General features: G+C 62.8%; 51 protein-coding genes and 1 riboswitch. Of the genes, 11 read left to right on the top strand and 40 right to left on the bottom strand.

Annotation, left to right across the window (positions count from 1 at the left end):
• Positions 1–229: 229 nt before the first annotated feature.
• The 4 genes from dnaA (at position 230) to NDI72_RS08915 (ending at position 5,043) form a co-directional block, all read left to right on the top strand.
• Entirely contained in the window at positions 230–1,630 is a 1,401-nt protein-coding gene (gene dnaA, locus NDI72_RS08930) for a chromosomal replication initiator protein DnaA (RefSeq protein ID WP_236042257.1), read from the top strand.
• A 302-nt stretch (positions 1,631–1,932) separates the two neighbouring features.
• On the top strand, positions 1,933–3,051 hold the full coding sequence (dnaN, locus tag NDI72_RS08925) for a DNA polymerase III subunit beta (protein ID WP_206544368.1): 1,119 nt from the start codon (positions 1,933–1,935) through the stop codon (positions 3,049–3,051).
• Positions 3,052–3,068: 17 nt separating this feature from the next.
• Positions 3,069–4,235, top strand: a complete 1,167-nt coding sequence (gene recF, locus NDI72_RS08920) for a DNA replication/repair protein RecF (protein ID WP_283800261.1) — start codon at positions 3,069–3,071, stop codon at positions 4,233–4,235.
• Positions 4,236–4,266: 31 nt separating this feature from the next.
• Positions 4,267–5,043 carry a molybdopterin-synthase adenylyltransferase MoeB gene (locus NDI72_RS08915; protein WP_113153835.1) on the top strand — a complete coding sequence of 259 codons (777 nt, stop codon included), beginning with the start codon at positions 4,267–4,269 and terminating at the stop codon, positions 5,041–5,043.
• A gap of 250 nt (positions 5,044–5,293) precedes the next feature.
• On the opposite strand, the gene NDI72_RS08910 is transcribed toward NDI72_RS08915, so the two are convergent.
• The gene (locus tag NDI72_RS08910) at positions 5,294–6,295 is read right to left on the bottom strand and encodes a 2-hydroxyacid dehydrogenase (protein WP_283800260.1); all 1,002 of its coding nucleotides are present in this window, start codon (positions 6,293–6,295) and stop codon (positions 5,294–5,296) included.
• A gap of 163 nt (positions 6,296–6,458) precedes the next feature.
• On the opposite strand from NDI72_RS08910, the gene NDI72_RS08905 reads away from it, so the two are divergent.
• Complete coding sequence (locus NDI72_RS08905) at positions 6,459–7,013, top strand: SH3 domain-containing protein (protein WP_113153833.1); 555 nt, start codon at positions 6,459–6,461, stop codon at positions 7,011–7,013.
• A gap of 200 nt (positions 7,014–7,213) precedes the next feature.
• Here NDI72_RS08905 and irrA read toward each other — a convergent pair whose 3' ends face one another.
• Entirely contained in the window at positions 7,214–7,642 is a 429-nt protein-coding gene (gene irrA, locus NDI72_RS08900) for an iron response transcriptional regulator IrrA (RefSeq protein WP_236042250.1), read from the bottom strand.
• A 253-nt stretch (positions 7,643–7,895) separates the two neighbouring features.
• On the opposite strand from irrA, the gene fabA reads away from it, so the two are divergent.
• From fabA to fabI, 3 genes are read left to right on the top strand one after another with little or no spacing between them, the layout of a single operon-like run.
• Positions 7,896–8,408: a 3-hydroxyacyl-[acyl-carrier-protein] dehydratase FabA gene (gene fabA / locus NDI72_RS08895; RefSeq protein WP_113153832.1), complete on the top strand. Its 513-nt coding sequence runs from the start codon at positions 7,896–7,898 to the stop codon at positions 8,406–8,408.
• A 47-nt stretch (positions 8,409–8,455) separates the two neighbouring features.
• Positions 8,456–9,676 carry a beta-ketoacyl-ACP synthase I gene (gene fabB, locus NDI72_RS08890; RefSeq protein WP_113153831.1) on the top strand — a complete coding sequence of 407 codons (1,221 nt, stop codon included), beginning with the start codon at positions 8,456–8,458 and terminating at the stop codon, positions 9,674–9,676.
• Positions 9,677–9,686: 10 nt separating this feature from the next.
• A complete protein-coding gene (fabI, locus tag NDI72_RS08885) occupies positions 9,687–10,505 on the top strand; it encodes an enoyl-ACP reductase FabI (protein WP_113153830.1) in 819 nt (272 codons plus the stop codon).
• Positions 10,506–10,524: 19 nt separating this feature from the next.
• On the opposite strand, the gene NDI72_RS08880 is transcribed toward fabI, so the two are convergent.
• The 10 genes from NDI72_RS08880 to rimP all read right to left on the bottom strand — a co-directional run bounded on the left by NDI72_RS08880 (position 10,525) and on the right by rimP (position 23,671).
• On the bottom strand, positions 10,525–11,541 hold the full coding sequence (locus tag NDI72_RS08880) for a class I SAM-dependent methyltransferase (RefSeq protein WP_283800259.1): 1,017 nt from the start codon (positions 11,539–11,541) through the stop codon (positions 10,525–10,527).
• 76 nt (positions 11,542–11,617) lie between these two features.
• Entirely contained in the window at positions 11,618–13,768 is a 2,151-nt protein-coding gene (gene pnp, locus NDI72_RS08875; protein WP_113153828.1) for a polyribonucleotide nucleotidyltransferase, read from the bottom strand.
• A gap of 310 nt (positions 13,769–14,078) precedes the next feature.
• Positions 14,079–14,348 (bottom strand): 30S ribosomal protein S15, encoded by a 270-nt coding sequence (gene rpsO / locus NDI72_RS08870; RefSeq protein ID WP_113153827.1) that lies wholly within the window; start codon positions 14,346–14,348, stop codon positions 14,079–14,081.
• 159 nt (positions 14,349–14,507) lie between these two features.
• Positions 14,508–16,229: a sensor histidine kinase gene (locus tag NDI72_RS08865; protein WP_206544364.1), complete on the bottom strand. Its 1,722-nt coding sequence runs from the start codon at positions 16,227–16,229 to the stop codon at positions 14,508–14,510.
• Between the two features lie 124 nt (positions 16,230–16,353).
• A complete protein-coding gene (truB, locus tag NDI72_RS08860) occupies positions 16,354–17,289 on the bottom strand; it encodes a tRNA pseudouridine(55) synthase TruB (RefSeq protein WP_113153825.1) in 936 nt (311 codons plus the stop codon).
• Positions 17,289–17,693 (bottom strand): 30S ribosome-binding factor RbfA, encoded by a 405-nt coding sequence (rbfA, locus tag NDI72_RS08855; RefSeq protein ID WP_113153824.1) that lies wholly within the window; start codon positions 17,691–17,693, stop codon positions 17,289–17,291. Before rbfA ends, truB begins: the two co-directional genes overlap by 1 nt.
• Before the next feature lie 239 nt (positions 17,694–17,932).
• Positions 17,933–20,536, bottom strand: a complete 2,604-nt coding sequence (gene infB, locus NDI72_RS08850; protein WP_113153823.1) for a translation initiation factor IF-2 — start codon at positions 20,534–20,536, stop codon at positions 17,933–17,935.
• Positions 20,533–21,168 (bottom strand): RNA-binding protein, encoded by a 636-nt coding sequence (locus tag NDI72_RS08845; RefSeq protein WP_113153822.1) that lies wholly within the window; start codon positions 21,166–21,168, stop codon positions 20,533–20,535. The genes infB and NDI72_RS08845 overlap by 4 nt, the downstream gene beginning before the upstream one ends.
• A gap of 132 nt (positions 21,169–21,300) precedes the next feature.
• Positions 21,301–22,980 carry a transcription termination factor NusA gene (nusA, locus tag NDI72_RS08840; RefSeq protein WP_113153821.1) on the bottom strand — a complete coding sequence of 560 codons (1,680 nt, stop codon included), beginning with the start codon at positions 22,978–22,980 and terminating at the stop codon, positions 21,301–21,303.
• Position 22,981: 1 nt separating this feature from the next.
• Complete coding sequence (gene rimP / locus NDI72_RS08835) at positions 22,982–23,671, bottom strand: ribosome maturation factor RimP (protein ID WP_206548780.1); 690 nt, start codon at positions 23,669–23,671, stop codon at positions 22,982–22,984.
• Positions 23,672–23,936: 265 nt separating this feature from the next.
• Between rimP and NDI72_RS08830 the strand changes: the two genes are divergently transcribed.
• A complete protein-coding gene (locus NDI72_RS08830) occupies positions 23,937–24,101 on the top strand; it encodes a hypothetical protein (RefSeq protein ID WP_204360859.1) in 165 nt (54 codons plus the stop codon).
• 192 nt (positions 24,102–24,293) lie between these two features.
• On the opposite strand, the gene trmB is transcribed toward NDI72_RS08830, so the two are convergent.
• From trmB to NDI72_RS08770, 12 genes are all read right to left on the bottom strand, one after another.
• Positions 24,294–24,998 carry a tRNA (guanine(46)-N(7))-methyltransferase TrmB gene (gene trmB, locus NDI72_RS08825; protein ID WP_283800258.1) on the bottom strand — a complete coding sequence of 235 codons (705 nt, stop codon included), beginning with the start codon at positions 24,996–24,998 and terminating at the stop codon, positions 24,294–24,296.
• 32 nt (positions 24,999–25,030) lie between these two features.
• On the bottom strand, positions 25,031–26,311 hold the full coding sequence (metK, locus tag NDI72_RS08820; RefSeq protein ID WP_206544362.1) for a methionine adenosyltransferase: 1,281 nt from the start codon (positions 26,309–26,311) through the stop codon (positions 25,031–25,033).
• Positions 26,312–26,503: 192 nt separating this feature from the next.
• Positions 26,504–26,917, bottom strand: coding sequence for a helix-turn-helix domain-containing protein (locus tag NDI72_RS08815; RefSeq protein ID WP_113156121.1), 414 nt, complete (start codon positions 26,915–26,917; stop codon positions 26,504–26,506).
• Between the two features lie 132 nt (positions 26,918–27,049).
• Positions 27,050–28,633 carry an apolipoprotein N-acyltransferase gene (gene lnt / locus NDI72_RS08810; RefSeq protein WP_283800257.1) on the bottom strand — a complete coding sequence of 528 codons (1,584 nt, stop codon included), beginning with the start codon at positions 28,631–28,633 and terminating at the stop codon, positions 27,050–27,052.
• A 123-nt stretch (positions 28,634–28,756) separates the two neighbouring features.
• The gene (locus tag NDI72_RS08805) at positions 28,757–29,692 is read right to left on the bottom strand and encodes a hemolysin family protein (protein WP_206544776.1); all 936 of its coding nucleotides are present in this window, start codon (positions 29,690–29,692) and stop codon (positions 28,757–28,759) included.
• Between the two features lie 162 nt (positions 29,693–29,854).
• Positions 29,855–30,358 (bottom strand): rRNA maturation RNase YbeY, encoded by a 504-nt coding sequence (gene ybeY / locus NDI72_RS08800; RefSeq protein ID WP_283800256.1) that lies wholly within the window; start codon positions 30,356–30,358, stop codon positions 29,855–29,857.
• Positions 30,359–30,371: 13 nt separating this feature from the next.
• Complete coding sequence (locus tag NDI72_RS08795) at positions 30,372–31,340, bottom strand: PhoH family protein (protein WP_113153816.1); 969 nt, start codon at positions 31,338–31,340, stop codon at positions 30,372–30,374.
• A gap of 59 nt (positions 31,341–31,399) precedes the next feature.
• The gene (gene miaB, locus NDI72_RS08790; RefSeq protein ID WP_283800388.1) at positions 31,400–32,752 is read right to left on the bottom strand and encodes a tRNA (N6-isopentenyl adenosine(37)-C2)-methylthiotransferase MiaB; all 1,353 of its coding nucleotides are present in this window, start codon (positions 32,750–32,752) and stop codon (positions 31,400–31,402) included.
• Between the two features lie 123 nt (positions 32,753–32,875).
• Complete coding sequence (gene olsA, locus NDI72_RS08785) at positions 32,876–33,670, bottom strand: lyso-ornithine lipid O-acyltransferase (protein WP_206548785.1); 795 nt, start codon at positions 33,668–33,670, stop codon at positions 32,876–32,878.
• A 107-nt stretch (positions 33,671–33,777) separates the two neighbouring features.
• Positions 33,778–34,260: a GNAT family N-acetyltransferase gene (locus tag NDI72_RS08780; protein ID WP_206548786.1), complete on the bottom strand. Its 483-nt coding sequence runs from the start codon at positions 34,258–34,260 to the stop codon at positions 33,778–33,780.
• Entirely contained in the window at positions 34,260–34,940 is a 681-nt protein-coding gene (tsaB, locus tag NDI72_RS08775; protein ID WP_283800255.1) for a tRNA (adenosine(37)-N6)-threonylcarbamoyltransferase complex dimerization subunit type 1 TsaB, read from the bottom strand. Before tsaB ends, NDI72_RS08780 begins: the two co-directional genes overlap by 1 nt.
• Before the next feature lie 65 nt (positions 34,941–35,005).
• A complete protein-coding gene (locus NDI72_RS08770; protein WP_283800254.1) occupies positions 35,006–37,189 on the bottom strand; it encodes a malate synthase G in 2,184 nt (727 codons plus the stop codon).
• A gap of 195 nt (positions 37,190–37,384) precedes the next feature.
• Between NDI72_RS08770 and NDI72_RS08765 the strand changes: the two genes are divergently transcribed.
• Complete coding sequence (locus NDI72_RS08765) at positions 37,385–38,695, top strand: mechanosensitive ion channel family protein (protein ID WP_283800386.1); 1,311 nt, start codon at positions 37,385–37,387, stop codon at positions 38,693–38,695.
• Between the two features lie 70 nt (positions 38,696–38,765).
• On the opposite strand, the gene cydX is transcribed toward NDI72_RS08765, so the two are convergent.
• The 13 genes from cydX to NDI72_RS08700 all read right to left on the bottom strand — a co-directional run bounded on the left by cydX (position 38,766) and on the right by NDI72_RS08700 (position 53,275).
• Entirely contained in the window at positions 38,766–38,882 is a 117-nt protein-coding gene (gene cydX / locus NDI72_RS08760; RefSeq protein WP_113153809.1) for a cytochrome bd-I oxidase subunit CydX, read from the bottom strand.
• Between the two features lie 34 nt (positions 38,883–38,916).
• The gene (gene cydB, locus NDI72_RS08755) at positions 38,917–40,074 is read right to left on the bottom strand and encodes a cytochrome d ubiquinol oxidase subunit II (protein ID WP_283800253.1); all 1,158 of its coding nucleotides are present in this window, start codon (positions 40,072–40,074) and stop codon (positions 38,917–38,919) included.
• A 5-nt stretch (positions 40,075–40,079) separates the two neighbouring features.
• Entirely contained in the window at positions 40,080–41,657 is a 1,578-nt protein-coding gene (locus NDI72_RS08750; protein WP_283800252.1) for a cytochrome ubiquinol oxidase subunit I, read from the bottom strand.
• Between the two features lie 45 nt (positions 41,658–41,702).
• Positions 41,703–43,394 carry an amino acid ABC transporter ATP-binding/permease protein gene (locus NDI72_RS08745; RefSeq protein ID WP_283800251.1) on the bottom strand — a complete coding sequence of 564 codons (1,692 nt, stop codon included), beginning with the start codon at positions 43,392–43,394 and terminating at the stop codon, positions 41,703–41,705.
• Positions 43,391–45,148: a thiol reductant ABC exporter subunit CydD gene (gene cydD / locus NDI72_RS08740; RefSeq protein WP_283800250.1), complete on the bottom strand. Its 1,758-nt coding sequence runs from the start codon at positions 45,146–45,148 to the stop codon at positions 43,391–43,393. The genes NDI72_RS08745 and cydD overlap by 4 nt, the downstream gene beginning before the upstream one ends.
• Complete coding sequence (locus tag NDI72_RS08735; RefSeq protein ID WP_206553408.1) at positions 45,145–45,717, bottom strand: GbsR/MarR family transcriptional regulator; 573 nt, start codon at positions 45,715–45,717, stop codon at positions 45,145–45,147. Before NDI72_RS08735 ends, cydD begins: the two co-directional genes overlap by 4 nt.
• A 183-nt stretch (positions 45,718–45,900) precedes the next feature.
• Positions 45,901–47,268, bottom strand: coding sequence for an O-antigen ligase family protein (locus NDI72_RS08730; RefSeq protein ID WP_245447717.1), 1,368 nt, complete (start codon positions 47,266–47,268; stop codon positions 45,901–45,903).
• A gap of 136 nt (positions 47,269–47,404) precedes the next feature.
• Positions 47,405–48,217, bottom strand: coding sequence for an ABC transporter ATP-binding protein (locus NDI72_RS08725; RefSeq protein WP_283800248.1), 813 nt, complete (start codon positions 48,215–48,217; stop codon positions 47,405–47,407).
• Complete coding sequence (locus NDI72_RS08720) at positions 48,214–49,383, bottom strand: FecCD family ABC transporter permease (RefSeq protein ID WP_283800247.1); 1,170 nt, start codon at positions 49,381–49,383, stop codon at positions 48,214–48,216. The genes NDI72_RS08725 and NDI72_RS08720 overlap by 4 nt, the downstream gene beginning before the upstream one ends.
• A 24-nt stretch (positions 49,384–49,407) precedes the next feature.
• Positions 49,408–50,397, bottom strand: a complete 990-nt coding sequence (locus NDI72_RS08715; RefSeq protein WP_283800246.1) for an ABC transporter substrate-binding protein — start codon at positions 50,395–50,397, stop codon at positions 49,408–49,410.
• Positions 50,397–51,452 carry an LLM class flavin-dependent oxidoreductase gene (locus tag NDI72_RS08710; protein WP_283800245.1) on the bottom strand — a complete coding sequence of 352 codons (1,056 nt, stop codon included), beginning with the start codon at positions 51,450–51,452 and terminating at the stop codon, positions 50,397–50,399. The genes NDI72_RS08715 and NDI72_RS08710 overlap by 1 nt, the downstream gene beginning before the upstream one ends.
• 173 nt (positions 51,453–51,625) lie before the next feature.
• Positions 51,626–51,822, bottom strand: a riboswitch (cobalamin riboswitch).
• A gap of 233 nt (positions 51,823–52,055) precedes the next feature.
• Positions 52,056–52,478, bottom strand: coding sequence for a DUF1330 domain-containing protein (locus NDI72_RS08705; RefSeq protein ID WP_283800244.1), 423 nt, complete (start codon positions 52,476–52,478; stop codon positions 52,056–52,058).
• A gap of 5 nt (positions 52,479–52,483) precedes the next feature.
• Positions 52,484–53,275: a crotonase/enoyl-CoA hydratase family protein gene (locus NDI72_RS08700; protein WP_283800243.1), complete on the bottom strand. Its 792-nt coding sequence runs from the start codon at positions 53,273–53,275 to the stop codon at positions 52,484–52,486.
• Between the two features lie 92 nt (positions 53,276–53,367).
• On the opposite strand from NDI72_RS08700, the gene NDI72_RS08695 reads away from it, so the two are divergent.
• The gene (locus tag NDI72_RS08695; protein ID WP_283800242.1) at positions 53,368–53,970 is read left to right on the top strand and encodes a TetR/AcrR family transcriptional regulator; all 603 of its coding nucleotides are present in this window, start codon (positions 53,368–53,370) and stop codon (positions 53,968–53,970) included.
• A gap of 54 nt (positions 53,971–54,024) precedes the next feature.
• Here the strand turns inward: NDI72_RS08695 and NDI72_RS08690 are convergent, their stop codons facing one another.
• From NDI72_RS08690 to NDI72_RS08680, 3 genes are read right to left on the bottom strand one after another with little or no spacing between them, the layout of a single operon-like run.
• Complete coding sequence (locus NDI72_RS08690) at positions 54,025–54,480, bottom strand: iron-sulfur cluster assembly scaffold protein (RefSeq protein ID WP_283800241.1); 456 nt, start codon at positions 54,478–54,480, stop codon at positions 54,025–54,027.
• A complete protein-coding gene (locus tag NDI72_RS08685; protein ID WP_224873598.1) occupies positions 54,477–54,899 on the bottom strand; it encodes a DUF1641 domain-containing protein in 423 nt (140 codons plus the stop codon). The genes NDI72_RS08690 and NDI72_RS08685 overlap by 4 nt, the downstream gene beginning before the upstream one ends.
• 22 nt (positions 54,900–54,921) lie before the next feature.
• On the bottom strand, positions 54,922–56,112 hold the full coding sequence (locus NDI72_RS08680; RefSeq protein WP_113153795.1) for an NAD(P)/FAD-dependent oxidoreductase: 1,191 nt from the start codon (positions 56,110–56,112) through the stop codon (positions 54,922–54,924).
• Positions 56,113–56,374: the final 262 nt, after the last annotated feature.

Here is a 56,374-nt window from a genome sequence, read left to right as displayed (position 1 = left end):
TGAGCAGGGGCAATTAACTCAGGTGGGCTCTTCCGTAAAAACACCACTCAAAGCGACAGGGACACAAGGAATGCAAAGCGGCGCTGAAAGGGAAGTTTCGGGGGGATTTTCTTTTCAAGAGCAGATGTCTCAGAAGGACACTGAGACCAAAGAAGCAGGCAACAGCGACAGCAAGGCAGGACCTTCCGACGCAGTATTCGAGCGCGTTAAAACGCAGCTCCGTGCACGTCTGGGCAGTGAGGTCTACTCCAGCTGGTTCGGTCGTATGAAGCTCATGGAAGCCTCCAAGGGCTCCGTGCGCATCTCGGTGCCGACCGCCTTCCTGCGCTCTTGGATCAACGGGCATTATCTGGACCTCATTACCGAGCTCTGGAAGAAAGAATCGCCAGACACGCTGAAGGTGGAGATCGTCGTACGCACGGCAACGCGCAATGTACGCACCTCCCAGGACAGCAAGCCGGCGGCAGCGCGCAAGGTTTCGACCCGGCCGCAGACCGCACTGGCCACGGGAACGCTTTCGGCGAACCCGGCCGCACGGTCCGCTCCCGCGCAGATGCCGGACCTTGAGGGACGCTCCAACATTCTGGGGTCCCCTCTCGATAGCCGGTACACGTTTGAATCCCTCATCGAGGGCACATCCAACCGCGTGGCATGCGCGGCGGCGCGCACTGTTGCGGAATCCGATTCCAATGCAGTTCGCTTCAACCCGCTGTTTCTCCACGCATCCGTCGGCCTCGGCAAGACGCACATGCTGCAGGCAATCGCCGCAGAATCGCTGCGCCGCAAGCCGCAGGCCCGTGTCGTCTACCTGACGGCGGAATACTTCATGTGGCGCTTCGCAACCGCGATCCGCGACAACAATGCGCTGACCCTGAAGGAGCAGCTGCGCGACATCGATCTTCTCATCATCGATGACATGCAGTTCCTGCAGGGCAAGTCGATCCAGAACGAGTTCTGCCATCTCCTGAACATGCTGCTCGACAGCGCCCGTCAGGTGGTGGTGGCCGCAGACCGGCCGCCCTCAGAGCTGGAATCGCTTGAGCCGCGCGTGAAGTCGCGCCTCAATGGCGGCGTTTCGCTGGAGATCGGCGCACCGGATTTCGCCATGCGCCTTTCGATCCTGAAGCAGCGCCTTGAGAGCGCGCAGGCCGAGGACGCATCGCTGGATATCCCGGAGGAGATCCTGGTCCATGTCGCACGTTCCGTGACCGGCAGCGGCCGCGAACTGGAAGGCGCGTTCAACCAGCTTCTGTTCCGCCACTCCTTCGAGCCGCAGATCACCATTGACCGGATCGACGAGATACTCGGCCATGTGTGCCGTGCAGGCGAGCCCAAGCGTGTGCGCATCGAGGACATCCAGCGCATCGTCGCACGGCACTACAACGTGTCGAAGACGGAGCTTCTGTCCAACCGCCGCACGCGGACCATCGTGAAGCCGCGCCAGGTGGCCATGTACCTCTCCAAGGTCATGACGCCGCGCTCGCTGCCCGAGATCGGCCGCCGCTTCGGCGGGCGTGACCACACGACGGTGCTGCATGCGGTGCGCAAGATCGAGGGTCTGACCGATGGCGACAGGCAGCTTGCACAGGAGATCGAACTCCTGAAGCGCCTGATCAGCGACCAGGCTTAACCGGACAGGCCGGCAGGTTTTCGAGCCTGCCGGCATTTTCCTATTGGAGCGCCGCCGCCAGCCGGAAAGGCGCTCTTTTGTTCCCGGCAGGGGGCGCATCGCAGCCAGGGCGGCGCGGCGCAACGCCGCCAGGAGCCTTCTTTTCCCCAGAATGCGCGGCGAACGAGCGCGTAAGCCCATGACAGGCTTGCGTTTCCCGTTGATTTCCTGTCATTTTGGGTCAAATCAAGCCTGTTCACGGCTGTCCTGGACATGCGTCATGTTTGCCGGGCTATTCTTCATTCAAGTGAGATTGATTGGTCATGCGTGTTATTCTGGAACGCTCCACCCTTTTGAAGTCCCTGAACCATGTTCATCGCGTGGTGGAGCGCCGCAACACCATCCCGATTCTGTCCAACGTGCTTCTGAGCGCTGACGGCGCGAGCCTGCAATTGAAGGCGACCGACCTCGACCTCGAAGTGACCGAGGCTGCGGGCGCGACAATCGAGCAGGCCGGCGCGACGACCGTGCCCGCGCACCTGCTCTACGACATCGTGCGCAAGCTGCCGGACGGCGCAGAGGTGATGCTGAAGACGGACGAAGACGGCAATGCCATGTCGGTGATGGCCGGACGTTCCAGCTTCCGCCTCCAGTGCTTGCCGCAGTCTGACTTCCCCGAGCTTTCCGCCGGCAATTTCTCGCACATCTTCCGCCTCGACTCGGCGGATCTGAAGGCGCTGATCGAGAAGACGCAGTTCGCCATCTCCACCGAGGAGACGCGCTATTATCTGAACGGTATCTTCCTGCACACGATCGAGTCCGAGGGCAGCCTCAAGCTGCGCTCCGTGGCAACCGACGGACACCGCCTTGCACGCGCCGAGATGGAAGCGCCGGCCGGCTCCGAAGGCATGCCGGGCATCATCATTCCGCGCAAGACCGTGGGTGAGCTGCAGAAGCTGGTGGACGCGCCCGACGTGGCCGTGACGGTTGAGCTTTCGGACACGAAGATCCGCTTCACAATCGGCAGCGTGATCCTGACTTCGAAGCTGATCGACGGCACCTTCCCCGACTATCAGCGCGTGATCCCGACCGGCAATGACAAGCAGCTGGTGATCGACCGCCAGACCTTCGCTTCTGCCGTGGACCGCGTTTCGACCATCTCTTCCGAGCGCGGCCGCGCCGTGAAGCTGACCATCGCCGAGGGCCAGGTGACGCTCACCGTCAACAACCCGGATTCGGGCTCGGCAACGGAAGAGCTGGCGGCGGATTACGAATCCGACCCCATCGAGATCGGCTTCAACGCCCGCTATCTTCTGGATGTGGCGGCGCAGCTTTCGGGCGGCAATGCACGCTTCCTCCTGGCCGATGCCGGTTCGCCGACCCTCGTGCAGGATGAAGGCGACGAAAGCACGCTCTACGTTCTGATGCCGATGCGCGTCTAGGCGTCGATGGCTCTCCCTTGGTCGAGCAGACATCCGGCAGGCAGCCCGTAGCCCAGGTTCACGTAACCAGGCTTAGCCTGACCGACTTCCGCAATTATCACGCCCTGGCGCTGGATCTCGCGCCGGGCGCCGTGGTTTTGACCGGCGAGAACGGCGCCGGCAAGACGAACCTGCTCGAAGCCGTTTCCTTCCTCTCCCCCGGCCGTGGCCTGCGCCGCGCCAAGTTCGACGATGTTGCGCGCGTGGGCGCTGAAACGGGCTTTGCCATCCATGCAAGGCTTGAAGGGCCTTTCGACGAATGCGAGATCGGCACCGGCACTGCCGGAATGCAGCCGGGCGCTGAAACCGGCCGCCGCCTGCGCATCAATGGCGAAACCGCGCGAACCGCCGACGCCATGCTCGAATGGGTGCGCGTTCTGTGGCTGACACCGGCCATGGATGCGCTGTTCACCGGGCCTGCCGGCGACCGCCGCCGCTTTCTCGACCGTCTCGTTCTGGCCATCGACCCGGCCCATGGCCGTCGCGCGCTCGACTATGAGAAGGCAATGCGGGCGCGCAACCGCCTTCTGTCGGAGGATTCGCGCGACGCCGGCTGGTTCGACGCCATCGAGACCCAGATGGCCGAAACCGGCGTGGCGATTGCAGCGGCCCGCGCCGAGATGGTGCGCCTTCTGGCGGCGATGAATGAGCGCCTGCCCGCCGATGGCCCCTTCCCCACCGCCGAGATTGCGCTGGAAGGCACGATCGATGCGGAGATCGGCCAGAACGCCGCCGTGGATGTCGAGGAAATGTTCCGCCGGCTCCTGCGCGACCACCGCCCGCGCGACCGCGCTGCTGGCCGCACGCTGGAAGGCCCGCACCGCAGTGAGCTTCTGGTGCGCCACGTGCCCAAGGACATGCCCGCCGCACGCTGTTCCACCGGCGAGCAGAAGGCGCTTCTCGTGGGGCTGATTCTCGCTCATGCGCGCCTGACCGGCGAGCTTTCGGGCAGCGCGCCCATCCTTCTTCTGGACGAGATCTCCGCGCATTTCGACCCGGACCGGCGGGCAGCGCTCTTCTCGATTCTGGAAGAGCTGAACTGTCAGGCCTTCATGACCGGCACGGAGGCAAGCCTGTTCTCGGCCATCGAAGGCCGCGCGCAGTTTTTCTCCGTATCGGCCGGCGCGATCCACGAACCACGCTGACACCCTCTCTCCTGCCGGATAAGATCGCCGCATGACCGAGACAACCACATCCCCCGCCGCCCTTTCCGACACCGAGCTGGAGCGCTATGCCCGCCATATCGTTCTGCCGGAGATCGGCGGCGCCGGGCAGCAGAAGCTCAAGAAGGCGCGGGTTCTGGTGATCGGCGCAGGCGGGCTCGGCGCACCGGTTCTGAGCTATCTGGCGGCTGCCGGCATCGGCACGCTGGGGGTGATCGACGACGACACGGTGTCGCTCTCCAACCTGCAGCGTCAGGTGATCCACGACACGGGCAGTGTCGGCATGGAGAAGGTGGAGAGCGCCCGGGCAAGCATTCTCCGGATCAACCCGCATGTGACGGTCGAAACGCATGTGAAGCGGCTTGATGCGGAGAATGCCGCCGGCATCATCGCCGCCTATGACATCGTGGTGGACGGTTCGGACAATTTCGCCACGCGCTACCTTCTGGCCGACACATGCGCGGCGGTGGAGCGCCCGCTCGTGACGGCGGCGGTGGGCCGCTTCGACGGGTCGCTGACCGTGCTCAAGCCCTTCGAGCGGGACGGCGACGGCAACCCGCTGCCGGGCTATCGCGATCTCTTTCCCGAACCGCCGCCGGCGGGACTGGTGCCAAGCTGCGCGGAAGCCGGCATTGTCGGCGCGCTGACCGGCGTGATGGGAACGCTGGAGGCGATGGAGGTGATCAAGCTCATCACCGGAGCGGGTGAACCGCTGATCGGCCGCCTGCTGCTTTACGATGCGCTGGCAGCCCGTTTTGAAACCGTGAAATACCGGCGGCGTGCGGGCTGAGATTACCGCTTACCCGTTGCAGTGAGCCCCTGCGTGGTTCGACAAGCTCACCATGAGGGTCGTTGTGTCTGGCAGGGAGGCCGGTTCGAATATTCGGGGCAGTTCACCACCCCGTCTACACAGCCCCCGTCCCTCATGGTGAGCTTGTCGAACCACGCACCACGCGACGGTCAGGAAACTTTGGGCAAACGAAATCGCTGCGCGGCGAGCACCACGCAGTGATCAAGCCAATAGGCGCTGAGAAGCCGGCTCAGACGTTTTTCGGCAGAACCCGGTCCGGCGGGCGGTGACCATCGAAAAAGGTGCGGATGTTGATGATGACCTTCTCGCCCATGTCGATGCGACCCTCGATGGTCGCCGAGCCCATATGCGGCAGAATCACGATCTTGTTCTTCTTCGCGAGCTTGAGAAGCTTGGGATTGACCGACGGCTCATGCTCGAAGACGTCGAGCCCTGCGCCTGCCAGCTTGCCCTCTTCGACCAGGCGGATCAGCGCATCCTCATCCACCACATCGCCGCGGGCCGTGTTCACCAGATAGGCGCGCGGCTGCATCAGCTCCAGCCGGCGCGCCGACAGGAGATGGAAGGTTGCAGGCGTTGAAGGGCAGTTGACGGAGATGATGTCCATGCGGGCCAGCATCTGGTCGAGGCTGTCCCAATAGGTCGCCTCCAGCTCGTCTTCGATGGCCGGGGAAACCCGCTGACGGTTGTGATAATGGATCGACAGGCCAAACGCCTTTGCGCGCCGCGCCACGGCGGTGCCGACGCGACCCATGCCGACAATGCCAAGACGCTTGCCCCAGATGCGGTGCCCCAGCATCCATGTGGGCGACCAGCCATCCCACTTGCCGCCGCTGCGCAGAACCTCTGCGCCCTCGGTCAGGCGGCGTGGCACGGCGAGCATGAGCGCCATGGTCATGTCGGCGGTGTCTTCATTGAGAACATTGGGCGTGTTGGTGACGGTGATGCCCTTCTTGGCGCCGGCCACCACATCGACATTGTCGACGCCATTGCCGAAATTGGCGATCAGCTTGAGCTGGTCGCCGGCCTGCGCGATGAGGGCGGCGTCGATCCGGTCCGTGATCGTGGGAACAAGAACGTCGGCTTCCTTGACCGCAGCCACCAGTTCGGGCTGTGTCATCCGCCTGTCGTCGAGATTGAGGCGCGCGTCGAACAGTTCGCGCATGCGCGTTTCGACCTGATCCGGCAGCTTGCGGGTGATGACGACGAGAGGCTTCTTCCTGACGGTCATATGGTCTCCAAAATAACGCCCTGTTGATACCTCTTTAACCAAGATACGCGACACTGCAATGCCGAGCCGGGCTGCCTTCTCTCTATCAAGCGGTGGCGGCCAAGACAAAGAAAAAGGGTGGAAGCGCTCGTTCCGCCAGAACAAGGTTACCGGGAGTTCCGCAATGCCGGCCAACGCGCCATTCCGTTCACTGTTTGCAGCCCTTGCCGTCGCCATGCTGGTTGCGACGCCAATGACGACACATGCACAGGCAAACACTGAACCGAATGAGAAGGTCGGCCCGAGCGGGCTGCCCCTGCCCCGTTTCGTCAGCCTGAAATCGAGCCGCGTGAACATGCGCGTCGGCCCCGGGCTGAGCTACGCGGTGAACTGGATGTACATGAAGTCCGGTCTGCCGATGGAGATCATCCAGGAATACGACAACTGGCGGCGCGTGCGCGACGCCGATGGCGCAGAAGGCTGGATCAACCAGGCGCTGCTCTCAGGCCGCCGCACGGCCATCGCGGCCCCGTGGTTCAAGGGCAAGGAAGCCGATATCGAACTGCGCGCCGACCCGCAGGAAGACGCGCGCCTCGTGGCCCATATCGAGCCCGGCGCGATCGGCTCCATCAAGCTCTGCAACGGAGACTGGTGTGAAATGGAATTCGCCGGTTATTCGGGCTGGGTGAACCAGTCGCAGATCTGGGGCGCCTATCCCGGCGAAACGATCAAGGATTGATCGCGGGCGGCGAACGCCGCAGCCTCAGAATATCGGACTGAAAAGTGAAAGCAGGGGGGCTGCCGCGTCCTTCGTGCATCCGGCTGGATGCACGGCGATCCAGAGCGTTCCCGCTCTTCCTGGAATTGCAAAAACGCTCGAATGCTTGTTTTTGCGCAATTCCGGACGGAAAACCGGTTCCCACTTTTCCTGAAATTGCTCTAGTGGCGCTTGCGGCGCAGTCTCACAACGATATCGACATTCGCGATTTCCATACCTTCCGGCGGTTCGGGAAGGTTGCGGACCTCGACGCCACGCGAGGGAATGTCGAACACCGTCTCGTCTTCCTCGAAGAAGAAGTGATGGTGATCGGACACATTGGTGTCGAAATAGGTGCGTGCGCCTTCCACCTGAACGATGCGCAGCATGCCCGCCTCGGTGAACTGGTGCAGCGTGTTGTAGACGGTGGCAAGCGAAACGGAGAAGCCGGCATGCTGGGCTTCCTCATGCAGCGCCTCGGCCGAGACATGGCGGTCACCGGAGGCGAAGAGGAGATCGGCAAGCGCGATGCGCTGGCGTGTCGGGCGCAGGCCCGCATTCCTCAAACGCTCTTCCAGCGTGACGTTCTGTCCTTCGTTCGAGATAGACAATGAAACCGTCCGTCTTTCCTGTTGCATGAGCCCCGGATTGTATTTCCCGGCTCTGGCTGCAGCATTTTCTTCATCCGACATATATTCGCTCCATTCAAAGCGATCAATAGCGGCAGTTTTTCGGGGGCAGTCATGGCCGGTTTTGCAAATTCCCACAACGGCTGTTTCCAGCAAGAAACAAGCTGTGATAGGGAGAGCGCACAATGACAAGAAAGGTTTCGGCACGACCGGACCATGGACGGGATGGCTTTTGATGGCGCAAACGAAGAACAGCTACGACTACGAAGATCTCCTGGCCTGCGGCCGGGGTGAACTTTTTGGACCCGGCAACGCCCAGTTGCCTGCTCCGCCCATGTTGATGTTCGACCGCATCACCGACATTCAGGAAGAGGGCGGTGAGTTCGGAAAGGGCTATGCCCGCGCCGAGTTCGACATCAAGCCGGACCTCTGGTTCTTCCCCTGCCACTTCATCGGCAACCCGGTGATGCCTGGCTGCCTTGGCCTCGACGCCATGTGGCAGCTGACCGGCTTCTACCTCGGCTGGCTTGGCTTACCCGGCAAGGGCATGGCGCTCTCCACCGGTGAAGTGAAGTTCAAGGGCATGGTCACGCCTGACGTGAAGAAGGTCGAATACGGCATCGACTTCAAGCGGGTGATGAAGGGCCGCCTCGTGCTCGGCATCGCTGATGGCTGGCTCAAGGCCGATGGCGAACAGATCTACAAGGCAACCGACCTGCGCGTCGGCCTGGCCAAGCAGGAAGCCTGATTTTCAATCACTGACTGGCGGCCGACGTTCGGCCCAAGGAGAGCATCATGAGACGTGTCGTCGTCACCGGTCTCGGAATCGTATCCTCGATTGGCAACGACGCAGACGAGGTAACCGCCTCGCTGCGCGATGCAAAATCGGGCATTTCGTTCTCGGAAGATTTCGCCGAACACGGCTTCCGTTGCCAGGTATGGGGCGCACCGACGCTCGATCCGGCTGAGGTCGTCGACCGCCGCGCCATGCGCTTCCTCTCGAAGGGCGGCGCATGGAACCACGTGGCCATGGAGCAGGCGATTGCCGACTCCGGCCTCGAGGAAGGCGACATCACCAACGAGCGCACCGGCATCATCATGGGTTCGGGCGGTCCGTCCACCCGCACCATCTTTGAAGCCGCGCAGACGACCATCGAAAAGGGCTCGCCCAAGCGCATCGGACCGTTCGCCGTGCCGAAGGCCATGTCTTCGACTGCGTCGGCGACGCTCGCCACCTGGTTCAAGATCCACGGCGTGAACTACTCGATCTCGTCGGCCTGCTCGACCTCCGCACACTGCATCGGCAATGCGGCGGAATTGATCCAGTGGGGCAAGCAGGACATCATGTTCGCCGGCGGCCACGAAGATCTCGACTGGACCATGTCGAACCTCTTCGACGCCATGGGCGCCATGTCCTCCAAGCACAACGACACGCCGGCCACGGCCTCGCGTGCGTATGACGCGACGCGTGACGGCTTCGTCATCGCTGGCGGCGCGGGCGTTCTGGTTCTGGAAGAGCTCGAGCACGCCAAGGCGCGCGGTGCGAAGATCTATGCCGAGCTGACCGGCTATGGCGCGACCTCCGACGGTTTCGACATGGTTGCTCCTTCGGGTGAAGGCGCGGTGCGCTGCATGAAGCAGGCGCTCTCCACGGTGACCGGCGATGTCGATTACATCAACACGCATGGCACGGCGACGCCGGTGGGCGATTCCCGCGAGATCGAAGCGATCCGCCAGGTGTTCGGCGACAAGATCCCGCACATCGCATCGACCAAGTCGCTGACCGGTCACTCGCTCGGCGGCGCAGGCGCACAGGAATCGATCTATTCGATCCTGATGATGCAGGCAGGGTTCATTGGCGAGAGCGCGCACATCACCGAGCTCGACCCCGAGTTCGAGGGCGCGCCGATCGTGCGCAAGCGCATCGACAACGCCAAGATCGATACTGTGCTTTCCAACTCCTTCGGCTTTGGCGGCACCAACGCCACGCTGGTTTTCCAGCGCTACGCAGGTTGAGATAAGGTCCATGGACGGTTTGATGAAGGGTAAGCGCGGCCTCATTATGGGGGTCGCCAACGACCATTCGATTGCCTGGGGCATTGCCAAGAAGCTTGCCGAACAGGGCGCGGAGCTTGCCTTCACCTATCAGGGCGACGCTTTTGGCCGCCGTGTGAAGCCGCTGGCCGAGAAAGTGAACTCCAAGCTGCTCTTCCCGTGCGACGTGGAAGACAGCGCTTCCATCAATTCCGTCTTCGACGGTCTGAAGGAAGAGTGGGGTTCTCTCGACTTCATCGTTCACGCGATCGGTTTCTCCGACCGCAACGAGCTGAAGGGCCTCTACGCCAACACCACGCGCGAGAACTTCGTGCGCACCATGGTGATCTCCTGCTACTCCTTCACGGAAGTTGCCCGCAAGGCGGCTGAAATGATGGACAATGGCGGGCAGATGCTGACGCTGACCTATGCGGGCTCCACCCGCGTCATGCCCAATTACAACGTGATGGGCGTGGCCAAGGCCGGTCTTGAGGCAAGCGTGCGCTATCTGGCGAGCGACTACGGCCCGCGCAACATCCGCGTCAACGCGATCTCGGCAGGCCCGGTGCGCACCCTGGCTGGCGCCGGCATCTCCGACGCCCGCTACATGTTCTCCTACCAGCAGCGCAATGCGCCGCTGCGGCGCACTGTGGTGATCGACGAGATCGGCGGATCGGCGCTTTACCTCCTGTCCGACCTGTCGTCCGGCGTGACCGGCGAAATCCACTATGTGGATTCCGGCTACAACACCGTTTCCATGCCTACCATGGAAGAGCTGAAGCGGATCAGCGCCGCCACAGGCGACGACTGAACCGGATCAGATCGGCCCGCTACTTGCGGGCCCACAAAACCTTGAACACCGTATCGCGGCGCAGCTCACCCTGTGCCGCGAAATGCTTTTGGAGGCTCTCTTCATAGGGGAGCTGCCTGTTGGCGACGAGGAACAGCCGCCCGCGCGGCTTGAGCGCCTTTGCCGCCGCCGCGATCATCGCATGGCCCATATCGGGCTCCGCAGCCCGGCTGCGATGGAAGGGCGGGTTCATCAGGATCACGTCATAGCGCTCGTTCACCGGCTCTCCCAGAAGGTCCTGCCAGAAGAAGCGCGCCGGCATCTGCGGCGCCCTTGCGGCCATGTTGCGCCGCGCCGCCTCCAGCGACGCGTGATGCGCCTCATAGAGATCGATACTCTTCACCTCCGGTGCGCGCTCGGCCGCGGCAACGGAAAGATAGCCCCAGCCAGCCGCGAAATCGGCTATCGCGCCTGACAGATTGTCCGGCAGGCATTCAACGAGAAGCGCCGAGCCCGGATCAATGCCGTCATCGGAAAAGCCGCCGGCTGCGGTGGTGAAACCGTCCGCCTCGCTGTCGCCGGCGCTCAGCTCGGCCATCAGCGCAGGCTCCAGCCGCTCAGGCCGGCGCAGCCAGAACACGACACCATGATGCTTGGAGGCATGATCCTCAAGCTCCACCAGCGACGCCATGCGCTTGCGCACGCTGCCGCCGCCGTCTTTCTTAGCGCAGGCCGCAATGATGAGCGCGCCGGCGCGCGTCCGGTTCAAAGCCTCGGCAAGGCGCTGTTCGTTCTCACGCCGGTGCCTGCCAAGCAGGACAAGCGCCATGTCATAGCCCTCGCCCACCGGCTCCGGCTCCACGGTCACACCAGCCTGGCTGAGCGCCAGATAGTCGGGCCGATAGCCCTGAATGGCCGTGAGACTTCCCGAGAAGTCGGATGGCAGCAGCAGGCCGCCCGGTGCGCCCAGAAAAAGCACACGCTCCCCCTCGCCCGGCGGATCGATCAGCCCGCGCTCGAATGGAAACAGAAGGGTGGGAAGCGGTGTGTCGGTCATGGATGCGGTTCCGGATATGAAAACGGGCGCGACCTGAATGGCCGCGCCCGCATGTTGGTTCAGAAGGGAAGCGGGATCAGCCCTCGGCGTCCTCGGCCTCTTCCTTCTTCTTCTCGCGGACGATTTCCTTGCCCGTCTCCTGGTCGACGACCTTCATGGAGAGGCGAACCTTGCCGCGCTCATCGAAGCCCATCAGCTTCACGAACACCTTGTCGCCTTCCTTGACGACATCGGTGGTCTTGCCAACGCGCTCCTGCGCGAGCTGCGAGATGTGCACCAGACCGTCGCGCGGACCGAAGAAGTTCACGAATGCGCCGAAGTCGGCGGTCTTGACGACCGTGCCTTCGTAGATCTCGCCCACTTCCGGCTCTGCCGTGATGGAGTGGATCCACTTCTTCGCTGCCTCGATTTCCTTGGCGTTGGAAGAAGCGATCTTCACGGTGCCGTCGTCCTCGATGTTGATCTTGGCGCCGGTCTTCTCGACGATCTCGCGGATCACCTTGCCGCCGGAACCGATCACGTCGCGGATCTTGTCGGTCGGGATCTGCATGACCTCGATGCGCGGAGCGAACTCACCCAGCTCACCACGGCTCTCGGAAAGGGCCTTGGCCATCTCGCCGAGAATGTGCAGACGGCCGTCCTTGGCCTGGTCGAGGGCGATCTGCATGATCTCCTCGGTGATGCCATCGATCTTGATGTCCATCTGGAGCGAGGTGATGCCCTCATCCGTGCCGGCGACCTTGAAGTCCATGTCGCCGAGGTGATCTTCGTCACCCAGGATGTCGGAGAGAACGGCGAAGCGCTCGTCTTCCTTGATCAGGCCCATGGCAATGCCGGCAACCGGCTTTGCCAGCGGCACGCCGGCGTCCATGAGGGCCAGCGAGGTGCCGCAGACGGTTGCCATGGAGGACGAACCGTTGGACTCGGTGACCTCGGAAACGACGCGCAGCGTGTAGGGGAACTGGTCCGCTTCCGGCAGCATCGGGTGGATGGCGCGCCATGCGAGCTTGCCATGACCGATCTCACGACGGCCGGGCGAACCCATGCGGCCCGTCTCGCCCACGGAGTAGGGCGGGAAGTTGTAGTGCAGGAGGAAAGCCTCCTTGTAGGTGCCGGTGAGCGAGTCGATGAACTGCTCGTCTTCGCCGGTGCCCAGCGTTGCAACCACGAGGGCCTGCGTCTCACCACGGGTGAAGAGCGCGGAACCGTGCGTGCGCGGCAGAAGACCTGCCTGGGCTGCGATCGGGCGAACCGTCTTCAGGTCGCGTCCGTCGATGCGGCCGCCGGTGTCGAGGATGTTCCAGCGAACGATCTTGCCCTGCAGGCTCTTGAAGACCGTGTTGACCTGCTCGGCCGACCACTTGGTCTCTTCCTCGCCTTCCGGCAGGAGCGTCTCTTTCACCTTCGCCTTGGCGGCGTCAACGGCGTCGTAGCGCTTCTGCTTGTCGGTGATCTTGTAGGCTTCGCGCAGATCGCTTTCGACGATCTTGAGCATCTCGCCTTCGAGCTCGGAGAGATCCGGCGGCGTGAAGTCGCGGGGTTCCTTGGCGGCAACTTCGGCGAGCTTGATGACCGCGTCGATGACCGGCTGGAAGTTCTTGTGGCCGAACATGACGGCGCCGAGCATGACGTCCTCGGGGAGCTGCTGAGCTTCCGATTCCACCATCAGAACGGCATCGCCCGTACCGGCGACGACGAGGTCGAGCTTGGTCTCTTCCATCTCGTCGACATGCGGGTTGAGGACGTACTCACCACCGATGTAGCCAACGCGCGCTGCGCCGATCGGGCCCATGAAGGGAACACCGGAGAGCGTGAGCGCTGCGGAAACGGCAACCATGGCGACGATGTCCGGATCATTCTCCAGATCGTGCTGCAGCACGGTGGCGATGACCTGCGTGTCGTTCTTGTAGCCATCAACGAAGAGCGGGCGGATCGGACGGTCGATCAGGCGGGAGACCAGCGTCTCCTTCTCGCTCGGACGGCCTTCGCGCTTGAAGTAGCCACCCGGGATCTTGCCGGCGGCAAAGGTCTTTTCCTGGTAGTTGACGGTCAGCGGGAAGAAGTCGAAGCCCGGCTTCGGCTCTTTCGCGGAAACGACGGTTGCGAGAACAACGGTCTCGCCATAGGTGGCGAGCACTGCGCCGTCTGCCTGACGGGCAATCTGGCCGGTCTCAAGAATGAGCGGACGGCCGCCCCATTCGATCTCAACTTTGTGGTGCTTGAACATATCTTGTCCTTTTGCGCCGGAGGGTGCGCCAACGCCTGGCTGCGCGTCTCTCCGGCTCTGCTTCGTTGTCGGACGAGCCACGGGCAAGACAACGGGAGGCTTGGGTTTGGCCGGCTTTGCGCCGCAAGCATCCTGCAATCCTGCCCCATGACCTGTCCATTAGGGCCTCGGCTATCCGGTCTTGCAGGCATGAGATGGCGGCAAAGCCGCCGTCGCAATCATGCCTGGCCGGAGCCGTGAGACATGCAAATCTTTCGCATGCCCAAATGAGACCGGCGGACACCCCTTGGTATCCGCCGGCCAAATCAGCTTAGCGCCGCAGTCCGAGCTTCTCGATCAGCGTCTTGTAGCGGCCTTCGTCCTTCTTCTTCAGATAGTCCAGAAGACGGCGACGCTGGGAGACGAGCTTCAGGAGGCCACGACGGGAGTGGTTGTCCTTCTTGTGGTCCTTGAAGTGCTCGGTGAGGTTCTTGATCCGCTCGGTCAGAATAGCGACCTGGACTTCCGGAGAACCCGTGTCGCCCTGAACGGTGGCAAATTCTTTCAGCAAATCCTGTTTGCGCTCTGCAGTAATCGACATCGGCTTCCTTTCTAGAATTTAGGGAAAAGGGTCGCCCTCAGCCGGGATGTCGTCCAGCCGGGGCCATTCAACAATGCGCACTCAAGGCGCAATGATGGCTGGCATATAGGCGAAATCGCATGCGATTACCAGCCCAAACATTGTCCGTTGCGCCGCCGCTCAGCCCTGGGGCTCCTCGCCGCGCGCCGCTTTGGTGAGATCCGGCTCGAGCCTGTCGACCGGAATCTTGAACACGCATTCCAGCCCGTCACGGTGGAAGACACGTGAAATCTCCGCGTCCAGCGTACCGCCCACCATGCGATCGATGATCTCCGTGCCGAAACCGCGACGGTTTGTGCGCCGGCGCGCCCGCGCCACATGTTCACGCCAGTTGATGACCAGCATGTCGTCCCTGATTTTCCAGGTGATGTCGAGACGCCCGTCATTGTTCGAAAACGCACCATACTTGGCGGCGTTGGTCGCCAGTTCGTGCACGGCAAGACCAATAGTCTGGGCCGGCTGGTTTGCGAGACGGAATTTCGGACCGTTCATCGTCAGGCGATCAGGGCTGTCGGGGCGGAACGGATCGACCTGCACCGACAGAAGTTCATGGAGTTCCACGCCGGCCGCACCGCCGGCGATGAGAAGATCGGTGGAGCGCGCCAGACCGTACAGGCGCTTCTGGAACGCATCCTGGAAACCGGCGAAGGTGCGCGAACTGCGCGCCGTCTGCTTGGCCATGGACGAAACCACGGTGAGCTGGTTCTTCGAGCGATGCGCCACCTCGCGCATGAGAAGACGGATCTCGTTTTCCGCCTGCTCTCGGTCAAGCGCGGCTTCGGCAAGTGCAGAGGACACGGTTGCGACCTCGGCAATCGGATATTCGATGGCGTGGACCGGTTCGCCCGCCCCCAGCCGTCGCGCATCACGTGCAAGCCGGCGCACCGGCCCGGCGATCTGCCGACCGAGAAGCCATGCCGCGAATGCGCCGATGGCGATGACCAGAAGACCGCCAGCCAGAAGCATGCGCAGCGAATAGCGCATGGGCTCCTCGATCGTCGTGGTGGAGGCCCAGACCACGGATTTCCAGCCGCTGAAGCCCGATTCATCGATGATCGTGATATAGGTGCCGCCCTCCCGGCCCTCCGCTGGCTCCGCCTCGCGGTAGATGCCATCGCCCTCCAGATCCAGGAAGAACGGCTTCCCGACCTCCGAAGACATGAAGGACGAAGCGACAACGGTGTTGTTCTTGTCCACCACCGAGGCGTTCCAGCCGCCACGCAGCATCTGCTGGGACAGCACGTCCGTCAGCGTATCCGCATAGCGCGTCATCACGAGCGTGCGCGGTGGTCCGGAATCGGGAAAGAACGGCTTGACCACCTTGAAGCTCCACTTGCCGGCGAGCTTGCCGAACAGAACGCCCGAGGTGACCGTGGCCTTGCCCTTCAGTGCCGCCTCGGCGACCATGGGATCGTCAAAGGGCTGCAAAGCCTCGCCAAACGGCACATTCGTGTTGAGGAGCGGTTTGAAGTTTTCGTCCAGCACGCGCAGGTTGGAGCCACTGCCCGCCAGGGCAAGCTTGGCGCGGTAGTAAAAGTCCTCCATGTCGCCCTCGGTCAGCGACGGCGTGGTGGAGAGGACGCGCAGCGTGGTGTTCATGCCGCTCAATTCGCGGTCCACCGCCTCGGCGATGGAACCGGCCATGGCTTCGGCCAGTGTCGTCACCACTTCGCGCTGTGCTTCATTGTTGCGTTGAAGCAGAACGACCGAAACCCCGATCGCGGGGATGATGGTGACCGCGATCAGGAGGAACAGAAAGAAGCTGATTGGTTTGGGACCTGAGACAAACGCCCCTATGCGCTCAGACAGTGTTCCCCGAGACGCGCTATCCGTTGACTGCATGCAATTCGCCCGACCCTAGCCTTGTTTGTGTACACAATGCACGAAACGGCCAAGGGTTGCGCGGCGAATTGCAGAAATCGTTCTGTTGCCGGATTGAGATCGGAGTGGTCGGGCCCCGACAGCTTCAGGCGGCGAAAACGCGCTTCGGCTTGAACATGCCGGCCTCGACGGCGCCAAGCGCCACAAGGCGTCCGCGGGCGCTTGCCCAGGCTTCGGGCGCTTCCACCGGCGCATCGCGTCCGCGCACGATCACCGGATTGCCGAGCCTGAGACGCGCTGCGGCGTCATCCGTGACGGCAACTTCCGGCAGCCCTTCGAGCGCCGTTGCAATGTCGAGAAGATAGGCGTCGAGCGCTGCAAAGTCGCCAGCCTCGCGGTCGCAGTCTTCCAGCGCTTCCTCAAGAGCTTCCAGCGTGACGAGCTGTTCGTCCACGAACGGATAGACCTCGGTACGGCGCAGTTCGGCGATGTGGCCGTAGCAACCCAGATCGCGCCCCATGTCGCGTGCGAGGCTGCGCACATAGGTGCCCTTGCCGCATTCGACCTCGAAAACCGCCTCATCCGGCGTGAACGAAACCAGGTCCAGCCGGCCGATCTCGATTTCGCGCGCGGCGATTTCCACCGTCTCGCCTTCGCGGGCAAGATCGTAAGCACGCTCGCCGCCGATCTTCACTGCGGAATACTGAGGCGGCGTCTGCATGATGATGCCGGTGTAGTTCGGCAGAAGCGCGCGCACGGCCTCTTCGGTCGGGCGCTCGTCGGATGTCTGGGTGACCGGACCCTCAAGATCGTCGGTGGAGCGCTCCTCGCCCCAGGCAACCTTGAAGCGATAGACCTTCGCGCCGTCCATGACGAAGGGAACGGTCTTGGTCGCATCGCCAAGCGCGATGGGCAGCATGCCGGAAGCCAGCGGATCGAGCGTGCCTGCATGGCCCGCTTTCTCCGCATTGAACAACCACTTGATCTTCGAAACGGCGTTGGTGGACCCCATATTGGCTGTCTTGTCCAGGATCAGCCAGCCATTGATACGACGTCCCTTTCGCTTACCGCGTCGCGCCATCAAAGATCATCCTCATTGCCGTCGTCGTCCCCCAGGTCGCGGGCCACTTCCGGCGACTTCAGAAGGCGATCGATCTTGTTGAAATTCTCGAAACTGTCATCCACCCGGAACCGCAGCTCCGGCATGTATTTCATCTGCCGCAGGGCCGGCGTGATACGGCCGCGAATGTAGCGCGCATGGCGGTTGAGCGCCGCGACGACCACATCCTTGTCGGCAGCGCCCAGCGGCGAAACATAGGCCGTGGCGATCTTGAGGTCCGGCGACATGCGCACCTCGGAAACCGAAATCACCGTATTGGCGAGCGCATCGTCGCTGACATCGCCGCGCTGCAGCGCCTGCGAGATTGCATGACGGACCTGCTCGCCGACGCGGAGCTGGCGTTGTGAGGGAGCGGAAGACGGCATGGAGCACCTTCTTGCGGGGAAAGCCCTATTGTATCCGCATCGCGGATATCGGCAAATTATGAAAGCGGAACGTCAGACGCCGGAATGAGAGATGGGGCATCAAGTGCCCCATCTTCCACGTTCCAAACGTACGCGCACCAGAGCATCGGACCGAAAAGTGAAAACCGGTTTTCGGCAGTTCCGATGCTCCATCAACAATCCGGATCGTCCTTTGTGCGTCCGGATGGACGCACGACGACCTAGAGCGAGCGCGTGACCATCTCGACGCGATAGGCCTCGATGACATCGCCGGGGCGAATGTCTTCGTAGTTCTCGAACGCCATGCCGCATTCCTGACCGGCAGGCACTTCGGAAACCTCGTCCTTGAAGCGCTTGAGCGTCTTCAGCTTGCCTTCGTGGATCACCACGCTGTCGCGGATGAGACGCACGCCGGCGCCACGCTCGACCTTGCCTTCGGTGACACGGCAACCGGCAACCTTGCCGACCTTCGTGACGTTGAAGGTTTCCAGGATCTCGGCGTTGCCGAGGAAGGTCTCGCGACGCTCCGGCGACAGAAGGCCGGACATGGCCGCTTTGATGTCATCCACGAGGTCGTAGATGATGTTGTAGTAGCGGATCTCGATGCCTGCATCCTCGGCTGCGTCGCGCGCCTGCTTGTTGGCGCGAACGTTGAAGCCGATGATCGCGGCGCCCGAGGTCTCGGCCAGCGACACGTCGCTTTCCGTGATCGCGCCGGCACCCGAGTGAACGATGCGTGCGCGAACCTCGTCGGTGCCCAGCTTGTCGAGCGCGCCGGCAATGGCTTCGATGGAGCCCTGCACGTCGCCCTTGACGATGAGCGGGAACTCTTTCAGGCCCGTGTCCTGCAGCTGCGACATCATCTGCTCGAGGGAACCGCGCTGACCCGCCTGGCGGGCAACGGACTTCTCGCGCGCCAGACGCTGGCGGTATTCGGAGATCTCGCGGGCGCGGGCTTCGCTCTCGACAACCGCAATGCGGTCACCGGCCTGCGGCGGGCCCTGAAGACCCAGAACCTCAACCGGCATGGAGGGCGGAGCTTCCTTCACCTGGTCGCCATGATCGTCGATCAGCGCACGCACGCGGCCCCACTCATTGCCGGCAACAATGATGTCACCGGTCTTGAGCGTGCCGGCCTGCACCAGCACGGTGGCGACCGAGCCACGACCGCGGTCGAGCTTGGCTTCGATGACGACGCCTTCGGCGGAGCGATCCGGGTTGGCCTTGAGTTCCAGAACCTCGGACTGCAGCAGAACGGCTTCGAGCAGCTTGTCGAGGTTGGTTCCCTTGACGGCGGAGACCTCGACGTCGAGGACTTCACCACCCATGGATTCCACAAACACCTCGTGCTGCAGCAGCTCGGTGCGGACCTTGTTCGGGTCTGCTTCCGGCTTGTCGACCTTGTTGATGGCAACAATGATCGGAACGCCGGCAGCCTTGGCGTGATTGATGGACTCGATGGTCTGCGGCATCACGCTGTCGTCAGCCGCCACCACGAGGATGGCGATGTCGGTGGCTTCCGCACCACGGGCACGCATCGCGGTAAAGGCGGCGTGACCGGGCGTATCGATGAAGGTGATCTTCTGACCGTCCTGCTCGACCTGGTATGCGCCGATATGCTGGGTGATGCCACCGGCTTCGCCCGAAACGACGTTCGCCTTGCGGATCGCGTCGAGAAGCGAGGTCTTGCCGTGGTCGACGTGGCCCATGATGGTCACGACCGGCGGACGCGACTTCAGGTCCTCGGTCTTGTCCTCAATGTTGAAGAGGCCCTCTTCCACATCGGACTCGGCAACGCGCTTCACGGTGTGGCCAAACTCCTCGGCCACCAGCTCGGCGGTGTCCGCGTCGATCACGTCGCCGGGCTTCAACATCTGGCCCTGCTTCATGAAGAACTTGATCACGTCCACGGCGCGCTCGGCCATACGCTGGGCGAGTTCCTGGATGGTGATCGTCTCGGGAACAACCACCTCGCGGGCGATCTTCTCACGCGGCTCCTGATGCTGGGCGCGCTTGAACTTCTCCTGGCGGCGACGCATCGAGGAGAGCGAACGTCCGCGCGTCTCGCCATCGTCGGAAAGCGCGCGATTGAGCGTGAGCTTGCCACGGCGACGCTGATCGTCGGTGCGCGGCTTTGCAGGCGTGCGCGGAGCCTCAACCTTGGGCGCGGCGCGTTTGATCGGCGTGCCCTTGCTCTTGGAGCGGGCGTCGCCATCGTCGCTCGGCGCGGGGGCGGGCGTCGCCTCTGCGGCGGGAGCCGGCGGTGCGCGGCGGCTGGCTTCTTCCTCTGCGCGACGACGCGCTTCGGCTTCGGCCTTGAGACGCTCTTCTTCTTCGGCCTGGCGGCGTGCGGACTCTGCCCGCTCGCGCTCACGGCGCTCTTCTTCTTCTGCCCGGCGCTTGGCGTCCTCGGCAGCGCGCTTGCGCTCCTCGGCCTCACGAACCTTGGAATCCTGAAGGGCGCGACGGCGCGCTTCCAGCTCTTCCTTGGAGAGTTCGTTCAGAACCACACCGGAACGGTTGCCGCCCTGCGGCGGACGCGGACGCTCACGATGGCGCTGTGGCGCAGGCTTGGGCGCAGCCGGCTTCGGCTTTGCCGCCGCCGGAGTCGGGGCCGGTGCGGGTGTCGGCGCCGGAGCCGCCTCGCCGCGTTCGTCAGGCCGCGAGAACTTTCGCTTCTTCGTCTCGACGACGACAGACTTGGAGCGTCCATGCGAGAAGCTCTGGCGCACGGTGCCCTGCTCAACGGAGGGCCGCTTCAGCGTCAGTGTTTTCTTCTTCTCGACGCTCAGCGTCTTGTCGTCACCGGTTTTCGTATCCGTCATTCCACATCCTCTGCGGTGCCCAGTGCAACCGCTGCCGGTTTGTCCGCGCTTTCGCCTCGAAAAGTCCCGAGCGCATTTACGCGTTTCAGCGCCGCCTTGCCCGCGTCCCGCCCGAACACGGCAGCATGTATCACATTTGTGGCTCCCAATGCCAAACTCATTTCTTCTTCGGAAAAGAGTTTGTAAGCCGGTATCGCTGGTCCGCCCATATGAACCACCGCGCGTCGGGCAGCGGTGATCTTGCGAACCCCGTCATGCGAGCCTTCGCGGGCATGCAACACGCCATAGGCCTTGCCACTGCGCACCGAAGCCTCAACCTTCGCCGCACCCAATGCCACGGCTCCGGCCTTGCGCGCAAGCCCAAGAGAGCCGAGAGCGGCTTTTGAGAGCAATTCATCGACCAGAGCGCCGAGATTATCTGGCGGTCTGACCGAAGTTTTCAAGGCGCGGGCGAAAAGGTTCTTCTCCGCTGCCTTGTCGACATGGGCGCGGTCAGCAGTGACCCAGCACCCGCGTCCCGGAAGATTGCGCTTCAGATCGGGAACGACCATGCCGTCCGGGCCCGCGACGAACCGGATCAGGTCCTCCGCAGGTCGCGCCTCGCGCGAGACAATGCATTTGCGGTCGTTCATGTCTTCCACGATATCTCCAGAACATCCTGCTAACGCGCATGGCAGCGCGGCTCCACAGGACCACGATCAAACAGGTTTGCAGAGCGCGCTGCATGTGTCACGGGGACCGTCACGCGCTCTGCAGCCATCATATCAGGCCTCTGCGCCTTCTGCCTTCTCGGGCGCTTCCGCACCCTCGACGGCAGCTTCTTCAGCGCCTTCCACAGCCTCGGCCTCAACCTCAGCAGAGGCTTCTGCCTCTTCCTCAGCCTCGGTCACGAGGTCTTCCTCGGAAATCCAGCCCATCTTCAGACGGGCGGCCACAACCATCTGCTCGGCCTCGGCGCGCGAAACGTCGAACTTGGACAGAACGCCCGGCTCGAATTTGGTCTCGCCGTCCTTGCGCTCTTTCCAGCCAACCAGATCGTCGACGGCGTAGCCTGCGAAGTCCTCGATGGTCTTCACGTCGTCTTCGCCGACGGCAACCATCATCGCGGTGGTGATGCCCGGGATCTCCCGCAGCTCGTCCTCAACGCCCAGCTCCTTGCGCTTGGCGTCGAACTCGGCCTCGATGCGCTCGAGATATTCGCGGGCGCGCATCTGGATCTCTTCGGCTGTTTCCTCGTCGAAGCCATCGATGGAGGCAATCTCGCCGGAGTCCACGTAAGCCACTTCCTCGACGCTGCTGAAGCCTTCGGAAGCGAGCACCTGGCCAACCATCTCGTCGACGTTCAGCGCATCCATGAAGAGCGACGAACGCTCGGTGAATTCCTTCTGGCGGCGGCCCGACTCTTCTTCCTCGGTCAGGATGTCGATGTCCCAGCCGGTGAGCTGCGACGCCAGGCGCACGTTCTGACCGCGGCGGCCAATGGCCAGCGAAAGCTGGTCGTCCGGCACCACAACCTCGATGCGCTCTGCGTCCTCATCCAGCACCACCTTGGCGACTTCGGCCGGCTGCAGTGCGTTGACGATGAAGGAAGCGGCGTTCTCGTTCCACGGAATGATGTCGATCTTCTCGCCCTGAAGCTCGCCGACAACCGCCTGAACGCGGCTACCACGCATACCCACACAGGCGCCGACCGGATCGATCGAGGAATCGTGGCTGATGACCGCGATCTTCGCGCGCGAGCCCGGATCGCGGGCCACCGAACGGATCTCGATGATGCCGTCGTAGATTTCCGGCACTTCCATGGTGAAGAGCTTCGCCATGAACTGCGGATGCGTGCGCGACAGGAAGATCTGCGGGCCGCGCTGCTCGCGCCGCACGTCATAGACATAGGCGCGGACGCGGTCGCCATATTTGAAGATTTCGCGGGGGATCAGCTCGTCGCGACGGATGATCGCTTCGCCACGGCCCAGATCGACGATGACATTGCCATATTCGACGCGCTTGACGGTGCCGTTGACGATCTCGCCGATGCGATCCTTGTACTCGTCATACTGTCGGTCGCGCTCGGCCTCGCGCACCTTCTGCACGATCACCTGCTTGGCGGACTGTGCGGCGATGCGGCCGAAATCCATGGGCGGAAGCTGCTCGGCGAGGAAATCGCCGGGCTGTGCGTCCGGATTGCGCGTGCGGGCATCGCGCATGGAAATCTCGCGTGCCGGCTCTTCGACATTCTCGACGACTTCCATCAGGCGCTGCAGCTTCATCTCACCCGTCTGCGGGTTGATGTCGGCGCGGATATTGGTCTCCTGACCATAGCGCGACCGCGCGGCCTTCTGGATGGCATCGGCCATGGCGGCGATGACGATCTGCTTGTCGATGGACTTCTCGCGGGCCACCGCGTCGGCGATCTGGAGAAGCTCCAGCCTGTTCGCACTGACTGCCATATCACTCTCCTTCGGCGTGGGTTCCGGGTTCTTCGTCCCCGGCCGGCTCAGTTGCGTCTTGTTTGGCGGACCGCTGCGCGGCCCTTTCCGATGCGGAAGGGCGGCGATTGCGCTTGCGCTCGCGGCGCTCTTCCTTTTCCTGCTTCAGGGCGTCGCGCACCAGATCGTCCGTCAGGACAAGCCGTGCCTCGGCAATCGCCTCAAAGGGGATACCAAAGAGGACATCCTCGTCCCCATCTTCCTCGACCGTTTCCGGCTCGATCGTCACGGTTTCCTCGTCGTTCTCGACGATGAAGCCGCGGAAGCGCTTGCGCCCGTCGAGCAGGATCGAGGTTTCGATTTTGACCAGATGCCCTTCACCCGAAGCGAAATCTTCCTTGCGCACCAGCGGGCGGTCGATGCCCGGCGAAGAGATCTCAAGCTGATAGGCCGTATCGATGGGATCTTCCACATCAAGCACGGGCGAAAGCGCCCGGCTGACTTCCTCGCAATCCTCGACGGTCATCGTGCCGTCGGGCCGCTCGGCCATGATCTGCAGCGTCGCACCGTCCTGCGCGGTCATGCGGACGCGCACCAGACGATAGCCGATTGCCCCAAGAACAGGGATGATGATCGCAGCAACGCGCGCCTCGATTCCGCTTTCGCGGATCAGCCGATCATCGTCGTTCCTGTCTTCTGAAATTGCCGTCATCCAACCTCCGGACGGTCGTATCTAACAAAAAAGAGCGGGACCGGCGGGACCCACTCTCCGTCATATCGACCAAGAATTTGAATTTCATATAGCCGAGACGCTGCTTCTTTTCAAGGCCCGCGCTGCATTTGCCGGCGCGCTGCTGGCAACCCGGCGCGCAATTGTTGCACCGCACAAATGCATGGCAGCCCTGCCGTAACGTCGGTTCCCAAATCTCCGGCTGCGGCCTAACTATGCTGCATCGCACAATTGAAGGAGCAGAGAGATGTCCGCACGCAGCTTCGTGTCTGGAATCGGTGAATTTTTCGGCGTTATCGAAAGCGCGGTCGCCGTATCGTCCGCAGTCCGCAATCGCCGTCGCGCACCGGATGCCGATTTGCGCCGTCTCGGCATTGATCCCGAACAGTTTTACGCCACGCGCAACCGTTAAGAACGCGGCCGTTCAGGCCTGTTACCCTGTGCTAGAGCATTTCCGCTTTTCGTTGAAACGCGAAAATGCCCTGACTCATTGTCTTTACGCAATTCCGGACGGAAAACCGGTTCCCACTTTTCCTGGAATTGCTGCCGGTCAGGCGACACCACCTGACGGCACAATGCTCACGGGCCTGAGAATGGCCCCAGCCTAGACCCGCAGAAAAGTGAGATAGGCAGGCGTTCTGCCCTCACGGATGGCTTTCGCCTCGTAACGCGTTCCCGGCCAGCCTTCATAGGGCTCGCGCCAGTCATCCGCACTCTGCGCCGGCCAGGTGAAAGCCGGATGCGCATCGCAGTGCAGCAAGGTCCAGTCGACATAGGTGTCGATATCGGACGCAAACCGGAACCGGCCACCGGGTTTCAGCACGCGTGCGAACCGGTCCAGATTGACCGGGTTCACGAACCGCCGCTTCCAGTGCTTCTTCTTCGGCCACGGGTCGGGATAAAGCAGATCGATCCCGCTTATGGACGCCTCGGGAAGCCAGTCCAGAAGCTCCGTCGCGTCATCATTGTAAATCCGCAGATTGGACGGTACGCCGCCGGCCTCATCGACCGCCGAGGCCAGCTTGGCCATGCCGTTGACGAAGGGCTCCACACCGATGAAACCGCTCTGCGGATGACGCGCCAGCTCGCTAAGCAGGTGCTCGCCACCGCCGAAACCGATCTCCAGCCGCACATTTTCGACCGAACCGGGAAACAGCGCCCGCACATCGGCAGGCGCCGCCTCACCCAGATCGATCAATGCACCGTCCAGAAGGGCGGCAAGGGCTGCGTCCTGCCTGGGACGCAGCCGCTTTCCGTGACGACGGCCGAAAAAGGCTTCCGTTGATCGTGTGCGCCGTTCTTCAGCCATGTGTCGTTCCGAAAAATCCAGCAAAAGCCGCCTTAAGCGGCTTTTGCGACTGCCTGCTTGAGAGCCTTCACCAGATCGGTGCGCTCCCAGGAGAACGAACCGTCACGCCCTGCCTTGCGACCGAAATGACCATAGGCTGCGGTCTTGGCGTAGATCGGGCGGTTCAGGTCGAGATGACGGCGAATGCCGCTCGGCGACAGATCCATCACCTCACGGATTGCCACTTCCAGCTCCTCCTCGGAGACGCGGCCTGTGCCATGCAGGTCCACATAGACCGACAGGGGCTGGGCAACGCCGATGGCGTAGGAAAGCTGGATGGTGCAACGCTCGGCAAGATTGGCCGCAACGACATTCTTCGCCAGGTAACGCGCGGCGTAAGCTGCGGAACGGTCCACCTTGGTGGTGTCCTTGCCGGAGAATGCGCCGCCGCCATGGGGCGCTGCGCCGCCATAGGTGTCGACGATGATCTTGCGGCCGGTGAGACCTGCATCGCCGTCCGGGCCGCCAATGACGAACTTGCCGGTCGGGTTGATGTACCAGTTGCAGTCAGCCGCAATCTCGATGCCGCCGGAAGAAAGCGCCTCATGAATGTAAGGCTCGACGACTTCACGCACCTTGGCGCTGTTCCAGGACGGATCGAGATGCTGGGTGGACAGAACGATTTCCGTCACTTCCTTGGGCATGCCATCCACGTAACGGACGGTAACCTGCGCCTTCGCATCCGGGCCAAGCTTGCCGGCATCGCCTTCACCCGCCTTGCGGGCATCGGCCAGAAGCTGAAGGATCTTGTGCGAATAGTAGATCGGCGCCGGCATCAGGTCCGGCGTCTCGCGGCAGGCGTAACCGAACATGATGCCCTGGTCGCCAGCGCCTTCTTCGCCCTGACGGTCGGCGGCATTGTCGACGCCCTGGCCGATGTCGGGAGACTGGCCGTGCAGCAGCACGTCGATCTTCGCGGTCTTCCAGTGAAAACCGTCCTGCTCATAGCCAATGGCGCGGATTGCGCGGCGCGCAGCCGAACGGAAGCGCGACGGGTTGATCAGCGGATTGCCCTGGGAATCCGTGGCGATCTCGCCGGTCTGCTTGTCCCGCTTGAGCAGCGTCTCGGGGACGCGAACCTCACCGGCGATCACGACGCGGTTGGTCGTGGCCAGCGTTTCGCACGCAACACGGACCTTCCACGGATCCATGCCGCACTTCTTGGCTTCCCGATAGACCAGATCGACGATCTCGTCCGAGATGCGATCACACACCTTGTCCGGATGGCCTTCGGAAACGGATTCACTTGTAAAGAGATAGTTCTTGCGCGCCACGGGTATCCCCTCTGAGAAGAAGCCGGTCAATATGCCGGCAACAGGCGCCCCCTGTTAGCCAAGCTCTGCCTCAAACGTCAAGCAAAACGGCGGTCACACGAGTCAAAACGGGAAGTGGACATACGCCCACTCCCCGCACCTGGGTCGTGATCAATCCATCGAACTGTTTGAATGGATGAGATCGAGCCTGGCTCAATCCTGGTTTTCGGTGGCCAGAACCTTGACGAGGTCAATGACCCGCCGGCGGACCTTGGGGTCCGAAATTTTCACGAAAGCACGATTCAGCTGAACGCCTTCGCTGCTGTTGAGGAAGTCTACAACGAAGTCGGCGCTCTCCTCGCCCATGCCCTTCGCGGACTCTGTGTCTTCGCCCGGTGCGCCCTCAAAGAAAAACGACACCGGCGCGCTTAAGACCGAAGCAATGGCCTGAAGCCGGCTGGCGCCGACGCGGTTTGTGCCCTTCTCGTATTTCTGAATTTGTTGAAACGTTATGCCCAGACTCTCGCCAAGTTTCTCCTGGCTCATACCAAGCATGTTTCTACGAAGCCTGATCCGACCACCAACATGAATATCGATCGGATTCGGTTTTTTCTTGTTTTTGTTCATCACTTCCCTCGCCATCCGGCACGGGGTTGCCATTGACCGACGTACCAGCCCGACTCACAGAGCCCCAAGCCTGCGAAAATCGAACTGCGATGTAGTCGGCTTATCCACTATGCGTAGCTTGAAGGGGCGATGTCAATTCGCCCTCAGCCATCGAACAATACTTGACATCAAAAGCACGAACCCAAAACCAAACGCGATAAACAGCCAGTTGGTTCCCGGCTTTAAAAATTTAAATTGATTATTTCTATCGAGGGGGACCGCGACGTCCATAACACCGACGACATTGAGGTCGAATGCATCGACTATACGGCCCGTTGAATCCACCACGGCCGAGATGCCTGAATTGGCTGAACGCACCAGGGGAACGCCGTTTTCGATGGCGCGCAGGCGTGCCTGGCGGAAGTGCTGATAGGGCCCCGGCGACACGCCGAACCATGCATCATTGGTGACGTTCAGAAGGACATCCGCCTTCTCCGCAGCGCCATCGACAAGCCACGGAAAAATGATTTCATAGCAAACAAAAGGTAAAGCATTAACATCCGAATTGAGCGAGATCGCGTGCCTGGATCCGCCGGCGGTAAACGGCCCTGCCGACTGCACGAGCTCTTCAATTCCAAGCTTATTCAACAAGTTGGCGAGCGGCACATATTCGCCGAACGGCACCAGATGGACCTTGTCGACCGCATCGAGGATCGAACCGTCCGGCCCGATCGCCACCACTGAATTGTAGTAACGCGTCGCGGCCAGCGTTTCGCCCGGCTCCGAGCGCACCGCCCCCGTGATCAGAATCTGCCCCTCGTCCAGAAGGTCGCCCAGTTCCGCCAGCGCTTCGGGGCGATCGGTGAACAGGAAAGGCACCGCGGTCTCGGGCCAGATGATGACGCTTGGCTTTGGCGCACCGTCGATTGCAGGCTGACGGGACAGGCTAAGCAGCAGATCGAAGATGCGCGCCTGCTCCTCGGCGTCCCATTTCTCGGTCTGCATTATTGACGGCTGGACCATGCGAACGGCGATGGTCTTCTCGGCATCACTGGAAGTAGAAAGACTTATGTATCCATAGACCAAATGTATAGCGACAAGACCAATCGCAATACTCATTCCGACGAAGAGATGACGTCGCGTGCCAAGCAATGCGGGCATGGAAAATACAAGGACTGAAAGGAAATTCATCCCGGCTAATCCGACCAGCTTAGCCGATTGCATCGTCAGCAAAGTCGGCATGGCGGCATAACCAATTGCATGCCACGGAAAGCCCGTCAGGACGACGCTTCTAATCCATTCGATGACGCCGAAAGCAAGGGCGAGAGCAACGAGCCTGAAAATTCCGTCCGACCAGAATGATCGCGCAAGCGCTGCAGCCAATCCGTAAAAGACAGCAAGAACTGCCGGCAGTCCGACGACAGCAAACGGCAAGAGCCAGGCAAAGTTCTCTGCTTCGACCAGCAATGCATTGCCGATCCACCAGAGCCCGAACAGAAAATAGCCGAAGCCGAACCACCAACCGATTTTGAATGCCGGTAGCAGCCGCGCCAGAAGCCCCCGACCGTCGCCAACCGCGCCATCGAGAAGCCAGACAAGAATCGGGAAAGAAACAAAGCAGGCGGCGAAAAAATCAAACGGCGGCTGCGCAAATGCAGCCAGCCCGCCGGCCAAAAGTGCGACAAAATAGCGCCGCCATCCGCTAAGCAAAATCAGCCGTCCGGCGACGCTTTCCATCAAACCACCCGCGCAACACGAATCATACGTAGCTGAAGTATCTACAGATTGCCGAGGTTTGAAACCGTTTCGGCAAACTGTTTCGTGTGCATAAGGGCCTGTTTCAGGGAGCAAACGCGGTGGTCAGGAGGCCTGATCCACCCCGTTTTCGGGCGCGCGCGTGGCACGCCGACGCCGCTCAGCCGCCCGATTGTGTACAATACGGACACGTTTGACGCGGCGCGGATCGGCATCGAGCACCTGGAATTCAAAGCCCGGGATGGCCTGCACGACTTCGCCACGCGCGGGCACGCGGCCCAGCGTGTTGAAGATCACACCGCCAATCGTGTCCACGTCCTCGGAGTGCTCCTCGGCGTGGAACTCGTCGCCGATCACCTCCGCGACGTCCTCGATCTCCGCCTTGGCGTCCACGACAAACGCATCCTCGCCGATCTGCTCGATCAGCGGGGCGTCGTCATCGTGCTCGTCCTCGATATCGCCGACAACCATTTCGACAATGTCTTCCAGCGATACGAGACCGTCGGTGCCGCCATACTCATCGATGACGAGCGCCATCTGCGTGCGGGACGCCTGCATGCGCGCCATCAGGTCGGACGCCAGCATGGACGGCGGGACGAACAGGATCGAGCGCAGAAGGCTGAGATCGCCGATCGTGCGATCCAGATCCACCTTTGCGAGGTCAAAAGCCACCGGTTCCGGGGTTTTTCGGCTGCGGCTTCTCTTCGCACGCGCGGTCTTGGTGATGTGGCTGACCACATCACGAATGTGCACCATGCCGCGCGGATCATCCAGCGTCTCGCCATAGACCGGCATGCGGGAATGTCCGGACTTCTCAAACGCGTTGAGCAGTTCGCCAAGCGTGGTGCCGAGTTCGATGGCTTCGATATCGGCGCGCGGCACCATCACATCCTCGACGCGTAGTTCGCGCAGCCTCAGGATGTTCTTGAGCATCGCACGTTCGCCGGGCGAGAAGGCAGCAGTGTCGTGGGTCTGCTCGTCGAGCGCGTCTGCAAGGTCTTCGCGGATCGAAGATCCGTTTCGAATGCCAAGTGCAGCCATCATTCTCTCCCAGAGGGACAGGCGGCTTCCGGAGCTTCGCGGGGGAGGTCTACTAGACCCCTCTTCCCCCTCCTCGGGGGATCTCGTCTCGCCTCCAGGCGCGTCGCCCGTTGCGATCATCGTGTTTTCTGTCATGGCCGTTTGTTCAATTGAGACCTTCAGTTAGGCATAGGGATCATCAATGGCAAGGGTCTGCAACGCTTTGCGTTCCAGATCTTCCATCTCTTCCGCCTCTTCATCGGTCTCATGATCATATCCCATGATATGCAAAAAACCGTGAACGATGAGGTGAGTGAGGTGATGATCGAACGTTTTCGCCTCTTCCGCAGCTTCGCGCGCAACGGTTTCATGGGCGATGATGATGTCGCCGAGAGGCGGCAGTTCCGGTCCCGGATTGATCATGTCGGGGGCCGGAAACGAAAGCACGTTGGTCGGCTTGTCCTTGCCGCGCCATTCGCGATTGAGAACGCGGATCTCGGCGTCGCCCGTAAACAGCAGGCTCACCGCGCCACTCTCGTCGGGCTGAAGCGCGATTGTCGCGGCCGCAGCCCCGATGGCGCGCTCGGCCAGCGCCTGAAGCGCGGCCTCAGGCGCCCAGTCACCGGCTTCAACGGTGATTTCAATCTCGATTGCCGGCATATCACCGGCAGGGGAAACTTCAGTCATCGGCTTGTGCGGATCAGTCCCGCGTCTTCTTGTCGTAGGCCCGGACAATGGCTGCCACCAGCGGATGGCGCACCACATCCTTCTCTCCGAAGCGAACCGTAACGATGCCGGGCACGTCGCCCAGAACCTCGAGTGCTTCGACCAGACCCGACTTGGTGTTGGGCGGCAGGTCGATCTGGCTCGGATCGCCGGTCACGATCATGCGCGCATTCTCGCCAAGCCGCGTCAGGAACATTTTCATCTGCATCGGCGTGGTGTTCTGCGCCTCATCGAGGATGACCACCGAATTGGCCAGCGTGCGGCCGCGCATGAAGGCGAGCGGCGCGATCTCGATCACGTCGGCCGCCAGCGCGCGCTCCACCTTTTCCGCCGGGATCATGTCGTAAAGCGCGTCATAGAGCGGGCGCAGATAGGGATCGACCTTCTCGCGCATGTCGCCGGGCAGGAAGCCCAGCCGCTCACCCGCCTCAACCGCCGGGCGCGAGAGGATGATGCGATCCACAACGCCGCGCTCCAGAAGCATGGCGGCATAGGCGACGGCAAGGAAAGTCTTGCCCGTGCCGGCCGGCCCGATGCCGAACACCAGCTCCGAACGCTCCAGAGCGCGCATATAGGCGTCCTGATTGGCCGAGCGGGCGTACACGGTGCGCTTGCGCGTGGAAATCTGCGCTGCGGCGAGCTTTCCCTTTGCCTCCATCGTCGGAAGGGTCAGCTGCTCATCGGCGGCAATGGCGAGGCGCACGGCCCCGTCCACGTCGGATGGAGCAAGCTCCGTGCCCTTCTGGAGAAGATCATAGAGATAGTCGAGCGCACGGCGCGCCTGCGCCGTTGCAACGCTGTCTCCCTTCACCGAGAGCTCATTGCCCTTGGAGCGAATGTCGACGCCAAGCCGCTGCTCGATCTGGGCCAGATTCTCGTCGAAAGGCCCGTAAAGGGCGCTGGCCAGCTTGTTGTCATCGAAGGTCAGCACGATGTGCGCCATGTCCGACGCCCCGGAGGGCTGGTTCTTCAACTCAGTGCTGGCGGTCAAGCGCCCCTCCTTTACAACACCGGTTCGGCAAACAGGCTGTTCGGTCCCGCTTCCGTGATTCTAACGGAAACAATGTCGCCGATTTCGCCGGCCTTTTCATCAACAATCACAGGCTGGAGCCATGGCGAACGCCCGACGCGCTGACCGGGCTGACGGCCGGGCTTCTCCAGAAGCACGTCCATCTCACGACCGATCAGGCTTTTGGCAAAACCGCGCTGCTGCTCGATGAGCAGCGCCTGAAGCGCCTGAAGCCGCTCGTCCTTGACCGCCTCCGGCACCTGATCGCCAAGATCCGCACCCGGCGTTCCCGGCCGCGGCGAATATTTGAACGAAAAGGCCTGCGCATAGGTCACGTCGCGCACGAGCTGCATCGTGTCCTCGAAATCCTGATCCGTCTCGCCGGGGAAGCCGACGATGAAATCGCCCGACATGGCGATATCGGGACGCGCCGCACGAATGCGGTCGATCAGGCGGCGGTAATCGTCGCCCGTGTGCTTGCGGTTCATGGCCTTGAGGATGCGGTCGGAGCCCGACTGAACCGGCAAATGCAGATAGGGCATCAGCTTGGGCAGATCGCGATGGGCCGCGATCAGCGCATCATCCATGTCGCGCGGATGGCTTGTCGTGTAGCGAAGCCGGTCAAGACCGGGGATTTCCGCCAGCCGGAACAGAAGCTCGCCGAGCCCCCATTCGCGGCCATCCGCGCCCTCGCCATGCCAGGCGTTGACGTTCTGGCCAAGCAGCGTGACTTCGCGCACGCCGCCCTCGGCAAGGCGCTCCGCCTCGGCAACGATCTGCGCCACCGGGCGCGACACTTCCGAACCGCGCGTATAGGGCACGACGCAGAAGGTGCAGAACTTGTCGCAGCCTTCCTGCACGGTCAGAAACGCCGTCACGCCACGATTGCGCACCACGCGCTTCTGCGGCTGCGGCAGATGCTCGAACTTGTCCTCGATGGCATATTCGGTCTCGACGATCTTCTCACCGCCGAGCGCGCGTTTCACCACCTTGGGCAGGCGATGATAGGTCTGCGGCCCGATCACCAGATCGACGGCGGGCGCGCGGCGCAGGATTTCCTGCCCCTCGGCCTGCGCAACGCAACCGGCAACGCCGATCACCGTTTCGCGGCCGGCCTGGCTGCGCTCTTCCTTGAGCACGCGCAGACGACCCAGCTCCGAATACACCTTTTCCGCCGCCTTTTCGCGGATATGGCAGGTGTTGAGGAGAACGAGGTCCGCCTCTTCGATCTGGTCCGTTGGCGCATAGCCATCCGCCGCCAGCGCATCCGACATGCGCTGCGAATCGTAGACATTCATCTGGCAGCCGTAGGTTTTTACGAAAACCTTCTTGTCGGCGGGGCGCATTTCGGATGCGTTGCCAGTGTTTTCGGTGCCGCCAATTTCCGGCGCGATATTCTCTTCCATGCCGGTTTCCTAACGTTTTTGCGTGTCAAAAAACAGACGATTCTTCGCTGTGTGATGAATCCGTCAAATTTCGGTGCCGCGTAAGCCTGCCGTAAGCATGGCGCGCACCTGCGCCTCGGCTTCCCGCGTGACGGTCTTGCGGTCGCCTTTTGCCAGAAACGGGATCGGATCGCCATAGCGCACAGCGATATCGATAGGCCGTGACTGCCAGAGCGTGATCAGATTGGGCAGAAGGTCGGTGTCGCCGATCCACGAAATGGCCGCGCGCTCGCGCCGGTCGAGCCGGAGCCCGCCCTTGCTCACATAGATGAGCGCCACCGGCTGCAGCGTGACGCTGTCGGCCCTGTCGCTGGCAAGCGCCAGCTGTGCCGCGCCAAACAGCGTGCTCTTGAAGGGCAGCACCCGGTTTCCGTCACCGGTCGTGCCCTCGGCAAAAAGCACCATCGGATCGCCATCGGCCAGCCGTTCGGCGATCTCGCGCGCCTGTTCCGGCGAGGAGCGACGGCGCTCACGCTCGACAAAAACGGAGCGCTGCTGCCTGGCGAACGTGCCGAGGATCGGCCATTTGCGCATTTCCGACTTGGCAATGAAGTGCACGCCATCGAGCGAACCAAGCACCAGAATGTCGAGCCATGACACATGGTTGGCGACGATCATCAACGGCCGGTCTTTTGCCGGGCTGCCTTCCATGCGCACCCGAACGCCAAGCATGCGCAGGGTGAGCCGGTGCCACAGGCGCGGCACGATGCGGTCGCTGAGGAGCGGTGTGCGCAGCGCGATTTCCTGCACCACCATGAGCGGAAGCGTGTAGAGCGCGATCACCAGGATCGCGATGACGAAACGAAACGTGCTGAACATCAGCCCTTGATCAGCCCCTCTCTGCGGCCCAATGCGGCCCCCTTGCGAGGGATGGACGCTTACAGCATTTCTCCGCCGGGGGGAAACACCGCGCTGGCAGAAACCGTCTAAAGATCACGGCGCATCACCAGCGCGCTGGTGCGGTTGCCGCTCGCATCGCGGTAATAGTCCGGTCGGCCGCCCACCTGCAGGAAACCGAGCCGGCGGTAAAGCGCGATTGCCGCTGTGTTGGTTTCGTCCACTTCGAGGAAGAGCGCCGACACACGGTCGCCATGCAGCCTGAACAGAACCGCATCCATCAGTTGCCGGCCAAGGCCCTGGCGCCTGTGACTGCGCGTCACGAGAATGGTGAGGATCTCGCCTTCATCCGCCGCCTGACGCGCAAGCACGAAGCCGGCCATCTGCCCGGGCTTTCGCCCCACTTCCACGACCGCAAAGCCGAACACGCCCTCCTGCGTGAGGAGCGATTCAAACTCGGCATCACTCCACGGGCGGGCGTAGCCCTCCGCATGCATGTCAGCCAGAACCAGACTGTCGGCCACTTCCAGCGGCCGCACGACGAACTCACGCCGTCTTGGAAAAAGCGCCATCAGCCTTCCTTTCGCGGCAGGGCGAAATTCTGCTGGGGAGCCGCTTCCGGCGCGCGCAGGTAAAGCGGCCTGGGCGGCTCGCTGCCCGGCCCCTTGGCCGCAGCCAGACGGGCAAAGGTGGCAATGTCAGCCGTTGCTCCGGCAGAATGAATGTCGAGTGCGGATGGCGCGGCTTCGGCGACCAGCGCCGCCGCAGCGCCATAGACGACGGCGTTTTCGCGCAGCGCCCATTCGGCAAGCGCCTCCACCGGCAGGCTTTCCGGCGCCAAAACGGCGCGGCCTTCGCTGTCGTAACCGGCGGCAAACAAATTCTGCACCCGCTGCCCCAGCGCCACCAGAACGGGACGACCGGGAATGGCTGCATGCGCCTCGGCTCCAAGCGCCTCCAGCGTGGAAACGCCGATGGCCGGAACCTTGAGCGCCAGCGCCAGCCCGCGCGCGGCCGAAACGCCCACGCGCACACCGGTGAACGAGCCCGGCCCGACCGAAACGGCCACCGCCCCAAGCGCGTCATAGCCAAGGGCCGCGCTCGCAAGCGTCTGCTCGATCACGGACATGACATGTTCGGCATGTCCCTTGCCCAGATCCAGAACATGCCGGCCGAGTTCGCGGTCCTTATCGGTGTCATAAACGCAGGCGGCGCAGAGCGCCGCCGCAGTGTCGATTGCAAGAATGTTCATCGAGACGTCAGCCCGGCGTCCTTTTCGTTTCAAACCGCCGGCGAATCCGATGCGCCATCAGCGGGTCAGGAAGCCCTATTTGCCCTGTCCGCCGCCTTGAGTTCAAGACGGCGCGCATGCAGAACCGGCTCCGTGTAGCCATTGGGCTGCTCCCGCCCCTTGAACACAAGGTCGCAGGCTGCCTGGAACGCGATGGAACCATCGAAATCCGAAGCCATCGGGCGATAGAGCGGATCGCCTTCATTCTGCCGGTCAACGACAGCCGCCATGCGCTTCATCGTTTCCATCACCTGCGCTTCGCTGGCGACACCATGGTGTAACCAGTTTGCCATGTGCTGTGCGGAAATCCGCAGCGTTGCGCGGTCTTCCATCAGGCCCACATCGTTGATGTCCGGCACCTTGGAGCAGCCGACGCCCTGATCGATCCAGCGCACCACATAGCCCAGAATGCCCTGCGCATTGTTGTCGAGCTCCTTCTGGATTTCCTCCGGCGTCCAGTTGGGCCGCGTGGCGACCGGCACCGAAAGGATATCGGAAAGCGCTGCGCGCTTGCGGTTCTTCAATTCGGCCTGCACCGCATGCACATCGACCGTGTGGTAATGCGTGGCGTGGAGCGTCGCCGCCGTTGGCGACGGCACCCAGGCGGTGTTTGCACCGGCCTTCGGATGGCCGATCTTCTGCACCAGCATTTCCGCCATCAGATCCGGCATGGCCCACATGCCCTTGCCGATCTGTGCGTGACCGGAAAGGCCGCATTCCAGACCGATATCGACATTCCAGTTCTCATAGGCCGCGATCCAGGCCGCCTGCTTCATGTCGCCCTTGCGGATCATCGGGCCGGCTTCCATGGAGGTGTGGATCTCGTCGCCGGTGCGGTCGAGGAAGCCGGTGTTGATGAAGACCACCCGCTCGCGCGCGGCGCGGATGCACTCCTTCAGATTGATCGTGGTGCGGCGCTCCTCATCCATGATGCCCATTTTCATGGTGTTCGGCGCCATGCCGAGCGCTTCCTCGGCGCGACCGAACAGTTCCACCGCGAAGGCCACTTCTTCAGGGCCGTGCATCTTCGGCTTCACCACATACATGGAGCCCTCACGGCTGTTCATGCGGCGACCGTCTGCGCCGACATCGTGCAGCGCGATGGCTGCGGTGAACAGCGCATCCATAATGCCTTCCGGCACTTCATTGCCATCGGCGTCGAGAATGGCCGGATTGGTCATCAGGTGGCCGACATTGCGCACCAGCATCAGCGAACGGCCGGGCAGCGTGAGCGTGCCGCCATCGGGCGCGGTGTATTCGCGGTCCGGGTTCAGGCGGCGGGTGAAGGTCTTGTCGCCCTTCGTCACCTGTTCTTCGAGGTCGCCTTTCATCAGGCCGAGCCAGTTGCGGTAGACGACAATTTTGTCTTCCGCGTCCACGGCGGCGACGGAATCCTCGCAATCCTGGATCGTGGTCAGAGCCGATTCCAGCACCACATCGGCAATGCCCGCCGCATCGGTCTTGCCGATCGGGTGCGTGCGGTCGATCACGACTTCCGCATGCATGCCATTGGTGGCGAGCAGAACGGCGGTCGGCTGATCGGCTTCGCCGCGATAACCGGTGAATTTCGCGGCGTCCTTCAGGCGCGCTTCACCACCCGCCGTTTTCGCCACGAGCTGACCGCCGACAACCGAAAGCCCGGTAATTTCCGTCCAGGAAACACCATCGAGCGGCGCGCTGCCATCGAGGAAGGCGCGCGCCCAGGCGATGACCTTTTCGCCGCGCTTCGGATTGTAGCCCTTGCCCTTTTCCGCGCCATCATCGTCGGAGATGGCGTCCGTGCCGTAAAGCGCATCGTAGAGCGAGCCCCAGCGTGCATTGGCCGCGTTGAGCGCATAGCGCGCATTCATTACCGGAACGACGAGCTGCGGCCCGGCGACGGTGGCGATTTCCGGATCGACATTCTCCGTGGAGACCGAGAAGGCCTCGCCTTCCGGCAGCAGATAACCGATCTCGCGCAGGAACGCCTGATAGGCTTCCTGATCGGCGGGCGCGCCATTTTCCCTGTACCAGGCGTCGATCTTTTCCTGCAGCGCATCGCGCCTGGCCAGCAGCGCGCGGTTCTTCGGGGCGAGATCGTTCACGATCTCCGCCAGCGCTTTCCAGAACCTGTCGGGCTCGATGCCCGTGCCGGGCAGTGCCTCTTTTACGGCGAAATCACGCAGCTCTTCCGCAACCTTCAACCCATGAAGCTCAACGCGATTTTCCATTTGGCAGACACTCCTCTTCCCGATGTCAGAAATGATGCACTGCTTTCACCACGCCAGCGTCACGCGGTCAATTCGCCGGATGGAGAAGAAGTTTCAACGTGAAGCAAGGTTGAGCCACTCTTTTGCCGAACGACCGATCCGCCCGACACCGGAGGCGAGCATTCCGCAGCGAAGAAAAATGCTCTACTGTTGGCCATGGCGTTCGTGGATATCCTGATCGAGATTGCGAACTGGGTGCGGACCGAGCTCATCAATCTCGCCAACCCCTGGACCTTCTACCAGCTCGCAATCATTGCGATCCTGTTCATTGTCGCGAAGCTCGCTTCGCAGGGACTGGAGAACCGGCTGGAGGCCCGCGCCCGGCGCATCAAGGGGCATCAGGGGCTTCTGCGCGTGATCATCGCGCTGATGCGGCGCACGGACTGGATTCTCTTCGTCATACTGCTTTTCATCGTGCTGACCGTGCTGCGCGCCAGCACCTGGCCAAGCCGCACCGTTCTGATCTCGCTGACGCTGTCGCTGTCGCTCGCCTGGCTGTTCACCTCGGTCGTCTCGCGCATCATCCGCAACCGCCTGCTTGCCCGGACCATCGGCTGGATCGCCTGGACCTACGCGGCCATCGTCATTCTGGGCGTCAATGACGAGGCTGCCGCCTTTCTCGACACGCTGGCCCTGCCGCTCGGCAAGACGCGACTGAGCGCGCTGGTGCTATTGAAGGCGGCGGTGCTTCTCACCGCCACCGTCTGGCTCGCCATCGTCATCGGCAATTACTTTGATGAGCGCGTCCAGCGCTCCGACGAACTCACGCCGTCGATCCGCGTCCTGCTCGGCAAGCTGGTCAAGATCGGGCTGGTGATCGCCGCCGGCGGCATCGCCCTTTCCTCCGTCGGCGTGGACCTGACGGCGCTCACCGTGTTTTCCGGCGCCATTGGCGTGGGCCTCGGCTTCGGCCTGCAAAAGGTCGTCTCCAACTTCATTTCGGGCATCATCATCCTGCTCGACAAGTCCATCAAGCCGGGCGACACGATCACGCTCGGCGACACATTCGGCTGGATCCGCGAACTGAGGGCGCGTTTCGTCTCCGTCATCACCCGCGACGGGCGCGAATATCTGATCCCCAATGAGGACTTCATCACGCAGCAGGTCATCAACTGGTCGTTCAGCGACGAGATGGTGCGCCTCGACGTGCCGTTCGGCGTTTCCTACGAGGCCGATCCGCATCAGGTTTCCGCGCTTGCCATCGAAGCGGCGATCAGCGTGGGGCGCGTGGATGCCGACCGCCGGCCCGTCTGCTGGCTCACCGGTTTTGGCGATTCCTCACTCGACTTCGTTCTGCGGTTCTGGATCCGCGACCCGCAGCAGGGCCTGACCAATGTGCGCGGCAAGGTGCTGCTCGCGCTGTGGGACACGCTGAAGGAAAACGGCATCGAGATCCCCTATCCGCACCGCGAGGTGATCATGAAGCAGCCCCCGGCAGGCCAGGCGAGACCCGCCACCGGGGACTGAGCCTGAAAAGCAAAACGCCGGCGCGGGGCCGGCGTTTTGATGTTCATCCGTGATGCAAAGGGCGCGAAGATTACTCTCCGGCTTCCTTCTTCTTCGCTGCATCGTCCATCAGCTCGTACCACATCGCGTTCAGCACGGCGAAAGCCGCAGCGAGGGGAAGTCCGAGCAACCATGCGAAATACCACATGTCCTGATCTCCTTGTCTTTGTCGCGCGGCCAGCTCAGTAAGCGTGACCCTTGCCTTCGCGGATTTCCTCTTCGTCGACCTTGCCCCACAGCACCTTGTAGACCCAGCTCGTATAGGCAACGATCAGCGGCACGAAGATGCCCGTCACCACCAGCATGATGAACAGGGTGAGGTGGCTGGACGAGGCGTCCCACACCGTCAGGCTCGCACCCGGTGCGATGGAGGACGGCAGGATGAAGGGAAACATCGACACACCAACGGTGGAGATGATGCCCAGCACCGACAGCGCACTGGAAAGAAGCGTCGTCACCTCGCGCCGTGCGCGGAACAGGATCAGGGCGAGCGCTGCGCCGAGAAAGCCGAACGCGGGCGCGGCCATCATCCATGGATGCGCGGCATAATTGGCAAACCATGCGCCGCCTGCCTGCTCCACCGTTTTGGCGAGCGGGTTGGACGGACCGTCCGTGACGATGGCGCTGGTGATGCGGTATCCGTCGATGCCGGCCCACAGCCACAGCCCGCCAAGCGCGAACAGCACGATGGTCGCGACCGCAGCGATGCTGCCGAAGGCGCGGGCGCGCTCGGCAATCGGACCAGACGTCTTGACCATCAGCCAGGACGCGCCATGCATGACCAGCATCGAAACCGACAGAAGGCCGCAAAGAAGCGCAAACGGGTTGAGCAGCTCGATGAGCGTCGTGCCCTCATAGAAAATGCGCAGATCGTTTTCGAGCCGGAACGGCACGCCCTGCAGGACATTGCCCACGGCCACACCGAAGATCAGCGACGGCACGAAACCGCCGATGAACAGCGCCCAGTCCCAGATCGCCCGCCAGGTCGGGTTTTCGCGCTTGGACCGGTACTTGAAGGCGACCGGACGCAGGATGAGCGCGAACAGGATGGCGAACATGGCGAGATAGAAGCCCGAGAAGGACACCGCATAGAGCGGTGGCCAGGCGGCGAAGATCGCGCCGCCCCCCAGGATCAGCCAGACCTGGTTGCCTTCCCAGACCGGGCCGACCGCATTGATGACGACACGGCGCTCCGTGTCGGTCTTGGCGACGAAGGGCAGAAGCGCCCCCGTTCCCAGGTCGAAACCATCAGTGACGGCAAAGCCGATCAGCAGCACGCCGAGCAGCAGCCACCAGATCACGCGCAGGGTTTCATAGTCGATAAGCGTGTGAAGGATCATGATCTTTACTCCGCCGGAACGAAGGCGCGGGGACCGAACGCGGCCTCCGGCTCATCATCGGGTTCGGGGCCCTTCCGGATGGCGCGCAGCATGAGCGTCATCTCGACAATGAAGAGCACGGTGTAGATTGCCGAGAAGCCGATGATCGTCATCAGCACCGTCGAAGCGCCAAGGTTCGACACGGCGGCGGCGGTGGGCAGGATGCCCTCGATGATCCACGGCTGACGGCCGAACTCCGCGACGATCCAGCCGCATTCGGCGGCAATCCACGGCAGCGGTATCGCGATCACCGCAAGACGCAGCAGGAACGGATAACGATCCAGCCTGTGACGTGCGGACAGGTAGAAGAACACGCCCATCAGCGCGATGAAGGAGAAGCCGAGCCCGACCATGATGCGGAAGGTCCAGAACAGCGTCGGCACGTTTGGAACCGTGTCGTTCGCCGCCTGTGCGATCTGTGCATCCGTGGCCTCGCGCGGATCATCCACATAGGGCTTCAGGAGCAGCGCATAGCCGAGGTTCCCGCCATTCTCCTCAAACGCCTCGCGGGCTTCATCCGGGATGGCGGCCGTGCTGCCTGCCGCGCGAATGTCCTGTAGCGCGTCATAAGCGATGATGCCCTGTCTGATGCGGTCCTCGGCATGTTCCACCAGTTCCACGATACCGGGGATCTCGGTGGTGAGCGAACGCGTCGCGATGATGCCCATCACCCATGGAATGTGAACGGCGTAATGCGTTTTGCGGGCCTCCTGATCGGGGAAGCCGAAAGCGGTGAAGGATGCCGGTGCGGGCTCCGTCTCCCACATGGCCTCAATGGCCGCGAGCTTCATCTTCTGATGCTCGCCTTCGAGATAGCCGCTCTCATCGCCCAGAACCACGACCGACAGCGCGGAGGCGAGACCGAACGAGGCCGCAACCGTCATCGAGCGCTTGGCCAGATCCCTGTGCCGGTCCTTGAGCAGGTACCAGGCGGACACGCCGAGCACAAAAACGGAAGCCGTGACATAGCCGGCGGAGACCGTGTGAACGAATTTCGCCTGCGCCACCGGGTTGGTGAGCACCGCGAAGAAGTCGGTTACTTCCATGCGCATGGTCTGCGGGTTGAAGGCAGAGCCGACCGGGTTCTGCATCCAGCCATTGGCGATGAGGATCCACAGCGCCGAGAAGTTTGAGCCGATGGCCACCGCCCAGGTGGCGGCCAGATGTCCGAGCCTTGAAAGCTTGTCCCAACCGAAGAAGAACAACCCGACAAAGGTCGCTTCCAGGAAGAAGGCCATCAGGCCCTCAATGGCAAGCGGCGCGCCGAAGATGTCGCCTACATAGTGGCTGTAATAGCTCCAGTTCATGCCGAACTGGAATTCCATCACGATACCGGTGGCGACGCCCAGCACGAAGTTGATGCCGAAAAGCGTGCCCCAGAACTTTGTCATCTGCCGCCAGATGGTGCGGCCGGTCATCACGTAGACAGTCTCCATGATGGCGATCAGCACCGACAGCCCAAGCGTCAGCGGGACGAACAGAAAGTGATAGAGCGCGGTAATCGCAAACTGCAACCGCGAGAGATCAACGATGTTCAGTTCCATTGTTTCATCCGGCTTTCCGGCTCCTTTGGTCTTCGGGGGAAGCGCTCAATCCGGTCTCAGACCGTCGAGCAGACTTTCATAGTCGGCCGTGCCACGCCGCACATCGGCAACGATCCGGCCATTGTTCATGTGAAGGATGCGATCCGCCCCTTCTGCTTCGCGCCGTATGTGGGTCGATACCATCAGGGTCTTGCCCGAGGCATAATTGGCGACCCGCGCGATCACGTCGTTTGCTGTCTCACGATCAAGCCCTTCTGTCGGCTCATCAAGGAGCCAGACCGGCGCATCGCGCAGCACCAGCCGCGCCATGGCAAGCCGGCGCGCCTGACCGGAAGAGAAGCCCGCACCGCCTTCACCAAGCCACGTGTCGAGCCCGGCAGGAAGCGTCGCGAAATGGCGTGAAAGACCCGCAGCCCCCAGCGCCACCAGCATGGCGTCGTCATCCGCAGCCGGATTGGCGAGCGCGAGATTGCCGCGCAGCGTGTCGTGAAAGAGTTCCGTGCGCTGGGTGAACAGCGTGGCCGGCAGGCTGGCCACATCGCCCTGATCGGCTGCCAGCTCGCCGGCGATCACCGAAAGAAGGGAGGACTTGCCTGCCCCGCTCTGCCCCACCAGCGCGATGCGCTCGCCACGGTCGATGCGCAGCGATACATCCGCAAGCGCAACCTCCGCAGCGCCCGGATGGCGTGTGGTCACGCCTTCCAGACGAATGGCAATGCCGGCATCCTGCGGGATTTTATTTTCCGGCGCACTTTCTTCGCCATTGAGGCGCGGGCCGACACGGCGCACGGCCATCAGCGTTCGGCCAAGTTCCACTGCGCCACGCCGGAGGGCCGCGAAGGGCTCGGTTGCCGTCAGCGCGACCAGAAGCGCCAGCGCTGCGACCGGCGCGCCGATCTGGCCGGCCTCGGCCAGCGTCGCGACGACGAGAAGGACTGCCGCCAGCAAGACGGCCCCGGCCACGCCGAGCGCGACACTGACGCCGGTTTCCGTGCGGTTCATGGCGTCGTCGGCATCGGCAAGCCGTGCATCCGCTTCGGCAATGGACATGCTCTGGGCGTCGAGGCGGCCTGCCATGACAAGCTCGCCCTGACCGCGCACGAGATCAATGCTGCGCGCGCGCAAAACCTCGAGTGCATGGGCCCGCCGGCGCGCCGGGCGTTCCGCGTGACGCGCGGCAAAAGCCGGCACACCAAGCCCGACGGCCAGAAGAAACAGCGCCACGCCGAGGCCGAGGCGAACATCGATGAAGCCGAGCGCAAGCCCCGCGACAAGCGCAGCGCCGGCGGCGGAAAACAGCGGCACCATCACCCTAAGATAGAGCGAGTCCAGTGCGTCGATATCGATGGTCAGCCGGAACAGCAGACGCGCGGGACGCGCCATCATGGCGCGGGCGGCGCCCGCAACGGCCCAGCCGCGAAACAGTCTCTCGCGCAGTTCGGCAAGCACTTCCAGCGTCGCGTCATGGGTGACGATCCGCTCGCCATAACGCGATGCGGTGCGCGCAAGTGCGAGAAAGCGAATGCCGGCGGAGGGCGCAAAAACGTCAAAGGCGAGCGCAGTCGCCACGGAAAGCCCGGCAATGGCTGTGGCAGCGATGAACCAGCCCGACAGGCCGAGAAGCGCGATGCCGCACAGAACCGTGGCGAGCGACAGCAGCGCGCCGGCGAGAAGCTTGTTGCGGTTGCCCGCCCAGAAAAGCGCGGCCACCGCGCGAAGATTGCGGCTGCGGATCATAACGCGCCTCCGGCAGTCTGCGGCGTCTGCAGCGTGATCACGCGATCCATGCGGCTCGCCAGCACCGGATCGTGCGTGGCGACCACCAGCGTCTTGCCCGCGCTGATGCGCAGAAGGCTGTCGGCAATCTCCTGCGCCGTTTCCCGGTCGAGATGCGCTGTCGGTTCGTCGGCGAGCACGAGGCCGGTCTCGGGCGTTGCCGACGCGCGCGCCAGCGCGAGCCGCAGCGCCTCACCGCCCGACAGGCCGAAACCGCCTTCGCCGATCATGGCCGGACCACGCGCAGCGGCAAGCCGCGACAGGCTGACCGCCTCAAGCGCATGGGAAACCTGCTTCGGTCCCACGCCTTCGCGGCCCAGTGCGACATTGCTGGAGATCGTGCCGGGGAAAATGTGCGGATCCTGCCCGATCCAGGCGATTGCCCTACGCAGATCTGCCGCACCGGCATCGTCCAGTGTGCGTCCACTGATGCGGATCGTCCCGCCATCTGGCGCAACCAGGCCCGCAATAAGGGCGAGGAGCGTCGACTTGCCCTCGCCGCTTGGAGCCATCAGCGCGACCCGTTCGCCGGGCTGGATATGGAGATCGAAACCGGAGAAGACCGGCGCGCCTTCGGCCGTGTGGCTGAAGCGCAGATCCTCGACCGAAAGCGAGAGCGCACCCGACTGCCCCTCCCGCAAAGATGTCGGCGTGGCGGACGCGCCCACCAGATGCCGGCCCGACTGCGCCAGTTTTTCCAGCGCCTCGAACGCGGCCTGCCCGGACGCCCGGTCATGCCAGACAGCGGAGAGATCGCGCAGCGGCTCGAAGAAGGACGGGGCCAGAAGCAGGATGAAGAGCCCTTCGGCCAGGGTCAGCTTGCCGCCCCATGCGCCGAAATTCAGTTCGCCCAGCAGGTGGAACCCCACATAGACGGCGACCATTGCCACACCGAGCGCGGCAAAGAGTTCCAGCACTGCAGACGACAGGAAGGCAATGCGCAGCACCGCCATGGTGCGGCGGCGCAGATCTTCGGCGCTGGCGCGCAGCCGGTTGGCGGTGCGATCCACGGCGTCGAAACTGCGGATGGTGGTCAGGCCGCGCAGCCGGTCCATCAGGAACGCGTTCATGCTGCCCATTTCGGCAAGCTGTTCCTCGCTCGCCTGCTTGGCGCGCCAGCCGACCAGCGCCATGAAGATGGGAATAAGCGGAGCGGCGAGCAAAAGCACCAGCCCGGCCACCCAGGAGTAAACGAACACGCAGGCGAGAATGGCAAGCGGCACGATTGCCGCCTTCAGACGGGCCGGGCGAAAACGCGCCACATAGGGAACGATGGCTTCCGCCTGCTCCGCAAGCGTGCTGGCGGCCAGGCCCGACGAGGGCCGCGTCGTATCGAGCGGCGAGGTTTCGCAAAGCGCCGCCACCGCCTGAACGCGCAATGCGCTCAGCTGGCTGCGCGCCTGCCGGAAGGCGAGACGACTGCCAGCGCCATCGGCCACCGACCGGGCCACACCGAGAACAAGAATGCCAAGGGCGGGAAGCCACGCCGCCGATGCGCCCTCACCCGCCGCAATGCCGCCAACCGCCATGGCCAGAAGCGCCGCCTGCGGGAGCCACAGGAGAGAAGCCGTCACCTGCAGAAGAACCGCCGCGCGGCTGACGCCCTTTTCTGCCTGCGCGGCGTCGCCTTGCCGTCCTGCCGGATGCGCGCGCGAAACCGCGCGACCGGCTGCGGGCGCGGAGCGCTCTTCAAGGGCCGCGTCAACACTCGTCATGACGTCTTCGATCCCTTGCGCTTGCGGCCGAGCGAAACAATCCGGTCCTTGGTGTCGATCAGTTTCGTCACTTTGGAGCCGAGGTTCAGCAATGTCGCAAGCTGCTCCGTCTCGAGATGTTTCACATCGTCATACCATTTCGTCAGTTGCTCAATGAGCGTCTGCATTTCCGCCAGCTTGGCCTGTGCATGACGCTCTTCCTCGCTGCCCGGCGACTGCATCAGAAGCTCGCGCAGCACCGAAAGCGTGGGATCGACTTCGCGCTTCTTGCGCTCCTCGGCGAGTGTGCGCAGAATCTGCCAGACATCGTCCGGCGTCGTGAAGTAATCGCGCCGGTCTCCTGGAATATGTTTCAGAAGAACGAGATTCCAAGCCTGAAGCTCGCGCAGGCTCATCGAGACATTCGAGCGCGAAATGGAAAGCGCTTCGACAATGTCATCCGCGCAGAGCGGCTTCGATGAAGCATAGAGCAGCGCATAGATCTGTCCGACCGTGCGGTTGATGCCCCAGCGGCTGCCCATTTCTCCAAAATGCAGCACGAAGGACTGCAAAAGTGGCGGGAGGTTCATGATGAACACACCTGACATTGATTTCAGTAATTTCTGAAATTTGTGTAGAACCCTGCCGTTCCGAACGCAAGCCTGCCGCACACGGTGCGCCGTTATGCAGCAGGGGCTGCGCCCATTGCCGTCACGCTTTCATAGCGCGCCGACATGTCGGCTGGACGTCAGCTTTTGACCGGAAAGGAAAACTCAGCGCTCTATGCGCGTCGGCACCCTGAACCGCGCCACGAGACGCAGGCCTAGAACGGACATGACGAAGAGCATCCAGACCGGGTCTGTGCGGCGGAAGAAGAAGCTCTCCAGAAACGCGTTGAACAGGCTGAATGTCACGATCATCATGAAGAGATCGGCGAGAAAGATGTTCTCGCGATAGGGCGGGGTGCGCGCAAAGTCGCGCAACGGCACGAAGAGAAAGGTGATGATGGCCGTGCAGAGCGCCAGAAGTCCCATGCCGAGCGCCATGTCGACATAGCCATTGTGCCCGTGAACCGTGCCGCGAATGTCCCACGAACGGTCAAACGGGTGGTCGGAGGAAAACACTGTCTGCGTGAGCCAGAAGTTCTCGAACCCGTATCCGAACAATGGCTTCTTCGCGATCATGTCTCCTGCATAATCCCAGATCGGCGTGCGGCCGGTATAGGTGAGATCCGGCGCCAGCGTTGCCGCAAGATCCTTCACCGGCCCGATATAGACAATGCCGAGCGTGGCCACGGCAAGCGTTGTCACCGCCGCGATCACCAGAACCGGCACCAGCGAGCGCAGCCCGAAGAGACCGGGCAGCGCCACCAGCATGCCGGCCAGCGGCACCGTGGCCGTGGTGGTCTTGGAGCCGGTGTGGAAGACGAAGATCATCGCCAGAACGGCAATCGCCCCGCCCGACCAGCGCCAGCCGCGCCGCCACAGATAGAGCCCGGCGAAGGAGAGCCCGGCCATGACCGGACCGGCAATGTTCTTGTGCGTGAAGACGCCGCGCCACAGGCCCGCATGCTGCGCTTCGACATCATAGGCCTGGTGAACCGCCACATCGCGCAGGGCGACGACCCCGAAATAGGAAAGCCCGAGGATCACGAAACCGGCGAAGACAAGCACGCGCGAAAACGCATCCGCATCGCGCGGCAGCGTCAGAATGGCCGCCACGGTCAGGATGCCGATGAGGGAAAACGCCACGGTGCGCATCGTGTCGGTGGGCACCGGCGTGTTGAGCGTGGCAATGGCGAGGAAGCCAAGCAGAAGAAGCCACCACGGGCTCAGGAGGGCAACCAGCACCCGTCGGTCAACGAGCATCAGCAGCGAGGCCAGCGCCACCGCACCCAGCCCGCCAAAGCCAAGCTGATTGACGATGTCGCCGCCGCTGCCGCTCAGCTGCGGCCCGGATGGCTGGAACGGGCGGAAGGAGATCATCAGAATGGTGAGGAGCACCGCCGCGATGACCGTGGAGGGCTGCCCCGTCGCAACCATCCGCGTGATGAAGGAGGGCTTCTTCCGGCTGGCCTCCGCGCGATGCGCGCCTGCACCGTAATCATCCGCCCCGTAGGGCCCTGAATATGTGCTGCTCATGGCCTACCCGCGCCCGCTGCCGCGCGACCCCTGGGAGGTCACGGCTGCCAATCGGGAAAGTTCGGGGTTGCTCGCCATACCGGGATCAGAACCTGTTGCGCTTGCCCCATAAAGCGCGACGCCGCTTAAGGCTGCGTTAATTATGATCCACGCCGTTTGCGCCGATGGGCGGCGCGGCGGATGGCATCACCCACACCGTGCCCGTTTCGGGATGCCGCCCTATCGTCGCGTCGATCCGGTAGACCCGCTTCAGAAGCGCCGGTGTGAGCACCGCGTCCGGCGTGCCCGCCGCAACCAGCCTGCCATGATCCAGAACGCACAGCCGGTCGCAGAACATGGCTGCCAGATTGAGATCGTGCAGCGCGGCAACCACCGTGGTGCCCAGCCCGCGCATGAAACGCAGGAGCTGGAGCTGGTGGTGAATGTCGAGATGGTTCGTCGGCTCATCAAGAACGAGCAGCCGTGGCTGCTGCACCAGCGCCCGCGCGACGAGCACGCGCTGCCGCTCGCCGCCCGACAGCGTGCGGAACGCGCGCTCCTGCATCGCCGTCAGCCCCAGGAGTTCGAGCGCCGCCGCGATCAGCGCGTGATCATGCGCCGTGTCTGCCTCCAGAAGCCGCTTGTGTGCGGAGCGCCCCATGGCCACCACATCGCGCACGGTCAGCGGAAATTCCGCCGGCATGTCCTGCAGCACCGCGCCCACATTGCGCGCCACCCACTCGGTCGGCTGCCGCCAGGCATCCTCGCCATCGACGAAAACCGCGCCGGATGACGGCCGGTTGATGCGATAGATGGTGCGCAGAAGGCTCGACTTTCCAGCCCCGTTCGGCCCCAAAAGACCGACCATCTCGCCCTTTCGAACGCTGATCGACACATCATCGACAAGCACCCTGTCACCCGCGCGAAACGTGACCGAGCGCAGGTCGAGCGTTCCCGGTTCCATGCTCATCGCGCACCGCCCAGCGCGCGCGCATCGCGCCGCAACAGCCAGATGAAGAATGGCCCGCCCACCAGTGCGGTGACGATGCCCACCGGCAGCTCCAGCGGCGCGATGACCGTGCGCGCCACGAGGTCCGCGCCAATGGTGAAGCTCGCCCCCAGAAGCGCCACCGCCGGCAATGCGCGGCGATGATCCGCACCGACAAGAAAGCGCACGATGTGCGGCATGATGAGCCCGACAAAGCCGATCACACCGGACACCGCGACGGTGATGCCGGTGAGCGCTGCCGCCAGCACGAACATGCTCTGGCGAAAGCGCTGCACATTGAGGCCGAGCGCCACCGCGCTTTCGTCTCCGGCCATCAGCAGGTTCAGCCGGCGCGCCTGCACCAGCATCACGCCCAGGCCCAGCGCAAGGGCGGCAAGCGGAATGGGAATGAGCTTCCACTGCGCCGTTCCAAAGCCGCCCAGCGTCCAGAACAGGACGCGGGAGGCAAGTTGTGGATCGGGCGATGTCAGCACAATCAGGCTTGTCAGCGCGCTCAGAATGGCGCTCATCGCCACGCCGGCGAGCACAAGCCGTGTCGGGGTCATCTGGCCGCCGGTCCGCGCCACCCAGAACACCACGAACAGCGTAACGAGCCCGCCCAGAAAGGCCGAAATATGCAGCGTGAACGCGCCAAATCCCAGAAGCCCCCAGCGCATCACCACCACAGCACCGGTGGCCGCACCGGACGAAACGCCCAGAATGCCCGGCCCCGCCAGTGGGTTGCGAACGATGGACTGGATCGTCATGCCCGTCACGCCAAGGCTCGCCCCGACAAGAGCCGCAAGGAAGACGCGCGGCATGCGCGTCTGAACGACGATGGTTTCGTAAGCCGTGCGCCAGTCCGGTTCGACAAGCCCGTCGCCGAACACGAGATTGGCGAGAATGGCGAGCGCCGTGCCGCCGGGGATATGCACCGAGCCAAGCATCAGCCCGGCAAGAGAAACGCCGAGAAGCAGCGCAACCATCAGGACGATGACCAGCGCATAGCCGGTAACGCCACGCCGCGACGCCCCACCCTCAAGACCATGCTGCACGGCCCCGCCCCGCGCGGGCGGCGCGGACTGGAGAATGGCGATCAGCGCTTCATGGCTGTTCGCCTTTTCCTCTCTGGAGGCCGGTGCATGCATCGTTAGAAACCGTATCTAAGCCGGCTACTTTTCGATCCGGTCGGGATGGAATGCCCGTGCGAGCTTTTCCACCGCATCGATGGAGCTCGGCCCCGGCTGTCCCCAGACGGAATCGATGGTGACGAATTTCTCGCCCGCAATGCCGGGCACATTCTCCACCGTCGGGTTGGCCTTCAGGATCTCGATGCGCGCCTGCCCCAGCTCACCGGCCGGATCGCCGACCACCTGGCCACCGGCCGTGCCTGAATAATAGACAACGATGTATTCAGGCGCGCGTTCGGCGATCTGCTCCCAGGAGACCTGGCCATAGCGGTTTGCCACGTCGCCAAAGATATTCGCCCCGCCGGCCCGCTCGACCACATGCGAAAGCATGGTGTTGCCGAGCACGGCGCGCGGTGCGGATTCGCCGCCATTGAAGATGAACACCGGCATGGCCTCAACGCCATCGAGCTTTGCTTCCACCTCGGAAAGGCGCTCCTCGATGTCGGCGATCAAAGCCTCGCCGCGCTCGCGCACGCCGAAGATTGCCGACATGGAGCGGATTTCCGCATAAAGCTCGTCGAAACCGAACTTGCCGAGATTGCAGCCCTCGGTGTTGAGGCGGGTTTTCATGCCCAGATCGTGAAGCTGATCGCGCGTGTGGCGGCTTTCGCTGAACCCGTCCGGATAACCGGCATAGACGAAATCGGCCTCCGCCTCGATCAGCTGTTCGGTGGTGGCGACCAGCGGTGAAAGCACGGGAACCGTGTTGTACGCCGCCTCGTATTGGGGGCTGATCTTGAGGTTCGCCATATAGGAGGTCCCGGCCATGCGGTCTTCCAGACCGAGCGCCAGCATCATCTCCGTGGCGTTGTTGCTCAGCGTCACCGCCCGTGCCGGCGGCGCCTCATAGGTGGTGGTGTAGCCGCAATTCTCATCCGTGTAGGGAAAGCCCGCCTCATCGGCAAAGGCGGGCGCAGACACCAGAACCAAACCTGCGACCGCAAGCCCGCGCAGACCGATTAATCGCGACATCAATTCACTCCTTCTATGGCCGGCATGCCGCCGGCGCTTTCAACTGGGGATGGGGTTTGGTCTGGCTGGCCGAGCGCTGGCATGACCTCCGCTGCAAACAGTTCCATGCCGGCGAGCGCCACATCGTTGGCAATCAGGCCGTTGGCGCTGAACAGACAGCGAATGCTGTTCGCGCCGGTCTCCGCCGAGAGCGCGCGCAATTGCGCAAGGCAATCCTCGGGCGTTCCCGCGATGGTGAAATCCGCCAGCATGGCGGCGCGATCACGCGGCGCAGGTGGCTGCATTCCACGCTCCAGCGCCCGTGCCGCGCGCCGTGCATTGAGCTTTTCCAGAAGCGCATCGACCCGCTCCATGGCCTGCGCCCGGGTCGGCGCGATCATCACGTAACGCGACAGCGATGAGGCGGCGAGCGGCGCGCGCGACCCGCCATGGCGATCAAGCGCTGCATGAAACACCGGCAACTGCCGCGCTTCATTGGGTTCAAGGCTCAAAAGAAGCGGAAAACCGTTCCTGGCGGCGATGTCGACCGTCTCTTCCGAGACGCCGGCGACATAAATCGGCGGATGCGGCTTTTGCACCGGCGGCGGCCCGACGGAGACGTTGGAAAAACGCCACGGCCCGCCATCCGCCGAACAATGCGGCTTCGTCCAGGCGTCGATCATGATCCTCAACGCTTCGGCAAACCGCCTTGATGCGTCATCGCGCGAAATCTCGAGCGCGGTGAATGTGCCGGGCTCGGTGCCGCGCCCGATCCCCACATCCACGCGCCCGCCGCTCTGAAAATCGAGCTGCGCGATCTGCTCGGCAAGCAGCAGCGGATGATAGAGCGGCAAAACGAGGATCGACGTGCCGAACCGCAGCCTCTCCGTCCGCGCCAGAACCTCCGCGCCAAGCAGAAGCGTGGACGGATAGGGCAGCGTTTCGCGACCGAAATGAAATTCGTTGAACCAGATGCCGCCGAAACCAAGCGCGTCCGCCCGTTCGACAAGACGCATCAGCGCCCGGTGGTCGCCAAGCGCGCCTTCGCGGGCAAAGCCTGCCAGATCAACGCGCATGGCGCGACCCGCCCGAATGCGGCGCACCACATTGGAACAATCGGCTCAGTTCGGCCTGCGCCGAAGGAAATCGGGAAACGGATCGGAGACGTGACGTCCCGATAGACGGACTCATTGCCGGCAAAGCGCCTGCATGCATTCTGGGCCTCCTGCCGGCGCACCTCGTCCGGCGTTCATGGTCTATGCATGAGGCAGGTCTCCTGACTCGCGGCTCGAACGTTCGGTCCGCCTTCCCGGCTTTCGCCAGTGGCATTGGAAAGAACTTGCCGCTTACAGTTGCGAGGGCAGTCCCGGAATTGGTCTGTCTGGCAGACCGCACCGGGTTCCCTTTTCATCCGCGAAAGGCGGAACCGCATGCGGCGGCGACCCTATCCGCGAAGGAACCGCGACGCAACCGCGAAAGGCGTTTGCGCGAAAGAACGGCCGACGCGTAGCTGGCTTGCCGCAACATGCACCGGTTCGCCAAGCCCACCATTCGCGCAAGCGATGAGGAGAGCGCCTCGATCGTGGCTTGCCCGGCAGCACGTGAAGTCGACCTATCTCGCCTTCGAGAAGTTCTACAAACTGCTCTAGGATCAGGGCTCTAGCAACCGGAAGTCGCCTTCAGCCCCCGGCGAAATTCACACCGCCGGGCTGCGGGGCGAAGCGGACGAGCCGACTGTCCGTAACGCCGGCCTGACGATGCGGCAGCGCTTCATGGTAGGCCGGGTCGCGCATCATCTGCGCAAACACGCCGACCGATGGATATTCGGCAATGAAGCAGATGTCCCACGCCTCTGCCTGCGGGCCGATCAGCATCAGCTCGAAACCGCCCCGCCAGACGATGCGCCCGCCCAACCGTTCCAGAACGGGCGCGCTGATCCGGCTGTATTCCGCATAGGCGTCCCGACCGCTTGCCACCCGGCCATCCGGATAATCCGCCCGCTCACGCAGCTTGATGAGATTGAGCATCTGGACCGGCCCCGGCCGTGCATCCGCCCGAAACGCCTCCCAGATCTCCTTGGTAAAACCGGTGTAACGCGTCATCTGCTTCACCTTCCCTGATAGACGGGCGTACGCCGTTCGATCCATGCGTCGAGCCCTTCATGCACATCTGCCGTCGCGCACATGCGGGCAAACTGTTCGCGCTCGATCAGAAGCCCCTCTTCAATCGTCGTGTTTATGCCCCGCGTCACGGCCGATATGATCCGGGCGGCCGCCAGTGGCGAATGCTGCAGGATGCGCTCCGCCAGCTCAAACGCCGCAGGAAGCAGATCTTCCGCAGGCACCACCCTGTTCACCAGCCCCAGCTCATGGGCGCGCTGCGCCCCGAACGTATCTCCCGTCAGGAGCAGTTCCAGCGCGCGCTTTCGCCCCGCCAGTCGCGACAGGCGCTGCGTGCCGCCAAATGTCGGCGGAATGCCGATATTGATCTCCGGTTTCGCGAAAATCGCCTGCTCGGAGACAACCGCCAGATGCACCGCTTCGGTGATCTCGCAGCCGCCCCCGAAGGCGATGCCATTGACCGCCGCGATCACCGGCTTGGGAAACGCCTCGAAGCGCGCCGTCATCTGCTGGCCGCGACGACAGAAGGCGCGCACCGCTTCTTCTGCGCCCTGCCTTATGCTCTCGGCGAATTCATGTATGTCTCCGCCAGCCGAAAACGCCCGATCCCCCGCCCCTGTCACCACCACGGCGCCGATTGCCTCATCCGCCTCGATCTCATCGAGCAGCGACAGCAGCCGATCATTGGTCGCGTAATTCAGAGCGTTCAGTTTCGACGGGCGGTTCAGCGTCAGAAGCGCGATACGCCCCTTCCTTTCGCAAAGCACGGTGTTCTGCATTTTCCTGCCTCTCCAGTTGAATTGACAGAAAGGCTAGGACCGGGCACGCTGCATGGAAACTCACTGGTTAGTATACATGGTTGCGACATCCGATGGACACGAAACAGCACAAGCCCAAACCGGCCCGCGAACGGGTCGTCGATGCAGCAAGCAAGCTGTTCTATCGGGAAGGGATTCGCGCCGTCAGCGTCGATGCCGTTGCAGAGGAAGCGGGCGTAACCAAGAAGACCTTCTACTATCATTTCAGGAGCAAGGATGACCTCGTCGCCGAGTATCTCAGTTCCCGCGACCAGCCAAATCTCGATCTGTTCGAAAGCTGGTTCAGGAGTGCTGAAGGCGATGTGGCGGACCGGGTTGAGGCGATTTTCACGGGCGTCGCCCGATCCGCGCGCCATCCCGCATGGCGCGGCTGCGGCTTCCTGCGCACCGCAGCCGAGCTGGCCAATCTGCCGGGACACCCAGCCATGGTGATCGGCGCGAGCCACAAGAAGAAATTCGAGAACTGGCTTTCAGGCGAACTCGCCGAAAGCGGGATCGACAATCCTGCGGCGATCGCCCGCCAGATTGTGGTTCTGCTCGACGGCGTATTCTCAACGCTTCTGGTGCACCGCGACGCAGACTATGCAGAATCCGCCGGACAGGCCGCCAGAACGCTGATCCATTCGTCATACCCGACACAGAGCACGGGAGCCTGACCGAGGCCTCCCCCCGCACATCGGGCTTTGGAAAACCCATGCCTTCTGAACGTGTCAAAGCGCGGTGCCGGGCTGCCCCCGCTCGGCACATGCGCCGGCGACTGCCTCGAACGGCAGCAGGATCGATCCGAAACGGCTTGGAAACGCCCGCGCCGCCTCGAACATGGCGAGATCCCGCCAGGGTTCAGGAAAAGTGACCGCTTCTCCCGCCAGAAGGCGGCGCAGCAGACCGGCAATCTCGCCGACGCCGGCGCAGGTCTCTCCAGTGGCATGGCGCACGACGATGGCGGTAGACGCCATGCCGAGTGTGCAGGCGCGCGTGCGCCATCCAAGCGCGCCAATCGCATCGCCCCGCCACTGCACATCAAGCGTTACCGTGCTGCCGCAGGTGCGGCTCGTCCGGGTGATTGAGGCATCCGCCGGGACAAGCCGCCTGTCATTGCGAACCCCGGCGGCCAGATCCCGCAGGCCGCGCTGATAGAGCGCGGCCAGGTCCGCATCGGCGCTCATTCGACGCCGTCATCCTTCATCTGCCGGCCGAGAACCGACAGAAAGGTCAGCGCAAAATAAAGCCCGCGCCGCACATCCTCATTGCCGGCCACGCGCAGCAGGCCGAGAAGGGATGGCACCTGGGCCTGTGCGGTCTGCGTCGCGGCATAGCGCGCGGCATTGCCGACGTTCCACGCAGCGCCCACGCTTTCCTCATAGGCCTTCATCAGTTTCTGCACCATCGCGTCGTCGAACATGTCGACGCCGTCGGATGCAAGCGATGCGAGATCGACCAGATTGTGAAGACGGCGGCCCTGCAGGAGCGGTGCAAGCTTCTCGAGAAGCTCCACGAGCCCGCGCTCGGTGGCTTCATCCATTGCGGCGAGCGCCTTCGGTGCTCCGGCAGCGGCTTCGGGCGTGTCCATGACTGTATCGTTCATTGTTTTCCTCCGGATGCCGTTGTCAGATGATGCCGCGCGCGACGGACCAGTAGATCCCGCGATTGAAGGCCTTGCGGAGCAGTCCCCCGACCTTGGTCGGCGGGGTGGGATGCACGTCCTCGTCATAGTCGTACCAGAGCGGCATGCCGGCCTCGAGGCCCATCTGCGCCACGGCCTGAACCTTGCCGTCATAGGCATCGACCGTGCGGCCAAGCCGGATGTCGCCGGCGATGTTGTTGGCGATCACCGGGCACTGGTTGTGACAGGAACCGCCGGCCTTGGAGATCGGCAGATCGACCGTGTCACCCATGATGTAGGCGTTGGGGTGGCCTTCGAGCTGCAGCGTCTGGCGGTCGGTGGGCAGCCAGCCCTCATTGTTCGGAGCCTGCGAGATGCCGCTTTCCAGAACCGCATCGACCGCGCGGATCGGCGGCGTACACATGAGAAGGTCGAACGCCTCTTCACCGCCCTCTTCCGAGTGGGCGATCTTCTTGCCCGCGTCCACGGAGTCCAGCGTGAAGCCGCGCTGATACTTGATGCCCTTGGCTTCAAACACCGGTGGCAGCACCTCACACACTTCCTGCTGCAGGAACAGGCAGTTGCGCAGAAGCTGCGAAACGGTTGGATAGGTGTAGACGATCTCGCACTGCTCGCGCACGCCCTTGCGGCGCAGATATTCATCCACCATCAGCGTGGTTTCCATCGGCGCGATGCCGCACTGATGCGGCACATTCGGCGTCTTCGGGAAGTTGACGGTGATGAAGATCCGCCCCTTCTCGAAATTGCGCAGCTTCTCGGCAAGCTGGCGCGCCGGGCCGTACTGATAGAAATAATCGCCGCCTTCCTTGAGGCCCGGAATGCGCTCGGGTGCGGGCAGGCAGCCGGTCGAAACGACGATGTAATCGTAGCCGATGGTCTTTCCGCTCTGCGTCTTCACGGAGGAGCCCGCAAAGTCAAAATGCACCACCTTGTCCACCTCGAAGGTGATCTCGGGGCGCAGGAGCGTGCGCTGTTTGCGCCGTAACTCGCCCTCGAAGAACATGTCGAAGGCGACATACATGAAGGCCGGCTTGTAGTAGTGCCATGGGGAATCGGACAGGAGCGTGACCTTGATTTCTCCCCGCGCGATTTCGGGATACATCTTGGCGACGATGCTGTTGGCCGTCATCGTGCCACCGATGCCGCCTCCCACGATAAGTATATGTTTGGTCAACGCTAACCTCCCTGCTTTCACTTAGCTGGCGCAGATATCTTGATCCGTCATCTCAGAGGATTAGCATGCAGGAGAAAGGCAGCGCCGGCGGATGTTTCCAGAATGGAAAGGTTCGATATGGCGGGGGAAATGCGCATGCAGGAAACGGAAATCCGCCAGGTCGTTCAGGCCCAGATCATCGAATGTCTCAACCGTTTCTATGCGATTGAGACTGGCATGTGGGGCGGTCCTTTGGATGCTTTGATTGTTCGTACGATCATCA

The organism is Nitratireductor sp. GZWM139 (genome assembly GCF_030068685.1).
In the GTDB taxonomy this organism is placed as follows: Bacteria; Pseudomonadota; Alphaproteobacteria; order Rhizobiales; family Rhizobiaceae; genus Nitratireductor; species Nitratireductor aquimarinus.
The sequence above is the reverse complement of the archived record's forward strand: the minus strand, read 5'-3'. Positions and strand labels throughout refer to the sequence as shown.

What these genes read in the sequence shown, in the direction of transcription:
- dnaN (WP_206544368.1), top strand. Translation starts at nt 1,933, where the DNA reads ATGCGTGTTATTCTGGAACGCTCCACCCTTTTGAAGTCCCTGAACCAT.
- NDI72_RS08915 (WP_113153835.1), top strand. Translation starts at nt 4,267, where the DNA reads ATGACCGAGACAACCACATCCCCCGCCGCCCTTTCCGACACCGAGCTG.
- NDI72_RS08910 (WP_283800260.1), bottom strand. Translation starts at nt 6,295, where the DNA reads ATGACCGTCAGGAAGAAGCCTCTCGTCGTCATCACCCGCAAGCTGCCG.
- NDI72_RS08905 (WP_113153833.1), top strand. Translation starts at nt 6,459, where the DNA reads ATGCCGGCCAACGCGCCATTCCGTTCACTGTTTGCAGCCCTTGCCGTC.
- fabA (WP_113153832.1), top strand. Translation starts at nt 7,896, where the DNA reads ATGGCGCAAACGAAGAACAGCTACGACTACGAAGATCTCCTGGCCTGC.
- fabB (WP_113153831.1), top strand. Translation starts at nt 8,456, where the DNA reads ATGAGACGTGTCGTCGTCACCGGTCTCGGAATCGTATCCTCGATTGGC.
- fabI (WP_113153830.1), top strand. Translation starts at nt 9,687, where the DNA reads ATGGACGGTTTGATGAAGGGTAAGCGCGGCCTCATTATGGGGGTCGCC.
- NDI72_RS08880 (WP_283800259.1), bottom strand. Translation starts at nt 11,541, where the DNA reads ATGACCGACACACCGCTTCCCACCCTTCTGTTTCCATTCGAGCGCGGG.
- pnp (WP_113153828.1), bottom strand. Translation starts at nt 13,768, where the DNA reads ATGTTCAAGCACCACAAAGTTGAGATCGAATGGGGCGGCCGTCCGCTC.
- rpsO (WP_113153827.1), bottom strand. Translation starts at nt 14,348, where the DNA reads ATGTCGATTACTGCAGAGCGCAAACAGGATTTGCTGAAAGAATTTGCC.
- NDI72_RS08865 (WP_206544364.1), bottom strand. Translation starts at nt 16,229, where the DNA reads ATGCAGTCAACGGATAGCGCGTCTCGGGGAACACTGTCTGAGCGCATA.
- truB (WP_113153825.1), bottom strand. Translation starts at nt 17,289, where the DNA reads ATGGCGCGACGCGGTAAGCGAAAGGGACGTCGTATCAATGGCTGGCTG.
- rbfA (WP_113153824.1), bottom strand. Translation starts at nt 17,693, where the DNA reads ATGCCGTCTTCCGCTCCCTCACAACGCCAGCTCCGCGTCGGCGAGCAG.
- infB (WP_113153823.1), bottom strand. Translation starts at nt 20,536, where the DNA reads ATGACGGATACGAAAACCGGTGACGACAAGACGCTGAGCGTCGAGAAG.
- NDI72_RS08845 (WP_113153822.1), bottom strand. Translation starts at nt 21,168, where the DNA reads ATGAACGACCGCAAATGCATTGTCTCGCGCGAGGCGCGACCTGCGGAG.
- nusA (WP_113153821.1), bottom strand. Translation starts at nt 22,980, where the DNA reads ATGGCAGTCAGTGCGAACAGGCTGGAGCTTCTCCAGATCGCCGACGCG.
- rimP (WP_206548780.1), bottom strand. Translation starts at nt 23,671, where the DNA reads ATGACGGCAATTTCAGAAGACAGGAACGACGATGATCGGCTGATCCGC.
- NDI72_RS08830 (WP_204360859.1), top strand. Translation starts at nt 23,937, where the DNA reads ATGTCCGCACGCAGCTTCGTGTCTGGAATCGGTGAATTTTTCGGCGTT.
- trmB (WP_283800258.1), bottom strand. Translation starts at nt 24,998, where the DNA reads ATGGCTGAAGAACGGCGCACACGATCAACGGAAGCCTTTTTCGGCCGT.
- NDI72_RS08815 (WP_113156121.1), bottom strand. Translation starts at nt 26,917, where the DNA reads ATGAACAAAAACAAGAAAAAACCGAATCCGATCGATATTCATGTTGGT.
- lnt (WP_283800257.1), bottom strand. Translation starts at nt 28,633, where the DNA reads ATGGAAAGCGTCGCCGGACGGCTGATTTTGCTTAGCGGATGGCGGCGC.
- NDI72_RS08805 (WP_206544776.1), bottom strand. Translation starts at nt 29,692, where the DNA reads ATGGCTGCACTTGGCATTCGAAACGGATCTTCGATCCGCGAAGACCTT.
- ybeY (WP_283800256.1), bottom strand. Translation starts at nt 30,358, where the DNA reads ATGACTGAAGTTTCCCCTGCCGGTGATATGCCGGCAATCGAGATTGAA.
- NDI72_RS08795 (WP_113153816.1), bottom strand. Translation starts at nt 31,340, where the DNA reads ATGGCGCACATCGTGCTGACCTTCGATGACAACAAGCTGGCCAGCGCC.
- miaB (WP_283800388.1), bottom strand. Translation starts at nt 32,752, where the DNA reads ATGCGCCCCGCCGACAAGAAGGTTTTCGTAAAAACCTACGGCTGCCAG.
- olsA (WP_206548785.1), bottom strand. Translation starts at nt 33,670, where the DNA reads ATGTTCAGCACGTTTCGTTTCGTCATCGCGATCCTGGTGATCGCGCTC.
- NDI72_RS08780 (WP_206548786.1), bottom strand. Translation starts at nt 34,260, where the DNA reads ATGGCGCTTTTTCCAAGACGGCGTGAGTTCGTCGTGCGGCCGCTGGAA.
- tsaB (WP_283800255.1), bottom strand. Translation starts at nt 34,940, where the DNA reads ATGAACATTCTTGCAATCGACACTGCGGCGGCGCTCTGCGCCGCCTGC.
- NDI72_RS08770 (WP_283800254.1), bottom strand. Translation starts at nt 37,189, where the DNA reads ATGGAAAATCGCGTTGAGCTTCATGGGTTGAAGGTTGCGGAAGAGCTG.
- NDI72_RS08765 (WP_283800386.1), top strand. Translation starts at nt 37,385, where the DNA reads ATGGCGTTCGTGGATATCCTGATCGAGATTGCGAACTGGGTGCGGACC.
- cydX (WP_113153809.1), bottom strand. Translation starts at nt 38,882, where the DNA reads ATGTGGTATTTCGCATGGTTGCTCGGACTTCCCCTCGCTGCGGCTTTC.
- cydB (WP_283800253.1), bottom strand. Translation starts at nt 40,074, where the DNA reads ATGATCCTTCACACGCTTATCGACTATGAAACCCTGCGCGTGATCTGG.
- NDI72_RS08750 (WP_283800252.1), bottom strand. Translation starts at nt 41,657, where the DNA reads ATGGAACTGAACATCGTTGATCTCTCGCGGTTGCAGTTTGCGATTACC.
- NDI72_RS08745 (WP_283800251.1), bottom strand. Translation starts at nt 43,394, where the DNA reads ATGATCCGCAGCCGCAATCTTCGCGCGGTGGCCGCGCTTTTCTGGGCG.
- cydD (WP_283800250.1), bottom strand. Translation starts at nt 45,148, where the DNA reads ATGACGAGTGTTGACGCGGCCCTTGAAGAGCGCTCCGCGCCCGCAGCC.
- NDI72_RS08735 (WP_206553408.1), bottom strand. Translation starts at nt 45,717, where the DNA reads ATGAACCTCCCGCCACTTTTGCAGTCCTTCGTGCTGCATTTTGGAGAA.
- NDI72_RS08730 (WP_245447717.1), bottom strand. Translation starts at nt 47,268, where the DNA reads ATGAGCAGCACATATTCAGGGCCCTACGGGGCGGATGATTACGGTGCA.
- NDI72_RS08725 (WP_283800248.1), bottom strand. Translation starts at nt 48,217, where the DNA reads ATGAGCATGGAACCGGGAACGCTCGACCTGCGCTCGGTCACGTTTCGC.
- NDI72_RS08720 (WP_283800247.1), bottom strand. Translation starts at nt 49,383, where the DNA reads ATGCATGCACCGGCCTCCAGAGAGGAAAAGGCGAACAGCCATGAAGCG.
- NDI72_RS08715 (WP_283800246.1), bottom strand. Translation starts at nt 50,397, where the DNA reads ATGTCGCGATTAATCGGTCTGCGCGGGCTTGCGGTCGCAGGTTTGGTT.
- NDI72_RS08710 (WP_283800245.1), bottom strand. Translation starts at nt 51,452, where the DNA reads ATGCGCGTTGATCTGGCAGGCTTTGCCCGCGAAGGCGCGCTTGGCGAC.
- NDI72_RS08705 (WP_283800244.1), bottom strand. Translation starts at nt 52,478, where the DNA reads ATGACGCGTTACACCGGTTTTACCAAGGAGATCTGGGAGGCGTTTCGG.
- NDI72_RS08700 (WP_283800243.1), bottom strand. Translation starts at nt 53,275, where the DNA reads ATGCAGAACACCGTGCTTTGCGAAAGGAAGGGGCGTATCGCGCTTCTG.
- NDI72_RS08695 (WP_283800242.1), top strand. Translation starts at nt 53,368, where the DNA reads ATGGACACGAAACAGCACAAGCCCAAACCGGCCCGCGAACGGGTCGTC.
- NDI72_RS08690 (WP_283800241.1), bottom strand. Translation starts at nt 54,480, where the DNA reads ATGAGCGCCGATGCGGACCTGGCCGCGCTCTATCAGCGCGGCCTGCGG.
- NDI72_RS08685 (WP_224873598.1), bottom strand. Translation starts at nt 54,899, where the DNA reads ATGAACGATACAGTCATGGACACGCCCGAAGCCGCTGCCGGAGCACCG.